At 39.3% G+C, this 57,671-nt stretch carries 55 protein-coding genes and 1 tRNA gene (2 of these 56 cut by a window edge); 17 read left to right on the top strand and 39 right to left on the bottom strand.

What is annotated here, in order from left to right:
• The 3 genes from IEE83_RS20700 to rho all read right to left on the bottom strand — a co-directional run.
• A protein-coding gene (locus tag IEE83_RS20700; protein WP_194122412.1) for a helix-hairpin-helix domain-containing protein crosses the window boundary here: on the bottom strand, nt 1–175 show its 5' portion. 335 nt of this gene lie to the left of the window's left edge; the window shows 175 of its 510 coding nt (coding positions 1–175); the start codon lies at nt 173–175; the stop codon falls past the left edge of the window.
• A 28-nt stretch (nt 176–203) separates the two neighbouring features.
• A complete protein-coding gene (locus tag IEE83_RS20695; RefSeq protein ID WP_194122411.1) occupies nt 204–1,097 on the bottom strand; it encodes an OmpA family protein in 894 nt (297 codons plus the stop codon).
• A 133-nt stretch (nt 1,098–1,230) separates the two neighbouring features.
• Complete coding sequence (gene rho / locus IEE83_RS20690) at nt 1,231–3,096, bottom strand: transcription termination factor Rho (protein WP_194122410.1); 1,866 nt, start codon at nt 3,094–3,096, stop codon at nt 1,231–1,233.
• 415 nt (nt 3,097–3,511) lie between these two features.
• Here rho and IEE83_RS20685 point away from each other — a divergent pair, with 415 nt between their 5' ends.
• The 3 genes from IEE83_RS20685 to lptC are packed head-to-tail and all read left to right on the top strand — an operon-like array spanning nt 3,512 to nt 6,156.
• The gene (locus IEE83_RS20685) at nt 3,512–4,276 is read left to right on the top strand and encodes a type III pantothenate kinase (RefSeq protein WP_310588539.1); all 765 of its coding nucleotides are present in this window, start codon (nt 3,512–3,514) and stop codon (nt 4,274–4,276) included.
• Nucleotides 4,260–5,555: a BamG family beta-barrel-assembly machinery protein gene (gene bamG / locus IEE83_RS20680; protein WP_228101908.1), complete on the top strand. Its 1,296-nt coding sequence runs from the start codon at nt 4,260–4,262 to the stop codon at nt 5,553–5,555. The genes IEE83_RS20685 and bamG overlap by 17 nt, the downstream gene beginning before the upstream one ends.
• Nucleotides 5,556–5,571: 16 nt before the next feature.
• Nucleotides 5,572–6,156: an LPS export ABC transporter periplasmic protein LptC gene (gene lptC, locus IEE83_RS20675; RefSeq protein ID WP_194122409.1), complete on the top strand. Its 585-nt coding sequence runs from the start codon at nt 5,572–5,574 to the stop codon at nt 6,154–6,156.
• Here lptC and IEE83_RS20670 read toward each other — a convergent pair.
• The 11 genes from IEE83_RS20670 to IEE83_RS20620 form a co-directional block, all read right to left on the bottom strand.
• Nucleotides 6,153–6,566 carry a c-type cytochrome gene (locus tag IEE83_RS20670; protein ID WP_194122408.1) on the bottom strand — a complete coding sequence of 138 codons (414 nt, stop codon included), beginning with the start codon at nt 6,564–6,566 and terminating at the stop codon, nt 6,153–6,155. The genes lptC and IEE83_RS20670 overlap by 4 nt on opposite strands.
• Nucleotides 6,567–6,590: 24 nt before the next feature.
• On the bottom strand, nt 6,591–7,253 hold the full coding sequence (locus IEE83_RS20665) for an SCO family protein (protein WP_194122407.1): 663 nt from the start codon (nt 7,251–7,253) through the stop codon (nt 6,591–6,593).
• A 4-nt stretch (nt 7,254–7,257) separates the two neighbouring features.
• A complete protein-coding gene (locus tag IEE83_RS20660) occupies nt 7,258–7,689 on the bottom strand; it encodes a viral A-type inclusion protein (RefSeq protein WP_194122406.1) in 432 nt (143 codons plus the stop codon).
• A 36-nt stretch (nt 7,690–7,725) separates the two neighbouring features.
• The gene (recN, locus tag IEE83_RS20655) at nt 7,726–9,381 is read right to left on the bottom strand and encodes a DNA repair protein RecN (RefSeq protein ID WP_194122405.1); all 1,656 of its coding nucleotides are present in this window, start codon (nt 9,379–9,381) and stop codon (nt 7,726–7,728) included.
• Nucleotides 9,382–9,557: 176 nt separating this feature from the next.
• Entirely contained in the window at nt 9,558–9,785 is a 228-nt protein-coding gene (locus IEE83_RS20650) for an LSm family protein (protein ID WP_194122404.1), read from the bottom strand.
• A 44-nt stretch (nt 9,786–9,829) separates the two neighbouring features.
• Nucleotides 9,830–10,750 (bottom strand): type IX secretion system protein PorD, encoded by a 921-nt coding sequence (porD, locus tag IEE83_RS20645; RefSeq protein WP_228101907.1) that lies wholly within the window; start codon nt 10,748–10,750, stop codon nt 9,830–9,832.
• Nucleotides 10,747–11,952, bottom strand: coding sequence for a bifunctional phosphopantothenoylcysteine decarboxylase/phosphopantothenate--cysteine ligase CoaBC (coaBC, locus tag IEE83_RS20640; protein WP_194122402.1), 1,206 nt, complete (start codon nt 11,950–11,952; stop codon nt 10,747–10,749). Before coaBC ends, porD begins: the two co-directional genes overlap by 4 nt.
• A 155-nt stretch (nt 11,953–12,107) precedes the next feature.
• On the bottom strand, nt 12,108–12,419 hold the full coding sequence (locus tag IEE83_RS20635) for a DNA-directed RNA polymerase subunit omega (RefSeq protein ID WP_194122401.1): 312 nt from the start codon (nt 12,417–12,419) through the stop codon (nt 12,108–12,110).
• A 56-nt stretch (nt 12,420–12,475) separates the two neighbouring features.
• Nucleotides 12,476–13,399: an outer membrane protein assembly factor BamD gene (locus IEE83_RS20630; protein ID WP_194122400.1), complete on the bottom strand. Its 924-nt coding sequence runs from the start codon at nt 13,397–13,399 to the stop codon at nt 12,476–12,478.
• Between the two features lie 73 nt (nt 13,400–13,472).
• Entirely contained in the window at nt 13,473–13,958 is a 486-nt protein-coding gene (locus tag IEE83_RS20625) for a T9SS type A sorting domain-containing protein (protein WP_228101906.1), read from the bottom strand.
• 297 nt (nt 13,959–14,255) lie between these two features.
• Complete coding sequence (locus tag IEE83_RS20620) at nt 14,256–15,863, bottom strand: OstA-like protein (RefSeq protein ID WP_194122398.1); 1,608 nt, start codon at nt 15,861–15,863, stop codon at nt 14,256–14,258.
• Between the two features lie 117 nt (nt 15,864–15,980).
• On the opposite strand from IEE83_RS20620, the gene tilS reads away from it, so the two are divergent.
• The 3 genes from tilS (at nt 15,981) to IEE83_RS20605 (ending at nt 18,986) form a co-directional block, all read left to right on the top strand.
• Complete coding sequence (tilS, locus tag IEE83_RS20615) at nt 15,981–17,324, top strand: tRNA lysidine(34) synthetase TilS (RefSeq protein ID WP_194122397.1); 1,344 nt, start codon at nt 15,981–15,983, stop codon at nt 17,322–17,324.
• Between the two features lie 213 nt (nt 17,325–17,537).
• Nucleotides 17,538–17,622, top strand: a tRNA-Ser gene (locus tag IEE83_RS20610).
• 299 nt (nt 17,623–17,921) lie between these two features.
• On the top strand, nt 17,922–18,986 hold the full coding sequence (locus tag IEE83_RS20605; protein WP_194122396.1) for an endonuclease/exonuclease/phosphatase family protein: 1,065 nt from the start codon (nt 17,922–17,924) through the stop codon (nt 18,984–18,986).
• A gap of 427 nt (nt 18,987–19,413) precedes the next feature.
• On the opposite strand, the gene IEE83_RS20600 is transcribed toward IEE83_RS20605, so the two are convergent.
• From IEE83_RS20600 to hmpA, 6 genes are all read right to left on the bottom strand, one after another.
• Complete coding sequence (locus tag IEE83_RS20600; RefSeq protein ID WP_228101905.1) at nt 19,414–19,854, bottom strand: transposase; 441 nt, start codon at nt 19,852–19,854, stop codon at nt 19,414–19,416.
• A 661-nt stretch (nt 19,855–20,515) separates the two neighbouring features.
• A complete protein-coding gene (locus IEE83_RS20595) occupies nt 20,516–21,115 on the bottom strand; it encodes a short chain dehydrogenase (protein ID WP_194122395.1) in 600 nt (199 codons plus the stop codon).
• A gap of 359 nt (nt 21,116–21,474) precedes the next feature.
• Nucleotides 21,475–23,751, bottom strand: coding sequence for a catalase/peroxidase HPI (gene katG, locus IEE83_RS20590; RefSeq protein ID WP_194122394.1), 2,277 nt, complete (start codon nt 23,749–23,751; stop codon nt 21,475–21,477).
• A gap of 348 nt (nt 23,752–24,099) precedes the next feature.
• A complete protein-coding gene (locus IEE83_RS20585) occupies nt 24,100–24,975 on the bottom strand; it encodes an alpha/beta hydrolase (protein WP_194122393.1) in 876 nt (291 codons plus the stop codon).
• Between the two features lie 196 nt (nt 24,976–25,171).
• Nucleotides 25,172–25,930 carry a ThuA domain-containing protein gene (locus tag IEE83_RS20580; protein ID WP_194122392.1) on the bottom strand — a complete coding sequence of 253 codons (759 nt, stop codon included), beginning with the start codon at nt 25,928–25,930 and terminating at the stop codon, nt 25,172–25,174.
• Nucleotides 25,931–26,166: 236 nt separating this feature from the next.
• On the bottom strand, nt 26,167–27,381 hold the full coding sequence (gene hmpA, locus IEE83_RS20575) for an NO-inducible flavohemoprotein (RefSeq protein WP_228101904.1): 1,215 nt from the start codon (nt 27,379–27,381) through the stop codon (nt 26,167–26,169).
• Nucleotides 27,382–27,712: 331 nt separating this feature from the next.
• Between hmpA and IEE83_RS20570 the strand changes: the two genes are divergently transcribed.
• Entirely contained in the window at nt 27,713–28,150 is a 438-nt protein-coding gene (locus IEE83_RS20570; protein ID WP_194122391.1) for an RrF2 family transcriptional regulator, read from the top strand.
• A gap of 73 nt (nt 28,151–28,223) precedes the next feature.
• Here the strand turns inward: IEE83_RS20570 and IEE83_RS20565 are convergent, their stop codons facing one another.
• Entirely contained in the window at nt 28,224–28,691 is a 468-nt protein-coding gene (locus IEE83_RS20565; RefSeq protein ID WP_194122390.1) for a hypothetical protein, read from the bottom strand.
• 257 nt (nt 28,692–28,948) lie between these two features.
• On the opposite strand from IEE83_RS20565, the gene IEE83_RS20560 reads away from it, so the two are divergent.
• On the top strand, nt 28,949–30,517 hold the full coding sequence (locus IEE83_RS20560) for a serine hydrolase (RefSeq protein WP_194122389.1): 1,569 nt from the start codon (nt 28,949–28,951) through the stop codon (nt 30,515–30,517).
• A 262-nt stretch (nt 30,518–30,779) separates the two neighbouring features.
• Nucleotides 30,780–31,352 carry a hypothetical protein gene (locus IEE83_RS20555; RefSeq protein WP_194122387.1) on the top strand — a complete coding sequence of 191 codons (573 nt, stop codon included), beginning with the start codon at nt 30,780–30,782 and terminating at the stop codon, nt 31,350–31,352.
• 79 nt (nt 31,353–31,431) lie between these two features.
• On the opposite strand, the gene IEE83_RS20550 is transcribed toward IEE83_RS20555, so the two are convergent.
• Together IEE83_RS20550 and IEE83_RS20545 are read right to left on the bottom strand one after the other, a co-directional pair.
• The gene (locus IEE83_RS20550) at nt 31,432–31,704 is read right to left on the bottom strand and encodes a hypothetical protein (RefSeq protein WP_194122386.1); all 273 of its coding nucleotides are present in this window, start codon (nt 31,702–31,704) and stop codon (nt 31,432–31,434) included.
• 45 nt (nt 31,705–31,749) lie between these two features.
• Entirely contained in the window at nt 31,750–31,986 is a 237-nt protein-coding gene (locus tag IEE83_RS20545; RefSeq protein ID WP_228101903.1) for a hypothetical protein, read from the bottom strand.
• A gap of 169 nt (nt 31,987–32,155) precedes the next feature.
• Between IEE83_RS20545 and IEE83_RS20540 the strand changes: the two genes are divergently transcribed.
• Nucleotides 32,156–32,536, top strand: a complete 381-nt coding sequence (locus IEE83_RS20540) for a VOC family protein (protein WP_194122384.1) — start codon at nt 32,156–32,158, stop codon at nt 32,534–32,536.
• Here the strand turns inward: IEE83_RS20540 and IEE83_RS20535 are convergent.
• The 3 genes from IEE83_RS20535 to IEE83_RS20525 form a co-directional block, all read right to left on the bottom strand.
• Complete coding sequence (locus IEE83_RS20535; RefSeq protein ID WP_194122382.1) at nt 32,531–33,616, bottom strand: alpha/beta hydrolase family protein; 1,086 nt, start codon at nt 33,614–33,616, stop codon at nt 32,531–32,533. The genes IEE83_RS20540 and IEE83_RS20535 overlap by 6 nt on opposite strands.
• Before the next feature lie 903 nt (nt 33,617–34,519).
• Complete coding sequence (locus IEE83_RS20530; protein ID WP_228101902.1) at nt 34,520–35,398, bottom strand: response regulator; 879 nt, start codon at nt 35,396–35,398, stop codon at nt 34,520–34,522.
• A 100-nt stretch (nt 35,399–35,498) separates the two neighbouring features.
• Nucleotides 35,499–35,918 (bottom strand): response regulator, encoded by a 420-nt coding sequence (locus IEE83_RS20525; protein ID WP_194122379.1) that lies wholly within the window; start codon nt 35,916–35,918, stop codon nt 35,499–35,501.
• 206 nt (nt 35,919–36,124) lie between these two features.
• Here IEE83_RS20525 and IEE83_RS20520 point away from each other — a divergent pair, with 206 nt between their 5' ends.
• The 5 genes from IEE83_RS20520 to IEE83_RS20505 all read left to right on the top strand — a co-directional run bounded on the left by IEE83_RS20520 (nt 36,125) and on the right by IEE83_RS20505 (nt 43,972).
• Nucleotides 36,125–39,505 (top strand): chemotaxis protein CheB, encoded by a 3,381-nt coding sequence (locus tag IEE83_RS20520; RefSeq protein ID WP_194122377.1) that lies wholly within the window; start codon nt 36,125–36,127, stop codon nt 39,503–39,505.
• 182 nt (nt 39,506–39,687) lie between these two features.
• The gene (rpiA, locus tag IEE83_RS20515; protein ID WP_194122374.1) at nt 39,688–40,362 is read left to right on the top strand and encodes a ribose-5-phosphate isomerase RpiA; all 675 of its coding nucleotides are present in this window, start codon (nt 39,688–39,690) and stop codon (nt 40,360–40,362) included.
• Nucleotides 40,363–41,013: 651 nt separating this feature from the next.
• Complete coding sequence (locus IEE83_RS20510) at nt 41,014–41,250, top strand: hypothetical protein (protein WP_194122373.1); 237 nt, start codon at nt 41,014–41,016, stop codon at nt 41,248–41,250.
• A gap of 259 nt (nt 41,251–41,509) precedes the next feature.
• Nucleotides 41,510–41,854 carry a cellulase N-terminal Ig-like domain-containing protein gene (locus IEE83_RS33035; protein WP_228101901.1) on the top strand — a complete coding sequence of 115 codons (345 nt, stop codon included), beginning with the start codon at nt 41,510–41,512 and terminating at the stop codon, nt 41,852–41,854.
• Nucleotides 41,855–43,972 (top strand): glycoside hydrolase family 9 protein, encoded by a 2,118-nt coding sequence (locus IEE83_RS20505; protein WP_228101900.1) that lies wholly within the window; start codon nt 41,855–41,857, stop codon nt 43,970–43,972.
• A gap of 74 nt (nt 43,973–44,046) precedes the next feature.
• Here the strand turns inward: IEE83_RS20505 and IEE83_RS20500 are convergent, their stop codons facing one another.
• Both IEE83_RS20500 and IEE83_RS20495 read right to left on the bottom strand, forming a co-directional pair.
• Nucleotides 44,047–45,897: a hypothetical protein gene (locus IEE83_RS20500; protein WP_194122372.1), complete on the bottom strand. Its 1,851-nt coding sequence runs from the start codon at nt 45,895–45,897 to the stop codon at nt 44,047–44,049.
• 60 nt (nt 45,898–45,957) lie between these two features.
• On the bottom strand, nt 45,958–46,848 hold the full coding sequence (locus tag IEE83_RS20495) for a carbohydrate-binding family 9-like protein (RefSeq protein WP_228101899.1): 891 nt from the start codon (nt 46,846–46,848) through the stop codon (nt 45,958–45,960).
• 315 nt (nt 46,849–47,163) lie between these two features.
• Between IEE83_RS20495 and IEE83_RS20490 the strand changes: the two genes are divergently transcribed.
• Nucleotides 47,164–47,493, top strand: a complete 330-nt coding sequence (locus IEE83_RS20490; RefSeq protein WP_194122371.1) for a hypothetical protein — start codon at nt 47,164–47,166, stop codon at nt 47,491–47,493.
• 161 nt (nt 47,494–47,654) lie between these two features.
• Here the strand turns inward: IEE83_RS20490 and IEE83_RS20485 are convergent, their stop codons facing one another.
• The 6 genes from IEE83_RS20485 to IEE83_RS20460 form a co-directional block, all read right to left on the bottom strand.
• The gene (locus tag IEE83_RS20485; RefSeq protein ID WP_194122370.1) at nt 47,655–47,927 is read right to left on the bottom strand and encodes a Txe/YoeB family addiction module toxin; all 273 of its coding nucleotides are present in this window, start codon (nt 47,925–47,927) and stop codon (nt 47,655–47,657) included.
• A complete protein-coding gene (locus tag IEE83_RS20480) occupies nt 47,924–48,175 on the bottom strand; it encodes a type II toxin-antitoxin system Phd/YefM family antitoxin (RefSeq protein WP_194122369.1) in 252 nt (83 codons plus the stop codon). Before IEE83_RS20480 ends, IEE83_RS20485 begins: the two co-directional genes overlap by 4 nt.
• Before the next feature lie 154 nt (nt 48,176–48,329).
• Nucleotides 48,330–49,004: a DUF2807 domain-containing protein gene (locus tag IEE83_RS20475; RefSeq protein ID WP_194122368.1), complete on the bottom strand. Its 675-nt coding sequence runs from the start codon at nt 49,002–49,004 to the stop codon at nt 48,330–48,332.
• Between the two features lie 12 nt (nt 49,005–49,016).
• Nucleotides 49,017–49,397: a GntR family transcriptional regulator gene (locus IEE83_RS20470; protein ID WP_194122367.1), complete on the bottom strand. Its 381-nt coding sequence runs from the start codon at nt 49,395–49,397 to the stop codon at nt 49,017–49,019.
• A gap of 11 nt (nt 49,398–49,408) precedes the next feature.
• Nucleotides 49,409–50,197 (bottom strand): hypothetical protein, encoded by a 789-nt coding sequence (locus tag IEE83_RS20465; protein ID WP_194122365.1) that lies wholly within the window; start codon nt 50,195–50,197, stop codon nt 49,409–49,411.
• A gap of 105 nt (nt 50,198–50,302) precedes the next feature.
• On the bottom strand, nt 50,303–51,136 hold the full coding sequence (locus IEE83_RS20460) for an ABC transporter ATP-binding protein (RefSeq protein WP_194122364.1): 834 nt from the start codon (nt 51,134–51,136) through the stop codon (nt 50,303–50,305).
• A gap of 259 nt (nt 51,137–51,395) precedes the next feature.
• On the opposite strand from IEE83_RS20460, the gene IEE83_RS20455 reads away from it, so the two are divergent.
• Nucleotides 51,396–52,373 (top strand): DUF3078 domain-containing protein, encoded by a 978-nt coding sequence (locus tag IEE83_RS20455; RefSeq protein ID WP_194122362.1) that lies wholly within the window; start codon nt 51,396–51,398, stop codon nt 52,371–52,373.
• Nucleotides 52,374–52,410: 37 nt separating this feature from the next.
• On the opposite strand, the gene IEE83_RS20450 is transcribed toward IEE83_RS20455, so the two are convergent.
• The 5 genes from IEE83_RS20450 to IEE83_RS20430 all read right to left on the bottom strand — a co-directional run.
• Nucleotides 52,411–53,853 (bottom strand): M20/M25/M40 family metallo-hydrolase, encoded by a 1,443-nt coding sequence (locus IEE83_RS20450; protein ID WP_194122361.1) that lies wholly within the window; start codon nt 53,851–53,853, stop codon nt 52,411–52,413.
• Nucleotides 53,854–54,169: 316 nt separating this feature from the next.
• Nucleotides 54,170–54,676 carry a hypothetical protein gene (locus IEE83_RS20445; RefSeq protein WP_194122359.1) on the bottom strand — a complete coding sequence of 169 codons (507 nt, stop codon included), beginning with the start codon at nt 54,674–54,676 and terminating at the stop codon, nt 54,170–54,172.
• Between the two features lie 63 nt (nt 54,677–54,739).
• Nucleotides 54,740–55,486, bottom strand: a complete 747-nt coding sequence (locus tag IEE83_RS20440) for a glucosamine-6-phosphate deaminase (RefSeq protein WP_194122357.1) — start codon at nt 55,484–55,486, stop codon at nt 54,740–54,742.
• Nucleotides 55,487–55,531: 45 nt separating this feature from the next.
• Nucleotides 55,532–56,950: a Gfo/Idh/MocA family protein gene (locus IEE83_RS20435; RefSeq protein ID WP_194122356.1), complete on the bottom strand. Its 1,419-nt coding sequence runs from the start codon at nt 56,948–56,950 to the stop codon at nt 55,532–55,534.
• 151 nt (nt 56,951–57,101) lie between these two features.
• A protein-coding gene (locus IEE83_RS20430; RefSeq protein ID WP_228101898.1) for an isochorismatase family protein crosses the window boundary here: on the bottom strand, nt 57,102–57,671 show its 3' portion. It continues 30 nt past the right edge of the window; only the last 570 of its 600 coding nucleotides appear in the window; its start codon lies beyond the right edge, outside the window; its stop codon occupies nt 57,102–57,104.

Below are 57,671 nucleotides of genomic sequence, written 5' to 3'. Positions count from 1 at the left end.
GGTTGTTACAATATTCCAGATCAGTTTCCAGACGGTTCAATTGATCTTCCAGTTCGGTAATAACAGAATTACCGGTTACGTATCCAATAATATATCCGAGAATTGCCGCTACAACGAGCATCAATATATGTTGCCACAAAGCATCGGGATTTGCAAGAGGATTTAATTCAAACATGTTATAATGTGTTTTGAGTAATAAATGGCTATTGAACAACAATGGTTACGCGGCGATTGGCACGTTTTCCTTCCGGTGTATCGTTGGAAGCCTTAGGATCCGCTTCACCTTTGCCATCCGTAGAAATCCTGTCGGCAGGAACGCCCAGCGAAACAAATTTGGCCTTTACAATTTCCGCTCTCTTTTTTGAAAGTTTGAGATTCCATTCGGCACTGTCATCACTGTCTGTGTAACCGGTCAAAAGTAATTTTTTATCTTTATTTTCAGATAAAAACTTTTTAGCCTCTACCAGGAATTTCTGGTTTTCATCTGTTTTGATATATTCTGTGCTGTCAGCGGGGAAATAAAGATCCAGCGGTTTAAAAATACTTTCATATTTCTGTTCATTGGCAAGATCGTTTTCCGTAACGGCGACCTTTTTTGTAAATGCAAAGTCAATACCGCCGTGAAGAGAATCCGGACTAAATACTATACCATCGTTGAGCTGGCCGTTCAAAACAAAAATGGAATCCGGTAAACCTTTACTTGTCAGATAGCTTTTAATAGCCGCTGCCCGTGCAATTCCAAGATTAGGAAAAGAAGTCGCGTTGGTTTCCTGGGAAGCGTAGGAGCCGGTAATTGTAATAATCTTGCCAGGATTAGCCATAGCAAATGAAGCCAGAGAATCAATTTCTGCCTGAACGCCATTGAAATTCGCGTCTGCACCAGATTTTGCAAATCCGAAATTTCCGGAAGAAGTCAAATTTAGCTCAGTTCCATCGACGATTGTTAACGGTGAAATCACAGGGGCTGTTTTTGAAATAACAGTTGAGGTTGTAAGTGGTGCGTCGCATAAGAGCTTGATTTTACAAACGTGCCAGTAAGCTGAGCCAGCCATCCAGCCAATAAGTAATAACCACCAAATTGTTTTGTTGTTTGACATATGTGTTGTAGGGATTAATTTACTTTTTGACTGAAAAATTCAATTCGGTCACAATATAATTCCTCTATAACAGTATGCAACAAACGATTAATTAAAAAAATGGCCCGGATACAAGCGTATCCGGGCCATTTTTTTATCGGTTCATTGATATCAAGAACTCTTCATTGTTTCTGGTTCCCTTCATATGGTCGAGCAGGAAGTCCATAGATTCCATGGCATTCATATCGGACATATGTTTTCTTAAAATCCAGACTTTTTTGAGTGTTTCTTTGTCAAGTAATAAGTCTTCACGACGTGTTCCTGATGCCATAACGTCGATAGCAGGGAATACACGTTTGTTTGAAAGTTTACGATCCAGCTGCAATTCCATGTTACCAGTACCTTTGAATTCCTCAAAGATAACTTCGTCCATTTTTGAACCTGTATCGATCAATGCAGTTGCGATAATCGTAAGAGATCCGCCATTTTCAACATTTCTGGCCGCTCCGAAGAAACGTTTTGGTTTGTGCAAAGCGTTGGCATCCACACCACCTGAAAGAATTTTTCCGGAAGAAGGAACCACGGTATTATATGCACGGGCCAAACGGGTGATAGAATCCAGAAGAATAACTACATCGTGACCGCATTCTACCATTCTTTTTGCTTTTTCAAGCACAATGCTGGCTACTTTCACGTGACGGTCAGCCTGTTCATCAAAAGTCGATGCAATTACCTCTGCACGCACACTGCGCTGCATATCTGTAACCTCCTCAGGACGTTCATCAATCAGAAGAATAAGTAAAAATACTTCCGGGTGATTACGCGTAATCGCATTGGCAATTTCTTTCAATAGAACCGTTTTACCCGTTTTGGGCTGGGCAACGATCATGCCGCGCTGTCCTTTTCCGATTGGTGCAAAAAGATCAAGAATACGGGTAGAATACTGATCCGGACGGCTGCTTAATCTTAAACATTCTTCCGGGAAAAGAGGCGTAAGGTATTCAAAAGGAATACGGTCTCTGATTTCTTCAGTTGTTTTACCATTAACGGTTTCAACTCGAAGTAAAGCGAAATATTTTTCCCCTTCTTTTGGTGGGCGAATCTGACCTTTTACAGTATCACCGGTTTTAAGACCGAATAATTTTATCTGCGAAGGCGAAACATATATATCATCCGGACTGGCCAGATAGTTGTAATCAGCTGATCTAAGGAAGCCATAGCCGCCATCCTGCATAATCTCCAAAACGCCTTCATTGATAATCAAACCGTCAAATTCGCGGACATAATTATTATAGTTACGTTTGATTTTATTGGAAGGATCTTCTCTTGGAGAAGAATTTTGTTGCGGATGTCTTTCGTGGTTTTCTCCTGCCTGCTGTACTGGTCTTTCTTCCGTTGCACCTGTATTTACAGGAGCACTTTGAGCAGTTTCAGTATTGTCGGCCTGCGATGAACTTTCATTTAGAGACGTAGTTTCAGCTACCGGAGCAGCCTCTTCACGCCCCAGGTCATCAAGTGTATCTTCAATAGAATCAAGCTCACGCGCAGAATCCTTGTTTTTAGAAATAACTTCGGATTTTCTTTGATTATCAAATTTCCTTGCAGGCGCTTCATATCTTTTAACTGGCTCAGAAACAGCAGCAGGAGCTGATTCTGTCGCAGCTGGTTCAGGTACTACCGGCGTCTCCGTAATTTTTGGTGTGTTGTCAAAAAGTGGAGTGGGAGCCGGGCTGTTTATTTCTTTTCTTGGCTTATTGGTACGAACATTAATTGCTTTGGCGGCAACAGGTGTTTCGATACGTCTGGCTCTTTTTTTCTTAGGCTCATCACCAGCAGCAGAATCAATAGCCAAATCTGCTTCAACAACCTTTTCAGGCTCCGGAGCACTATTTTGCTGTGCAATAATTCTTGATACTAATTCTTTTTTGGGAAGTTTGGCATAATCTTGAATGCCGCTTTTTCCCGCTATTTCTTTCAGCTCCGATAAAAGCTTAAGGTTCAATTCATCAATTGTAAGCATACAGAAAATATACAGTAAAGATAAACTTTACCAGATGATTAATGGGATAGTGAATATAGATGGAAAATTGATAGGAGAACGCAGGTCTCGGGTCACGTGATGGTCATTGATGCGTGGATATATTTATTTGTCAAGCCTTAATAAAGACGTGCCAAACAGGATAAACTTAAGATGGATCAACCAGGAAATTTTGCAATTTAATAGAAAAAGTAGTGTGTAATAATTTCTTAGAGTATTTGTTCTCGCTAGTTTTGAGAGCTAACGGGCGCCAGACATAACGGAATAATACAGGGGTGTTTTTTACTTAAAACGAAGGTACAAAGTGTTTTTATTAAATCCAAATGCTTCTTTCTCTATTTGCCAAAAAACCTTAATCTATGTTAAATTTTGAACGATCCGGTGCCGTCTTTTAGAAATGTTAGTATTTCTGCCAAGAAAAGAGGACTTTTGTGGGAATATGAATGTAGTAGTCGATTCGGGCAATACTTATTCCAAGATTGGATGGTTTTCAGGGGATAATCTGATCCGCTATGAAACACGGCTGGGTTTTACGGAACTCATTGATCTGATAAGGGCAGAGTTGCCCGAACGTATTATATATTCGTCCGTAAACCGGCCATTGAATGAGTTTTTGGAAGCGCTGGATCGCGATGTGCCGGTTTTAAATCTGACTGGCGTTACGACTGTTCCTGTCCAAAAGGATTATGAAACACCGCATACGTTGGGAGCCGACAGAATTGCAGCAGCCTGTGGTGCAAACTGGATGTTTCCGGGAAAAGATGTGCTGGTGATTGACATGGGTACAAGTATTACCTATGACATGGTTGATCAGCAAGGGATTTTTAGAGGTGGGTTAATTTCTCCCGGCGTCCGGATGCGATTTAATGCACTTCATACGTTTACAAAAAGACTTCCTTTGTTTGACCCTGAAAAAGATCCGGAATTCATTGGAAAAAGTACAAAAAATGCTATTCAAAGTGGCGTTATGAATGGTACCCTGGCCGAGATTGAAGGAATAATTAACAGGTACCGAAACGAAATACCATCTTTGTGCGTAGTAATATGCGGCGGAGACGTACCATTTTTTGAAAGTAGCCTGAAACCGCCCATATTTGCAGTGCCGGAACTGGTATTAATAGGACTGAACAGAATTTTAACATATAATGTCGCTCTACAATAGAATAGGATTACTCACGATAGCAATTACGCTCGGATGCAATTGTTCGGCCTTAATATCAAAAGTTAATGCACAGGGATTAGGAAATTCACCATATTCATCTCTTGGTATGGGTGAACTTTATAATGATGGTTTTGCAGCATCTTCGGGAATGGGACAAACTAACGTGAGTTCTGCCAGTAGCTTTGAAATTAATAATCTTAACCCTGCCTTATGGGTAAGAAATAAATATACAACTCTTGATTTTGGTGGAATAGGACAATATAAGAAGATTGTTTCCGGTTCAAATAGTCAGCGTAACGCAGGTGGAAATCTGGCCTATGTAGCTCTGGCTTTTCCGGTAGCACCTCGCTGGACTTTGGGTATCAGTGTAAAACCTTACAGCTTTGTTGATTTTCAGAATAAGGATGTAAGAAATGTTGTGGGTACACCTTATACTGCCGATTATACAACTAACGGAAAAGGTGGTGTAAACAAAGCTTCTTTTACAAATGCCGTTCAAATTGGACGTTATTTAAGCGTTGGTCTTGAAGCGTCTTACTTTTTTGGTAATGTTAGAACAGCATCAGAAGCCAGTATTGCAGACGGATCCGGTTATCTGGTGAGTGTAAGTGATCGCACTGTTTACAAAGATATTGCTTTCCGTGGCGGTGCGGCATTAAGAATTCCGATTAAAAAGAATAATAAGCTTAACCTGAATCTTGGGGGAGTTTATGGAGTTGGCACGAAACTGAATGCAGAAAGAACAACGGCGTTTGAATTGCTGCAAAGTTCTTTCCCTGTAATTACGCCTGACACTCTCGTTAAAAACAGAAAGGGAACCATACAGCTTCCTGCAACGTATCAGGTAGGATTTAGTTTCGAATGGCCATACAAACTTACACTGGCTGCGGATTATAGCCATGAGGGATGGACGGGATACAGAAATTATGACAGATCTCTGGGTAATGACGGATTGAAAGATGTTGACCGGGTTCATTTGGGCGTTGAGTACACACCTCGTTTCGGTTCTTTAAGTTATCTTGATAATGTCAGGTACCGTGTAGGATTTAGCCATGGCAATACGCCTTATTCGATTAATGAAAAAAATATAAAAGATACCAATGTCAGTCTTGGTTTTACTTTACCGATGGGACGCGGATATCAGAATTTTGTTACAGTTTCCTTGGTTGGAGGGCAGCGCGGGATTTTGGGAACAAATATGGTTCGGGAACGATACGGACGCCTTGTACTTGGTTTGACATTAAGAGAAAGATGGTTTGAAAAACAAAAACTTGATTAGAAATCAGCCTGTACACATGTTGGCTAATAGCTTCATAATAAAGTACTTTCAAAAAGGAGATAGATTCATATCTCCTTTTTGTATTCTGGCACTTGCCGGATTTTTTTTTATTGCCTGCGAACCAAATGAAAAAAAAGCCGGCAAGCCATACACAGGCCCAACTGACATTACCAATAATGTCGAAATTAAATATAGCGAACAAGGCTTAATGAAAGTATTCCTGAAAACTCCATTACAGCTTCATTACCAGAATAATGACAAAGTTTTTCCGGACACAATCAATGTGGATTTTTATGATCCGCTGGGCGTAACCGTTATAACAAAATTAAGGGCTGATTCTGGCAGATTTGACCAGAGACAAAACGTCTACATCGTCAAGGGAAATGTGAGGGTAGTAAAATCTCAGACAAAGGAACTACTTACTACAACGGAGTTGACATGGAGCCCTGATACCAGAAAGGTATTTACGGACAAGTTTGTTTCCGTAAAAAACATCGTTACAAAGGATGTAATCAACGGAAACGGAATGGATGCTGACCAGGATTTTTCACATATAAAATTCCGGAAAGGCACATTCAAGATGAAATTCAATGATATTTAATGTTCCTTGCAGGCGGTTAATGCTTTTGTTACGGTAGCAATCGGCGTGTAAACGCTGTCCTTGGCCCACTTCATATTTACATAAGTAATGACCTCTGCAATTTCGAGTTCCTGCAATTTTGCATTAGCAGGCATCGGGCGGTTAAATGGTTTACCGTTGACTGTAATCGTCCCCTTCATGCCATATTTCATTATACAAGCCATGGCAGATTTATCATGAATAATTTTGGATCCAACCAGAGGTGGATACAAGTTAGCCATTCCTTTGCCGTCTGCCTGGTGGCAGTTGGCACAATTCATTGTATAAATTTGATAACCTTCCGCAAAATACTGTTCTGTTTTTAGTTCTTGTTCACTTTGACATGAGAATACTGTGAAAGCGGATAGGGCAAATATTACTTTCTTTATCATGAATTTACTGTGTCGCAGGGCACTCTATTTTTTATACTCTTCCAATAATGATTTTATTCCCTGAATCAGTTTCTGAGTTCCTTCCTCAGTAGTTCCATCGTACATGCCGCGAATATGTTTTTCTTTATCAATCAAAATAAAGGCTCCGCTGTGCAGAAATCCTCCTTCGGCGGTTTTGTCTTCCTGTGCAGCGGATAAATAGCTTTTCTGTCCAATTTCATAGATCTTTTCTTTTGGCCCGGTCAGAAACTGCCATTGCTTTCCTTCAACACCCAAATCTTTTGCGAATTTATTCAGAACCTGGGGCGTGTCATGTTCCGGATCAATCGTATGAGACAGAATCATTACATCCGGATTGTCCTTGAATTCTTTGTACACTTTTACCATTTGTCTTTTCATAACCGGACAAATAGTTGGGCAGGTAGTAAAGAAAAAATCGGTAACATAAATTTTATTCTCTACAATTTTCTCCGTTACTGTATCTCCATATTGGTTCGTAAAAGTAAAAGGAGGAATAACATTATAAATGGTATCTGTGACTTCCTTGCCATCCACTTTTTTTGTGACCCAATCGCGTTCTCCTAATATTGGTAATTTCTTGCTGCCACTTTCACAACCTGATATCAATCCTATCAGCACAAAAAAGATAATTAACTTCTTGCAACCAATATTTCCTATGCTACTCATATACTTAATTTAAAAATGTTTTTGCTTCCTGAATGTTTTTGGAAGTAATTTCTTTTACCTCAATGATTCTTTTCTTCTGCGTTTCGAAATAAAGAATCGCCGCTTCGGGTTTCAGTTTTTTAGCGGAATCTCCACGATATTCGTGCATCCAGTCCATCATCAGCTTATCTGATTCGTTCAGTTTCTGATTAATTTCTGTCGCTTTAATACGTTCTTCCGCAATATTATTTCCCGCAACTCCTTCATTTTGCAAACTATCCATATGAATGATTTTTTGGGATAGCCTGGATTTAAGCGTCATAATATCGTCCATCTGTGGCATCACTTCATCATGGATTGTCATCACTTCACCTTCCAGTTCCAGGACTTTGTCTGCATCTTTATTACAGGATAAAAAAGAAAAAGTTATCCCTAGTGCTAATACATACTGTTTCATTTTATTCATTTTATGAGGGTTATCCAAGAATTATTATTAGTCTTTGGAAATCATTTCACGGGCATTATTTATCACCGATTCTGTCGGGTTATGACCTCCGATCATCTGTGCGATTTCCATTACACGTTCGTCCACAGATAATTTTTTTATCTTACTGACTGTTTTTGCTGATGAATGATCCTTATATACAAAATAGTGTGCCTTGCCGCTGCTTGCTATCTGGTGTAAATGCGTGATGGCAATAATCTGATGATTTTCGGACATTTTAATCATCATTTTACCCATTTTTTTCGCTATTTCTCCTGAAACGCCTGTATCAATTTCATCAAAGATAATGGTAGGCAGTTTTCGCCTGTCGGCCAGAATATACTTGATAACCATCATCAAACGGGAAAATTCACCACCGGAAGCTACTTGTCTTAATTCCTGTAAAGGCGTTCCTTTATTACCGCTAAAAAGAAAAGCGATGGAATCGATTCCGTCATTTGTAGGCTGGATTTCTGTAATTTTTATAGACAAAGACGCATTCGGAATGCCTAATTCAATCAGTCTTTCAATAATAAGCGACTCGATTGTTTTAAGAACTTTCTGACGTTCTTTTGACAAATTAGCCGCACTTTTTAGCATGACTTCTTCTGTTTTTGCAGCTTCCTTTTTTGCTTTTAGTAGGGCCTCATCCAGATTTAGTACCGTTCCAACCTTTTTTTCCAGCTCTTGCTGAATTTTCAGAAGTTCGTCAACGGTCGTTGTGTGATGCTTTTTTTGCAGTTGATAAATTAAATCCAGGCGTTCATGAACCAGCTGACTTCTTCCTTCATCAATTTCAACAGAAGAACTTACACCATCAATTTCATCAGCCAAATCCCGAAGTTCTATCAGGCAACTCTGAGCCCTTTCACGCAAAGATTCATAAGCCGGAACCAGGCGGCTTGCCTGTGAAATGGCTGTAACTGTATTTTTCAGATAATCAAGGATTGAACTGTCAGGATTATCAAGATAGGAGTAGGCCAATTGAAGCTTTTCCCTGATCTCCACAGCATTTTCCAATATCGTTAATTCCTGTTCGAGCTGCGTTTGTTCGTCGCTTCGCAAGTCGGCGTTGGCCAGTTCCTGATATAGAAACTGATCATAGTCGAATGCTTTTCTCATCTGGATTGCTTCTTTCTGCAAAGAATCATAAGCTTTCGCTGCCTCTCTGTATGCCTGAAAATGTTTACGGTAAGCGTGAAGCAAACCATAATTTTCAGCATAAGTGTCGACAACCTGCAATTGAAATTCATTGCTTCCCAGTAAAATCGAATCGTGTTGGGAATGTATATCAAGAAGCTGGCTGCTTATTCTTTTGAGTGTATCAAGATTAACCGGTGTGTCATTAATGAATGCGCGTGATTTTCCAGCCACCGAAATTTCTCTCCGTACAATACATTCCTGAGCAAAATCAAGATTTTCTTCTTCGAAATTAGGGGCCAGGTCATAACCTGACAGATCGAAACTGCCCTCAATGATACATTTTTCGGCAGGATCGTAAAGAGATTTTACATCTGCACGGTTGCCAAGTAAAAGACCAATCGCGCCAAGCATAATGGATTTACCTGCGCCCGTTTCTCCTGTAATTATATTTAATCCCGGATCCGGCGACATTTCCAGTTGCTTGATCAGGGCGTAATTTTTAATAAGTAAATTTGAGAGCATGCCTTTGTAAGCAGATTGTCAAAGTTGGTGAGAACAAGTCAGAATTGTATCAGAAAGGTTCGTCTTTGACACGAATATAGTTATGTTATCAACAAATAGGAAACGGAACTAGTTCTGAAACGTTTTTTTTGGAATAAGCTGCTGATTAAATAAGCGAAGTTGCTGCACTGCGATGTTTAGTTCCTGTCTTTATAATCGTAAACGACCTCGAACAAATCCTGAATGGCCAGTTTATGTGTATGCTGACGAGTATCGTACATGGTCAGATATTCATTACTGACAGAAATTAATTTTCCGGAATATGTTTTTCCTGACTGCAATATGGCATTAAGTTCCTGTCCGGCAAGGCTTGTTAATTCCGATGCAATATTTTTTGAAGCGATACGAATCAGGCGTTTGCTCATACTATTTAATTTTAGTTATGATTTGATACGGTGAGAAATGCCGGTTATTGCGACAATTTTTGATATAACTGAGTTTTGGATGGATCCAGACTTACCAATATAGTTTGTGCCGTTTTGCGTTCTTCCGGATTGGCTTCTTTTAAAATGCTATAAATTTCATCGGATTTGGAATCGAAAAATGAATTTACCACAACACTTCCCGGGCGAAGCTGGGCAACAGCTTTAATTGATGTGAGCAAGTCCAGGGTCTTTGTTCTTGTCTGTGCAGGATTTTCCGTAGCTACATCAAGCCCCTGACGATAATATGCATATAATCCTTCACGGAAAGGAATAAACTGCTGGCTCATCAAATTTTCGATCAGCCAATATCTGTTTCTGGAATCTGCACTTTTCCGCGTATCCCAGCCTCTTCCGGGAGAAGGCGCGTTTGCAGCTAAATTTGCTAGATTGAACGCCTTTTGCATGTATGGAGAACCACCCAGTTTACTAAAAGAATCAAAATCAAAGATGAGAGCTGTGTAAGCGTAGAAAGCCAGAATAAATGGCAATTCGTCCGTATAGCTGTTTTCGTTAAAATATAATTGATTAGTAGGGAGGTAGTTAAATGTAAAACTTCTGTCTACATAATTGAAAAGAACCGTTTCATAACTGGAATTAAAAACCGGACGGGCAATAACCAGTTGAGCGGTACCTTCATAAGCTCCCTGCGTTACGGAGCGCGTCAGATTTATATTTAGCTTACATTTTATCTTTTCATCTTTTGTAAAAGTCTCTCTTGTCCAGCTGGTATTATTCAAAAAATCGCTGATGTAAGATTGAAGCTTTGTCATGGACGCAGGGTCCGTCTTTTGCTGAGCTACAAGCTGATCATAATTAAGACTAACAGTAAATTGAAGTTCCTGGGCATAAACGCTTCCTGAAAAAATACCCATTGTAAAACAAAAAAGAGATATTAACCTTTTCATACTTCGCTCCATTTAGTCAGAATAATATTTAAGATATCTTGTGCTACTTCCTGTTTCGATTTTAAAGGAAAGCGATAAACGTTTTCCGATTTATCAATAACGGTAATTTTGTTGGTATCGTGTGCAAATCCGGATCCTGCATCGTTTAAGGAATTCAGGATGATGTAATCAAAATTTTTGCGTTGTAATTTGTCCAATGCATAATCCATTTCATGCTCTGTTTCCAGGGCAAATCCTACCAGAAGCTGTCCGTCTCTTTTTTCCTTTCCCAGCGTTCCGGCAATATCAGTGGTTTTGACTAATTCCAGTTTCATCTGGTCACCTTGTTTTTTTATTTTTTGATCCGCAACATGCAGCGGTGTGTAGTCGGCTACGGCCGCGGAAAAGATTACAAGGTCATATTGTGAAAAATATTCCTGTGTTGCTTCATACATCTGCCTGGCAGTTTTCACTTTTGTGAGAACTACTCCATTAGGCACGGGTAAACTGGTAGGGCCGCTGATCAATCTGACCTCTGCCCCGGCATCCGCAAAGGCTTTTGCAATCGCATATCCCATTTTCCCCGAAGACCTATTGCTGATGAAACGAACAGGATCTATTGGTTCAGCTGTCGGACCGGCGGTGATGAGTACTTTTTTATTTTTTGCAACCGGGATTTTTGCAAAGTGGCTTACGATTTGGGAAATAATATTTTCGGGTTCTGCCAACCTTCCTTCTCCAACCAGACCGCTGGCAAGTTCGCCGAATTCTGCCTCAATTAATTTATTTCCGTAGCTTAAAAGAGTTTCAATGTTTTTTTGGGTTGAAGGATGACGGTACATGTCAACGTCCATAGCCGGGGCGAAAAATACCGGACAGCGCGCAGAAAGGTATACCGCTGTTAATAAATCATCACAATTTCCGGTAGCGCATTTTGCAAGCGTTCTTGCGGTCGCAGGCGCAATGATCATAATATCAGCCCATAATCCTAACTCAACGTGATTGTTCCAGGTACCGTTTTCTGACTGAACGAATTTGGTAAAAACAGGACGTTTTGAAAGTGTGCCAAGTGTGAGCGGGGTTATAAACTGATGTGCAGAACCCGTCATAATGACCTGAACTTCTGCTCCTTCTTTTATAAGTAACCTTACAAGTAATGCCGATTTATACGCAGCAATGCTGCCTGAAACGCCAAGCAATATTTTTTTGCCTTTTAGATCCAACCTTTTAAATGCAAAAGCACGTTTACGTTAATGAGTAGGGGATGTTGAAAGAAACCGAATTCTGTTAAACAAATAAGCGGTTATTGACAAATGCAAAAACCAGCCGTATGAACAAAATTAATGTTTACGGCTGGTTTTATTATAGAAAAATAATCTTATTCTTCGGTAGTGTCTCTGTAACTGTGATACGTTTTTCCTTCAATAAATTCATCGATGGCCATGCTGCCAGCTTTTGGCATACGTTCGTAGAATTTAGAGATTTCAATTTGCTCACGGTTTTCAAAAACTTCTTCCAGATTATCAACGCCGGATGCAAACTCAGCAAGCTTGTTATTGAGTTCCTCTTTCATTTTGCTTGATATCTGACGGGCTCTTTTAGAGATTACCGATACCGACTCATATAAATTCCCTGTTACGTCAGCTATTTTGTCCGTATCGCGGGTAATGATGGATGGATTCGTTGCCATGCTTACTTTGATGATATAGTTTAAAAATCTTTATATAAAACCGGAAAACCGGCTGTCTAGTTCTGTTTTTGTTCAGGAGCTGTTGAAGCTGTAACTTTCGTTGGTTTCGAACCTGAATCCGGTTGAACTTCCAGTAATTTCTGGCGTTCTTTTTCTGCCGCCGCTATGATTTCCAGTTCTTTAATACTGTTGTCATACATTTTCTCAGCATCACGAAGATATTTACCAGTTGGATATTTATCCACCAACTCTTTGTAATATTTAACGACGTCTGCATAACGGTCTTTTTGCTTCAAGTAAAGACTGTTAGAAGCCAGGTTATATTGTGATTCAACTTTCAGGAATGATAATTCTTCATTATATTTTGAATCCGGAAAATCTTTACGGAAGTTATCAATTGAGATAACCGCAGCTTTAAGCGACATCATATTGAATTCGCTGATTTTGTAATACAATTTTGCTTTGTCATACGCTTTCAATTCCAGTTTCTGACGCAGTTCAAGAATATAACGTGTACATTCATCGCGGAACGTGCTCTGAGGATAAGCATTTATAAAATCCTGCATCGCTGAAATGGCAGTAAATGTACTGGCCTGATCCAGGTTATGCGGGGCGGAATCTTTATAAAGTGAAAACGCATGCATATACAAAGCTTCCTGGGCGAAATCACTCCTTGCATATGTATCGTAAAATTTCTTGAATAAGAACTGACTGGTATTATACTGGCCTTGCTGATACTGAGTGTAGGCATAATAAAACTGCGCTAATTCAGATTCGTTACTCCCTTTTAGCAAAGGAATAAGCTCTTCAAACAGAAGCCCCGCACGGTAAAAGTCGCCCTTCTTATAATAAGTCATGGCGGCGTCATACTTCTGTTGGTCTGTACCAGTCTTCTGTAATCTTGAAAATTTGCTACAGGAAGTAATGAAAAGTACGGCAAAAATAAGCAAGAAGTAACTTGCAAAATTGTTTTTTAGCATAATAGCTGCAAAGATAATAAAAAAGCTACAACATCCTTAACGAATGTGTAGCTGATTATAGTATTGTTAATTTCTATTGCTGATGGCGAACGAGCATTTTTTTGGTTGCTACCTTTTTTCCTTCCAATGCCAGCTGATAAAAATATAAGCCTGTGGACATTTCCCGTGTATTTATGCGAAGTTTATTGTCATTTTTAACCAACGGATATTCGGCCATTTGTGAGCCAAGCACGTTGTAAACAATTAATTTTGCGTCTCTTAAATCAGAAGAAATTGTATAATCAACCTCAGCATATTCACTAGCCGGATTGGGATATATATTTGATACTGTTATTTTATCACTCGTGTATAACTGCTCTTCTGCACGTGGCGCAGATTCAATTCCGGGCGTACGTTTCTCAACATTTTTTTCAATCACTTCTGTTGTAGATACCGCTGTGCTTTCAACAGATGCAGTATTGGAAAATAAAAGTGTCCTGTAAAAATTGTTCAAAGCCATTGGCTTCTGAACAGAAAGTGGTTTATAATTAAGTACTTCCGGAACGTGAGAAAATTTCAATTGTCCGGTTGTTAAGGATTTTTTTTTCGGGGATAGGTTTAGCCGGCTACCGGTGGAGGTAGACTGGGCTTGGATTCCTGTCCAGGCAAATAAGATACATATAGTAAGACAGAGTATAGTTCTTTTCATAGCTGTAAAACAGAATACTTTTAATAACTTCTTTCACGCTCATTAAAAAGTACGTTACAAAAATATACAGAAAAAATTGGAACTTCAAAATATATTGTGTGACCGAGCACTTTTATTTTTTATTTTAAAATAATCATGCCTGATTTTAACCAAACGACCATTTTTTAATTATTCTCGCCAGGTTGTCTGCGATTTTGTTGGTTTGTCTGTTATCCGCCAGTTAAAACCATCTAATTGACGTTCTGCCGGTTTAATTTGCCTTGGAGGAATTAATCTTCCATCCGGTTTTGTGATAAATGCGATTCTATTTACACGGTTATCTACAAAAAGAAGGTTCATTTTTCCACACTCTACACGATTTAAACCGATCATTTTTTCCTTATCGTCAATTGCATAGTAAGCGCTTTCCCCATTTCCGTCCACTAGCACCTGCTTCAATTTACTTTCTGCTGCGAAATAGGCGTTAATTGTGCGTCCTTTTACCTGGTTAAACTGGGAAACCAGTGTGTCTTCGGTGATAACAAACGCTTTACTTCTCAGCAACATCCGGTGTATCGCATTATTTACCAGGAATGCGCTAATCGTGTCGCCCTCCATCTGGTAATGCTGACTACTCCACAGAATTGGTTTTTTAAAAAACAAAATTGTGGAATCGGCTGTGTTATAACTTATTGAATCACATTTTCCCTGAAAATCCGATTTATATATAAATACATTCTTTTGTCCGACAAGCCGCCTCGTACTGTCTCTGGTATTTTCAAAAGAATATAAAGTATCAGCTCTTATGTAAAGCGTATCCTTCTGCACCACATTCCGGACATACGCATGACCATATATTTTCGAAAAACCTTCTGCTTTCCGGTAAAATCCGTGATCGCCGTTCAGAATCGTATTATCCTTCTTCGCAACCATAACGACATTTCCTTTTCCCTGACCATTATTTTTTTGGCCTTCAACAAAAAGAGAATCTGCGGTTAGTGTGTATGTTTCATTATCCACGGTGGTTCTGGTCTGGAAAACAGACTCACCTGTGAGTGAATTATACTGTCCTTTTTTACTTAACAATGTACCGTCCTTATTTACAATCTTACTGGGTCCATTAAAATAAGACCATTTTGTGACGGAATTATAAAGTAAAGTATCGGTAGTGAGTGTATATTTTTTATTGACCAGCTTTACTTTTTTATAATATCTGAATTCTTTCGTATTCGTATTATAAGTACCCTCATTACTGGTCAGTACATTTTCAATATCAACTGTGCGGCCCGGAACTTTGTAGTATGCAATGCCATTAGCCATGTCATACTCAATTTTTCGCGTGGTCAAAGTACTTTTTTTATCTTTTAGTATAGCTTTTCTTCCACTGACAATCGCATATCTGGTATTCCCAAAATAATGAAGTGTATCACCTGTAACGGTAATCGTGTCACCCTGCACAATTCTGACGTTTCCATAAGCCTCAATAATATTAGTGCTGACATTTTGTATTGCAAGATCGCTGTACATTAACGCACCTTTATGTTTGAAAACTCCATTGGTGACACGGCGACTATCTACTCCGTTTTCACTGATCAGTTCCAGTTCATCAGATTTTAAAAGCTCTACAATATCAGACTGTTGTCCGCCCTGGGTAGGAGGGATAACCTGCTGAGCCACAACATATGGCGAGGCAAACAATAAAGTAAAGAACGTCAATCGTATAACCTGGTCTTTGATAGATATGACGCGTAAAAGTTTAAAAGGGTTGCAAACTTTTATAAATAATTTTTTCTTCATGTTGCTATGGTTTCTTTTACCTTTGAAATAGGAAATTGTACCTGATTCATTGTGATTGCGGTAAAAGATATCTGTTGATATTTTGCCAAAATTACACCAAATACATCTCTTCAGATCATGTTGGAGTCTTTTTTAACTTTTATTAACCAACAAAAGCTGGATCTCTCCGAGAAATCGACTCTTTTAACAGTGAGCGGAGGAGCAGATTCCGTAGTTTTAGCTGATTTATTTTACCGTGCCGGTTTTGCGGCCAGCATTGCGCATTGCAATTTTGGCCTTAGAGATGCAGAATCGGATGGGGACGAATTATTTGTGAGACAACTTGCTGAACAATACAATTTTCCATTTTTTGTGACTCGGTTTGAGACCAAAAAAATTGCTGTCGAAAAAGGTATTTCTACACAAATGGCTGCCAGAGATTTACGCTATCAATGGTTTGGAGAAGTAAGGAAAACTCAAAATATAGATTTTGTTGCAACTGCACATCATGCCAACGATGCCTTTGAAACTGTATTACTGAATCTGACCAGAGGTACCGGACTTGCAGGATTACATGGGATTTCTGTTTTGAATCAACATTTAATACGTCCGTTATTATTTGCTTCAAAAGAACAGATTTTGCAATATGTATCTGATAATCAATTGGTGTTTCGGGAAGATAGCTCAAATTTTAGCAACGACTATAAGCGTAATTTAATCAGACATGAAGTTGTGCCGGTCTTGAAAAGAATGAATCCGTCTTTGGAAAAAACCTTTGGCGTTACGTCCCAACGACTCGGATCAGCAGAAATATTATTAAACAGTTTTCTGAAAGTTTGGCAAAAAGAAGTAACCAAAGAGATCGATGGGGATTTATATGTTTCAATCAAAGCAATTTTAAATTCTCCTGAACCTGCATATGGGCTCTGGTTCATTTTACAGGATTTTGGTTTTAGTTATATACAAGCTCAGGAGATGTTTTTGGCAGCCAAAGGAATATCCGGAAAAGTATTTCACTCCGCTACGCATCTGGTTTTAAAAGACAGAGATTCTTTTATTGTTTCAAAAAAGGAAGATTCGGAGGCTGAGGAGGAATTAATAACTGATTATCAAGAAGGAATATTTAAAACGGGTAAGTTGACGTTTGAATTACGAAAATTTTCAAAATCGGACATATTCAAAATTGATAAGAAAACCAGTTCAATCTTTCTTGATTTTTCCCAATTGGTTTTTCCGCTAGTTATAAGAACCTGGACAAAAGGCGATGCATTTTTCCCTTTCGGAATGAAAGGGAAAAGAAAAAAAGTCAGTGACCTTTTCATTGATTTAAAATTAAATGTAAATCAAAAGCAGAAAGCGAAAGTTTTGTGCAATGGAAATGGAGATATTCTTTGGGTGATTGGTTTAAGGACGGATGAGCGTTACAAAATCAAAGAACTAACAAAAGAAATTATTGAAATAAGATTTAGAGAAGATTTGTGAAAACATCAATTTTAGAATTCGGAGAAAAAATATACTTCATCCTGACAAATTTTTTTTCATAATTTTAAATAAGTCAATATTCTAATAAAGAAGCAGTTATTTATTTCGATTGAATTATTGAAAAATAAAATCAAATAATATTTTTAACAGACTATTGCAGGTGAAATAAATCTGTTTACCTTTGCACCACGTTTCGGATACGCCGTAACACACAGAGAGATGGCAGAGTGGTCGAATGCGGCGGTCTTGAAAACCGTTGTAGGGCAACCTACCGGGGGTTCGAATCCCTCTCTCTCTGCACAATGGAAAATTAAAAACCTGTAAATCAAAAGTTTACAGGTTTTTTGTTTTAAAAACGCCTTACTCACCTGGAAGCGGGAATATCAAAAGAAAACCTTAGAAAAACTCACAGGACAGTCGTTTTTCCAAGTGATCCTGCATTATAGGAAGTGAATAATATTATCCGAATTACTAAAAAGGTTTTTTATATTCTTGGTAAAAAGATTTTAAGTGACGAGATTCGGTTCAGGTAATCGGGTTAATTAACATAACCAGAATACCCTTTTTAGTTTATTCTTACCACTCATTAGTTTTAGTATGCATTCATTTCAAATTGCCCTACAAATCAGTGGTGCAGTTATAATATTATTTTCCTTAATTCCGCTCATTAAAAACGATTATTGGGCCTTTCGGGTTTTTGAATATCCCCGGATTCAAAAGCTTTTTTTTAATCTGGTAGTCATCATCGTCTATTGTTCTTTATTTCTCGACTCTTCACCATTTGATATATTCTTTCTGTCACTGCTGATCGCGAATTCTGTTTTTCTTATTTATCAGATTTATCCCTTTACGATTTTTGCAAAAAAGGTAATCCTCAAAGTCGAGCAGATAGATTCTGATAATCAGGTTTCAATTATTTCTTCTAATGTATTTCAGGACAACAAAAACACCAAAGGTTGTTTGAAAATGCTTTATCAGAATGATCCGGATATTGTGTTGCTTTTGGAAACAGATCTGTTTTGGTATGAACAGACAAAAGAGCTAAACGACAAATATCCATATCAGGTTTTGGCTCCGCAGGAAAATACTTATGGGATGCTGCTTTATTCAAAACTTGAACTAATCAATCCGAAAGTCAGGTTTTTGGTCGACGATGAGATTCCTTCTATTAAAACTGGTGTGAAATTATCTTCCGGCAAAATCTTCGATATGTATTGTGTGCATCCCACACCGCCCGTACCAGGAGAAAATAGCCATTCAACAGAAAGGGATAAAGAACTGTTATTGGTAGCCAAAGAGGTTCAGGAAAACAATAAACCAACAGTTGTGGTGGGCGATTTGAACGATGTTGCGTGGTCTTACACCACTGATCTTTTTACCAAAATAAGCGGACTTCTGGATCCGAGGATCGGCCGGGGATTTTATAATACGTTTCATGCAAAAATACCTTTTTTGCGTTTTCCATTGGATCATGCTTTCTGTTCAACAGATTTTAAGCTGGTCAGACTTTCACGATTAGATAACTTTTCATCGGATCATTTTCCGATCCTTATTGCATTGCAATACGAACAAAGCGCCTTTTTAGAGCAGGAAGAACCTCAGGCTGACGAGGAGGAGCTTGCATTGGCTGAAGAAAAAATAAATAAGGAAATTCCATCCTGAATTGTTTCCGAAACTGAACTGAGCACTTTGTCGGCTTTACTTTTCAACTCCGTGGTCTGTGTCTTCACAGACCTTTTTGGAGCTGGCGAACTAACTAATTCCGTGGCCAACATCTTCACAGATCCTAATCAGATAATTGTCTAACCACATTATTATTTTAAAAACGTTCACTATAATGTGTCAGAATACAACTCCGTGGTCTGTGTCTTCACAGACCTTTTTTGAGCTGGCGAAATAACTAATTCGGTGGCCGGGATCTCCACAGGTCCTAATCAGATAATTGTCTAACCACATTATTATCTTAAAACCGCTCACCATAATGTGTCAAAATACCAAATGCATCATTGCCAGATTCGTAAAATTCTGCGGAAGACCAGCGGTAGTTCTCCGGGCGAGATACCAGATTCCAACGTTCTTGAAGTGGGTTTCAATGTATGTAAGTAATTTTTTGTTCAATTTTCTGTTTTGAATCCATTAATACAGCAAGTGGATCTCGTTGCCAAATTCGATATTGCCTTTCCTTTTCATCCACTTTGAAATATGGTAACACATTAGGATGATTAATTTTTACGTCTTTCAATATCATATGGCTCGTAAATTTATTAAAACTTGCGTGGGGCATCTCTTTACCATTCGGCTCTTTTATTTCCCAAACTAAATGTAAGTGATTGGGCATAATGACAAAGGCATAAATAATAATTTGATTCCGTCTTATTAGCTCTTGCCAGCTGGAAATTATAAGGTCTTTGTATTTGTCGGATTTGAGTAAATGTTTCCAATCTTTTATGGTATCCGTCCAAAAGTAAACCTGATTAAAATCCATACGGGAGTTACGATATTTACTTTCCTGGTGCTCATTAGGTGTCATAAATTTTTAGCTGATTTATATGTCTTACTTAGACTTATAAAATCAGAAATCGATACATGAAAGACCAAAATTATTGAAAGCAACTTATGTGTGGAAATGGATACTTGTGAAAGTCAGCGTGAAGACACAGGACTGGAAGCGTAATGATGCTGGAATTTATGAATGGTAAGTGATTAAAACAAATGTGTAGAGTTTGCAAATTAAATAGCAATTTCTAGTCAATTCCGGTCTGTGAAGACACGGACCACGGATAAAAAGTAATTCTATTCAATTCAGGTCTGTGAGGACACAGACCACGGATAAGAATTAATTTCTAGTCAATTCCGGTCTGTGAAGACACGGACCACGGATAAAAAGTAATTATTCTATTCAATTCAGGTCTGTGAGGACACAGACCACGGATAAAAAGTAATTCTAGTCAATTCCGGTCTGTGAAGACACGGACCACGGATAAAAAGTAATTCTATTCAATTCCGGTCTGTGAAGACACGGACCACGGATAAAAAGTAATTCTATTCAATTCAGATCTGTGAGGACACAGACCACGGATAAGACTCAAGTAACTTGATAAATAAAATCACTTTTAAATAAAACCTTGTCAAGAGAATTAAAGCCCCAGACAAAAGTCCAAGGCTAATAAAAATTAGAATACACCAAACCCTCACCCAGGGACAAAATAAACCTGCCCAGTCTGTCCACCCATAACACTCTTGTAATAAGCCTGTGCAACACGGTGCATTTTTACAGGAATATCGCCTGGAAAATAAGGGAAATATGCCGGGGATTCTTCGACAACGCCGGGAGCCACAGCGTTAATACGCACACCGTTTTCAAGTTCAAGTGATGCTCCTTTGATAAAGCCGTTCAACGCGCCGTTAATAGCACTTACCGCAGAACCGTAAATAATTGGATCTTCTGCAAGACTGCCGGATGTCAGCGTGAAAGAACCTTTGGGATTAATATATTTCTGGCCGATAAGTACCAGGTTAACCTGTCCCATCAATTTGCTATCTACACCTTTTCTGAAATCGGAATCCGTCATTTGCGGAAGTGGACCAAAATGTGCGTCGCCTGCTGCGGATACTAACGCATCAAATGGTCCCACTTGTTTGAATAAGGACTCTATGGATTCAAGACTGGAAATATCGACCTGAAAGTCACCGCTTTTTGAACCAACTTTTACGATTTCATGCGCGGATTCAAGCGCTTTGACAACGTGTTTTCCGATTGTGCCTGTGGCACCTACAATGATGATTTTCATTTTTTTAAGGTTATTTTTTTAAACTATATAATACTAAACTTGTGGCAATCTGTTCCTTAGTTACCTGATTACAAGAATGACAATTTATGATATATAAACTTCATAAAGAGAAGCCTAATATAACAGTGAAAGTTTTACTTAGACTAACAAAAGAACTTGAAGCTGACGAAATTGTCTTCCAAAACACTTAACTAGAAGTTCAGATAGGAGTGGAAGGGTACTCGAACGAAAAATAAACTGATTACAAGAGGTTATCTTTTGCTTTTAAATAGAGAAAAGAAATTGTAATCCGTTAATACAAAAATAGCCGTCCCGAAGTATTCCCGGAACGGCCATTTTATTTGTTGTTCTATCAAAATTTACAAATCAAATCTACCAAGATTTGTCACTTTGGTCCAGGCGGCAACAAAGTCTTTTACAAATTTGTCCTGAGCGTCAAAGCTTCCGTATACTTCGGAAATTGCTCTGAGTTCTGCATTAGAACCGAATACAAGATCGGCACGGGAAGCTGTCCATTTCGGCTGACCAGTGCTGCGGTCAGTTCCTAAATACACATCTTTATCTTCTGAAATCGGTTTCCATGCGGTACGCATATCAAGCAGGTTTATGAAGAAATCGTTTGTAAGCTGACCCGGACGTGTCGTGAAAACGCCATTTTTGGAACCGTCATAATTGATATCCAATACACGCAAGCCACCAACCAATACTGTTAATTCTGGTCCGGTTAGCGTTAACAATTGCGCTTTATCAATTAGCAATTCTTCTGTTGAAACAGTGAATTTTCCTTTTTGATAATTACGGAAACCATCAGCAATCGGTTCGAGATAACCAACCGATTCAACGTCAGTCTGTTCCTGGGAAGCGTCCATTCGGCCAGGAGTGAAAGGAACAGTGACGGTATTTCCCGCTGCTTTTTCAACACCTGCATTACCAGCCAAAATAATCAAATCGGCTAATGAAACCTTTTTCCCACCCGACTGTGTGCTATTAAATTCCTGTTGGATGCTTTCCAGCGTACCTAATACTTTTTTCAGCCGAGCCGGATTATTTACTTTCCAGTCTTTTTGAGGCGCCAAACGAATACGGGCACCATTTGCACCACCACGTTTATCAGAACCACGATAAGTACTTGCCGAAGCCCAGGCAGTAGAAACCAGTTCGGATACGCTTAATCCGGAAGCCAGAATATTTGCTTTTAAAGCAGAAATGTCACTTTCGTCGATCAAGGCATGGTCAACTGCTGGAATTGGATCTTGCCAGATCAGTTCTTCCTGAGGCACATCCGGGCCAAGATATCTTTCGCGCGGACCCATATCACGGTGTGTTAACTTAAACCATGCGCGGGCAAAGGCGTCTGCAAATTCGTCTGGATTTTCAAGAAAGCGTCTTGATATTTTTTCATACGCAGGATCAAGTCTCAGCGCAAGATCGCTCGTAAGCATTGTTGGCGCATGTTTCTTATTGCTGTCATAAGCATCAGGAATAATGGCGTCTGCATTTTTAGCCACCCATTGGTGAGCACCAGCTGGACTTTTTGTCAGTTCCCATTCGAAAGCGAATAAGTTTTCAAAGAAGTTATTACTCCACTGCGTCGGCGTTTTTGTCCAGATTACTTCAAGTCCGCTGGTAATAGTATCAGCACCACTTCCGGTACCGTAACTATTGCTCCAACCCAATCCTTGTGATTCCAAACCAGCTGCTTCGGGCTCTTTTCCAACGTGGTCAGAAGGAGCAGCGCCGTGGGTTTTTCCAAAGCTATGGCCACCTGCGATCAGCGCAACGGTTTCTTCGTCGTTCATCGCCATCCGGCCAAATGTTTCACGAATATCTCTCGCAGAAGCAATCGGATCAGGATTTCCATCGGGTCCTTCGGGATTCACATAAATCAGTCCCATATGAGCGGCACCAAGCGGTTTTTCCAGGTCACGTGTGTGAATCTGACGTCCCGGATCTTCATCCGAGGAAACCACACCATGGCCAGCAACACCTGCCGAACCTTGTCCATAACGGTGATCATTACCAAGCCATGTAGTCTCTGAGCCCCAGTAGACATCTTCATCCGGCTCCCACACATCAGCACGACCGCCGGCAAAACCGAAAGTTTTGAAGCCCATGGACTCCAGTGCTATATTACCGGTAAGGATCAATAAATCCGCCCAGGATATTTTCTGACCATATTTTTGTTTAATTGGCCAAAGAAGTCTGCGTGCTTTGTCCAGACTCACATTATCCGGCCAGCTATTCAGCGGCGCAAACCGTTGTTGCCCGGACCCTGCACCACCGCGACCATCACCTACACGGTAAGTTCCGGCACTATGCCATGCCATACGAATGAACAAAGGACCATAATGTCCAAAATCTGCTGGCCACCAATCCTGTGAATCGGTCATTAATGCATGAAGATCTTGTTTTACAGCTTCCAGATCAAGGCTTTTGAACGCTTCGGCGTAATTGAAATCTTCCTGCAACGGATTAGATAAGGAAGAATGCTGACGCAGGATACTCAGTTTTAACTGGTTTGGCCACCAGTCACGGTTTCTGGTTCCGGCACCACCTACCTTTTGTACATCATCCTTTTGATTCAGCGTACCATTATGAAATGGGCATTTGCTGATGTCGCCTGATTCGTTTTCCATTTTGATTAGTTCATGTGTTAAGTCAACAATTACAAGCACTGTTTTTTGTGCAGAGCAATAAAGTTATAATATGAAAAGAAATAATCACAATCGATTAATTCTATAATTCAATAGTTAAAATCTATTAGTTGAATGTGAGATTAACATTTTACACAATCTGAGATTGGTTTTCAGACAGACATTTTGTTCAAATGCCTGATAATCCGTTGTATTTATCAAAAAAAGAATAGTAACTGTTAATGTACCTGGCAATTGATCTTTAAAGAGCCAAAAGGCTGGTCAGCAAAAAATCTTCACTATTCTGGAAAATGAAAAAGTTTTATCAACCATAATTTTTTTCCATTCTTCTTATTCGGCTTTATTATTGACAGGGAAAAGTAATCTCAGCGCATTAAAAACGGCCTGATGCGTTATCGTTGCGTGATCTTCTTCCGGTAAATAATCAAAGTAAATGTTGACGTTTTTACTTTTTGTTTTCCTCAGTTTTTCAACCAACAAGTTGGCATCGACTTCCATGACACGAGGATTATCGCCGGGAGTCAATCCTTCTTTTCCTACGCCAATATAGACATCAGTTTTTTGCGAAAATTCAGGTTGCAAAATAGGAGAGGATTGTTTGAAAAGTGAACCATTATCCCACCACATACTTGGACTGATGATGATATACTTTGAAAATAATGTCGGCTTTTTTAGTAAAATTTCAGTAGCCAAAAGTCCGCCAAAGGATTGACCGATAAGCATTTTGGAAGCATTGCTTTTATATTTTTTTTCAATAAACGGCTGCAATTCTTTTTCCAAAAAAGTAATGAATTTCTCCGAATGGCCTGTGGTTGGAAATCTTTTTTTATCCGCATCCAGCGTTGTGGGAAAAGTAAAATCTCTTTTACGATCGACGTTTGCAATGCCTACAACAATCGATTTTGGAACACGGTTGATCCAGGAAAAATTATTAAATTGAAAAAGTCCGCTGATATGAATAAAATCTTCATCAGCCGAGCCATCAAGCAGATAAACAACCGGATATCTGGTTGTGTCTTTCCTGTTATAACCCTCTGGAAGATAAATATTTAAAATTCTTTTCTCGGATAGGGTAGCTGATTGGATTTCGTCAATAACTCCGAGTACAAAGGGTTTGCTTTCATCTTTTTGTTCTTGCTTTTTTGTTTGCGCAAAAGTCAGACTTGTAGAAAATGTAATGAGCAAGATTGTAATGATGATCTTCATTTGTTTATGTTTTGGTAGGCGGATTTGTTCTATTCCATTTTTTTAATGTGGGAAATTACGTCAGAAACGGTTATGATCCTGCCTATTCCTGATTTAAATTCAACATTGATTTTAAAAATAGGAAACAAAAAAACTGCCCTGTTAACAAAACAAGGCAGTTCAAAATTATATTTTACTATTTCTGGTCAAATATGGTTTACTTAATTCCTTTCCCGGTAGCAGCCCAATAAATCCCGCCATACAAATGATCAAGGAAAGACTGGTCTGAATACACAAGTCCGATGTGGCCAAGACCGGTGTAGAACGCGCGGCCACCATCATATTTGTGATACCATGACATCGGGTGAAAATCTCCCATACCTTTTCCTTCATTATCACCCCATTTCGTTTTTGGATCGTAAGTTTTTTCGTCCAGGCCAATCAGGAATTTCAGGTCATTGGATTTGTATGGTTTTTGATATTCGTACCATTCATCAGTCCAAAGCATTCTTTTTGGAAATCGTTCAAGACCTGGGAAATTACTATCCACAACATCCAGATAAGCAGTCTGTTGAGATGGATGAATTTTAAACATCATCCCAACCATTTTGGTATACCACGGCCATTCATACTCAGTGTCGGCAGCCGCGTGTATTCCCACCCAGCCCTTTCCAGACTGAATGAATTTTTCAAAAGCAGTCTGTTGCTCCTCGTTCAAAATGTCGCCCGTTGTGTTAAGGAAAATGACAGCAGCGTAATCTTTAAGTTGTTTTTCATTAAAAACAGAGGCATTTTCTTGCCAGTCGACAGTGAAATTATGTCTTGCTGCAAGTTTCCTTACGCCATCAACGCCTTCATGAATAGACTCGTGATGAAATCCTGCTGTTTTTGTAAATAGCAATACTTTGAATTGCTGAGCCTGGGCGGAAACTGCACTTGCAATGACAAGCAGAAGTACCAGTGATTTTTTTAGCATTGTGAATAAAATTAATATGGTTTAATATGTCCCGGAATCTGAAGTTTTCTACCTGCCCGATTACACGTAACATAAAGACAAAGGTTAGCCTAAATATACTTTCATCTTCAACCCATAATCTTTGAAGCTGCCTATTCGTAAGCGGGCTGAAATTTCCAGAATCAACAAATTAATACTAAATCCGCACACTAAAAATCTGTCCCCAACTTCGATTGCGGATAAAAATATCGTTTCTGTTAATTTAAATGCAATGTTTGCGGGCCAAATTCTTCAAAATGAATTGCTTCTGCCCGAATTCCCTTTGCAACAAGTTCTTTATAATGTTTGGTAATAAATGGTCCCGGGCCGCAGATATAATATTCCGTGTCCAGTTTTAATAATTCATCGCCCAAAACATTAAGGTCAACCCAGCCTTGGTATAAAGTTTCCCCAGCTGATTCCTGATCCACCTGGTCATAGAAAATATGTTTTTTTACAGCTTGTTTCTGTCCTGACCAATATTCAATTGTTTCCTTAAAAGCGTGAACATTTTTATCCCGGCAACCATGAATCCAGGTAACAGGCTTTTTGCTTCCGCTTTTAATCAATTCTTCCAGCATACTGATCAGCGGAGTTTGGCCGACACCGCCGCTGATGAAAACTACCGGATGATCATTATTATTAGCCAGCATGAAACTTCCTGCCGGTGCAGTAACTTCCAGAATATCGCCGACGTGAACGAAATCATGCAGACGGTTGCTGATCAGTCCATCAGGGTTCAAATTTGCCGCTGTCTCTTTTTTAACCGAAATCCGGTAATAAGAGCCATTTGGAGCATTTGAAATACTATATTGTCTCGGTTGAAGCAGATTTAGTTCAGGAATAAAAAGCCGGACGCTCAGATATTGCCCAGGTATAAAATCAGCTAAAGGGCCTTGATCTGCCGGATACAAATGGAAAGATGTAATTTCCGAGGACTCAACTATTTTTTCTTTCACAACAAAAGGTTTCCAGCCGATCCAGCCACCTTTGGTGTTCACTTTTTCACTATATAATTTATGTTCATGCCCGGACATAATCTGCGCCAACTGGTTGTAGGCTACTTCCCAGGCATCCAGGATTTCTGGCGTTGCCGCTTCTCCCAAAACTTCACCTATGGAAACGATAAGGTGTTTTCCTACAATGATATAATGTTCCGGACGAATATCCAGACTTACATGTTTCTGCCCTATACCGTTTACCGCCGGCATTAAAACCGCAGGATTTTCAATATTTTCTGCATAAGCCAAAATAGCCATGGCAAGAGCAGTTTGTTGTCTGCTGTTTTGCTGGTTGCTCATGTTAAAAATATTTTTGAGCTCCGGATTGTGCACAAACATGCGTTTGTAGAAGTGGTCAGTTAGCAAAACTCCGTTTTCCTTTAAAACGGGAACGGTTGATTTGATGATGTTTTTCTGATCTGCCGTAATCATATGAATTAAGTTGAAATTTATAAAAATGATTTTATTTAAAATATATTAATACCTTTTTATCTTTTATTGTAAGACGATTTTTTTCTGATTATTATTTGATTCAGCAAAGGTAATGTTAAAATTAAATAATAAAAGATATTTTACTCTTTTATTATTTACGTCTTGATTTATCAAAAATGGTAGGGGATGGTTTTTGAAAATTCATTTAAAATTTTTGAAAACTTAAAAGTTAGGATGATTGCGGCAAGAATTCCATGAGAACAAAATAAAAGAGTTTTATATCTTTTACTTGATTGATATTAGGTATCTTTGTCATGTAAATGAATAAGAAATGGTTTTTTCAAAAACATGTGAATATGCGATAAGAGCAGTAATTTTTATTGCCCAGAAATCCGAAAATGGTGATAAGATAGGCATCAGGGAAATTGCTGCGGGTATAGATTCACCTGTACATTTTATTGCAAAAATTTTACAGGATCTAAGCAAACGCGGACTTGTGCAATCCAGCAAAGGTCCTAACGGTGGTTTCTATATTGATCAGGATTCTAAGAAGAAAACGCTGGCAGATATTGTCAGGGCGGTGGATGGTGACAATATTTTTATAGGATGTGGACTGGGTCTTAAAAATTGCTCGGAAACCAAACCATGTCCCTTGCACAACGAATTTAAAATCATTCGAAGTAAGATCCAGACGACGCTTGATTCCGCTACTATTGGCGATTTCAATGAAAGTCTTAATCTGGGTTTGAGCTTTATAAAGGAAAGGTAAAAATGTTTAAAAATATAGACCCCGGCCATGTGAATAAAACAAGGACGGGGTATTTCCTATACTCTATATCAAACTAAATATCACTAACTCTGCGGCTTGGAAGGCTGAAATCCGGATTAATTTCCCTTGTTGAAGACGAAGAAAGAATAACCGGATCGGCCAGAAGCTTTTTAACCTCCTGCTGAATATCCTGCCAGCAGGATACTTTTTTGATATACCGCCCAAGGTTTTGTTTGCAATTAATTCCCTGTTTTAACAGCCAGTCGTTGGTTTCATAAGAAAAGATAAGAATGGGGAGTTCCGGTTTATTCTTGATCACATATTGAATAAATGAGATCACATTATCCTCCTGTTTGTTCACAGAAACGATAAATAAATCATAGCCGTCCTTTTGTTCGCTAGCCATGAAAAGCGACTTTTGCAAAACTTTACTAATGCTTGAAGCAGTCTCAATTGTAATGTGTTTATTCTCTTTTTCTAAACGGTTTGCTATTCCAATCTTAAAAATGGAATCGCTTTCAAAAATCAAAAGATTGTACATAACAAGCTTATGTTTGAGGAATTTTTACAGGGTTTTCGCTAATAACAAAGATACGGTTACAAAAGTTATTTATGACTATGAGAGTCTAAAATTAATTCTATGATCTATACGACAAATCTGATGTTTTTTGAGATTTGTTCTACAATTCAAATCGGCAGCCTTAATAACCCAATCGCATGATCATATAAAATTCAGTTTGACACCGGGATTATTTATATTGCATTTGAAAAAAGAGCCCCAAAATCGAATTTTATTTTATGAAAATTTACTCTACACTCCTGTTAATCAGTATCATTTTTGGCAATTATCTTAAAGTCGCCGCACAGCCGCTTACTTCAAAACAAATTGATGAACTGGTTGAAAAGACACTGGTTGCATTCGACGTTCCGGGTATTGCAGTAGCCATTGTAAAGGACGGAAAGGTGATTCACTCCAAAGGTTATGGCGTGCGTTCATTGAAAACAAAGGAAAAAGTTGATGAAAATACGCTGTTTGGTATAGCGTCAAATAGTAAGGCTTTCACAGCCGCCTCACTCGGTATTTTGATGGACGAAGGGAAATTGAAATGGGACGATAAAGTGATCGATTACATTCCTGAATTCAGAATGTATAATGCGTACGTCACCGAGGAATTTACGATCCGCGATTTGCTCACGCATAGGAGCGGGCTGGGATTGGGTGCCGGCGATTTGATGTTCTGGCCGGATTCCTCGGACTTCACCATAAAAGACATAATTTATAATCTTCGCTATCTCAAACCGGTTTCCGGTTTCCGGACTAAATACGATTATGATAATCTCCTGTATATGGTAGCGGGGGAGGTGATTGAGCGCGTAAGTGGCAAAAGTTATGAGGAATTTGTGGAGGAACGGATTATGAAACCGCTGGGGATGAACAACAGCGCCGGTACCTGGACCCGGGTGAAGGATAAATCCAATGCAATCGATGCCCATGCGCCGGTTAACGGGAAAGTGCAGGTCATTCCAAGGGACATGTTCAAATTCGGTAATTCAGCAGGCGGAATTAATTCCAGTGTGGCCGATATGAGCAAGTGGATTATCATGCAGATGAACGGCGGAAAATATGGTGAAGGGTTGAGCAAACAACTTTTCAGTAAGAATGTACACCGGGAAATGTGGTCTCCGCAAACCATCATACCGGCAAATGCCACGCCTCCATATAACACGCATTTCAGCGCTTACGGTTTGGGCTGGTTTTTAAGTGATGTAAAAGGTTACAAACAGGTAGGGCATACGGGTGGTTTGGGCGGAATGGTAACGCAGGTTACATTGCTCCCCGAACTTCAACTGGGAATTATCGTTTTTACGAATCAGCAGTCAGGAGCAGCATTTTCGGCAATCAGTAACACCATCAAAGACAGCTACCTGGATATCCCCGCAACTGACCGAGTCAAAATGTATTCTGAAAGATCAAAGGCTGGCTTTATGGAGGCGGATTCGATTACCAACAGTATATGGACGGCTATTGCTGCGGAACAAAAGAAAAATACCGTTAAGGTAAATTACAAAGCCTTTGCCGGAATTTATCACGATGACTGGCTGGGTGATATTACACTTAGCGAAAAAAATGGGAAGTTCAGGTTTGACGCAAAACGGTCGCCAAAACTCAGCGGCGAAGTTTTATTTTATAAAAATAATACGTTCATTGTGAAATGGGACAGGCGCAATTTTGATGCAGATGCTTACTTGTATTTTCAAACCGATAAGGATGGAAAACCGTCATCAATAAAAATGGAGGCAATTTCTCCACTCACAGATTTTAGCTTCGACTTTCAGGATCTGGACCTAAAACGAATGAATAGGTAGATGAACTTTTAGAAAATCCATGTTGCCGGAAGTTCCCCTAAGCCGGCAATAGCTTCCCCAATCGTACCGGCAAACAAGTTTTTCGGAATTAAATTGAATAGGTATCCGATTGGTAAATCAAAACAGAATGTATACCTGACAGGCCTGGGACTGCAAATTCCCCGTTTTCATAAATTAAGCAAAAGCTCTGGAATATTTTTTTTGTAATGATGGCAAACTGAAAATTGTCATCATTACAAAAACGCATTTTATCAACGAGCATATGAAAAATTTAATCACCAGCGCCGGACTATTTCTATTGATTTTGTCGGGTGCAGCTTATGGCCAGAGTACAACGCTTTCTACAAATCCAAAACAAGGAGCAACGACAGACAGCACCGGAAAAAGCAGCAGACAGGGAGCCAGGAAAACAACAGATGGTGCGAATAACGCCAATAAAAAATCGCCGGCAGGCGCATCTACAACAGCTGCACCTAATGCTACCTCTAAGCCATCCGCAGCAGCACTACCGGCTGGAGCGAAACAAACTACGGCAGGAAAGTCGGATGCAACCGCAGGTGCCAGCAAAAATGCACAGGCCGGGAATCAGAAATCTGACTCAAAAAGTACCACTAAAACTGCTGCACCGGCAGTTGCCGCCGCACCTAAAAAAGAACCTAAGTTAACCGGAACGGGTGGTGCGCATCCGATCGTAAAAAATAATCAATCTCAAAATCCAGCAGACCTGGAAGTGAAAAGTGGAAGCGGTTCTGCTGAGCGTAATACTAAAAATAATACGGGAAAAACCGGAAATTACAAAAACGAGCAGATTAAAAAAGATCAGCCAAAACCATAATTTTAAATACAGAAGCAAAATGGCCTGAGGTTTTCGAAAACCTCAGGCCATTTTTATATGCAATAATGATGGAGCTATATCAGGCTTTATAATCGTCTTCGTTGGTATTGTCAGGGTCATTATCAAAATCATCGTTAGGATTACGTGCACCACCTTTCGGGCCTCTTCCGCCTTTTACGGTAATTCTATACTGCAAATCTTCCTCAGCACCCGGTTTGCTGTAATCAATGCCATAATCATCGACTTTGTCGTCGTTGAAATTATCATTGCTGTTTCTTCCGCCATCAGTCGGATCCGGTTTTTCAATTTTATTTTTATTTTCCGATTCTTCTAAATTTTGCTGATTTTCCATATTGTTTCTGCTTTAAAGTTTGCTTGGAAATGTGATTGGCGTTCGTTATTTACTTTTTCTTTTTTTCTTTTTTTTACCCCAATTCTTTTTCATTTTGGAGTAAGATTTTTTGCTGACCGTTTTCTTCTTTTTAGGTTTTGAAATCCCTTTTTTCTTTCGTGCATTAATATTATTTACAAGGGAGTTCTTTACACCTAACTTATTCTTTTTCGTATTTCTTCCTTTTTTTGATGTCTTTGCCATTGTTGATGAAGTTAGTTTTTCAGCATGATCAATTTTCATGCCTGAATTAAAGGCAACTAAAATAACCAGGTGTTATTTTTAAAATTGAAATACTCAGCAAAATAGTTCGGGGCACCCGTCCGACGGCTTTTTTGCCGTCGGACGGGTAATAAAAACAACTTAAAGCAAATAATTAAGAAAAATAACAAAACAAAAAACCTGTAAATCAATGAAAATAGACAGACTTGACCATTTGGTTCTAACCGTAGCAGATCTTACTATAACCTGTGAATTTTATAACAACATTCTGGGGATGGAAACAGAGCAATTTGGTAACGGACGCCTCGCTCTGAAATACGGAAATCAGAAAATTAATTTACATCAAAAAGGAAAAGAATTCGAACCCAAAGCTCAGTATCCATGGCCAGGTTCGGCAGATCTTTGTTTTATTGCAGAAACAAAAATGGACAAGGTTGTGGAGGAACTGAAAGCCGGTAATATCAAAATTATAGAAGGCCCGGTGGAGCGAACAGGCGCATTAGGGAAAATGTTATCAGTTTACTTTCGTGATCCGGATGGTAATCTTATTGAAATCAGCAATTATTTATAGCCATTTGGTAAACCATTCCGACGCAAGTTTTTCATGTTCGGGAAGAAATCGGTGTGGCTCATTGGGGGTAACATTAATTTTCAATTTCGCGGATGCATTTTTTAATTGATATGCCTCCTGTGCAGATTTAAAAACAATTTCAGCACCCGGAAGCGGGCAATTCTGATCCTCAGCATTACTAAGCAGAAGCAGTGGCCGCGGCGAAAAAAGACGGATCATGGAAGGACAATCAAACTCATCCAGAATTCCAGGGAGTATTTTATTCCAAAGGGCTTTTACATTTTCTGAGTTAATAGTTTTATCACCAAGATCTGCCGCTACTTTCTCGTGTGCAGCGCGGATCGTTCCGGCGCGTCCCTGCCAGCGGTTATTTTCCAGTGACCATTTAAAGCTTTGTGCAGCAATCACCGGAACCGACACTTTAATTCTCTTATCAACAGACGCCGCCATCCAGGTTTCAATCCCACCCATGGAAATGCCTGTCATACCAATCCGTGAGGGCTCAACATCCTTTCTTGTGATCAGATAATCCGTGAGTTTCCAAAGGTCATATACGGTATCGAAGAAAAACGGGTGCGCTTGTTTCTTCGGATCTCTATTTTCCCAGGCTTCAATAATCGCATCGTTGTAACGTCGATTATTTTTGTTGTTTGTTCCGGCTCTTTCTCCATGAAACCGCGCGTCAATGGCGATGGACATAAAACCCAGTTTTGAAAAATGATATAATAACGCTCTGATATCCCGGTCGTCTTTACTTCCTCCTGTCCCATGCAGAACAATAATTACGGGCAGTTTTTTTAATTTTGATGAAACGGGTTTATTAATTAGAAACGGTACTTTTTCCGTTTCCTCAGAATAGAAATAACCTTTTTCAATTACAATCGAGTCCGTAACGGTTGTGATGGAATAAGGCCTGGGCGTTGTAGCTGGTCTTGCCAATAAAGCTTTAAAATCCTTCTCAACCTTTGATTCCGGAACATAGCTGTATGGTTGTCCGTTTGTAGTTTCAAGCTGAAATATCAGGAGCAGGCTTGTTAACCAAAGAAAATGTTTAACCTGCAATCCGGATTTTATAAGCATGATTTTGAATCAGTTTTTAGAAACCAAAGGTGAATTAAGGAAACCAATTATAATCTAAATTGAAATAAAAATCAAATAGAAAGATTTCTACGTCATCTAATCCATTACTCTACAAACGGTTTCCTGGCCGACTATTAGTTTTGGCATAAGAAAATTAGCACTCATCTTATAAATGCGTGTTACATTTTTCAGGGGGCTGTACACACACTTATTTAATTATCAAGTAAGCCAACCTCTGCAAATTTCACACATACACTATTACGTATTTAATAACGGGTATTATTTTCTGCTCTGTACTTAGTTTTTGTCCCAGCAGATTAATTTTAATAATGACGTGATTTCCAGATTTGAATCACTCACTGAAGAAGAATAGCAAGTATAACCGTCTGTATCTGAGATTATTTTGTCATACAGCCATTTGCATATTAAAATACCCTCCCAAAATGAGGAGGGTATGATCTGAAAGAAGAAGGGTAAACAGGTCTTTTAAACAATCATCCCCAGACGCTGATAAATGTTAAATCATATAGTGCAATCGCTTTATCTGCTGTGTGTGAAGTCCGTATTTTTTAAGAAATAGCGTTACCGGCTACATATTTTTATTGAGAGGGATCTTAGATATGTGCATAGAGCATTAAAGCTTCGGAAACAGGTACTGCGTATAATGAGTCAAAAATAGGGCGAAAATGGATATGGTTTAGTAGAGATACTTCGATTATTTTGTAGTAAAATTTTTGTAACTAATTGGTACGCATAAGGTATTGACATGCAAAGCAAATCATCGTGATTGCAGATCAAAATCCTTACCATGATACAAATAAGGATTTGGTGAAAATAAGACAGATTTTCGGCAGTGCTTTTTTGTTGATATATCAAAAATAGAACCCTTTTGAGATACCGTATTTAAACTTTTTTCGGTAAGGTAATTGCGGATTTCCAAAAGTGAGCCAGCTCCTGAAAATAGAACAGAGAATCTTCCAGATCCGGCGATTTTACCATATAACCGTTTGCACTGTTACGATAGGATTCTTTAATATCATCAATATGATCCGAAGAACTGATGACAATAATGGGAATCATCATCAATCGGTGCATTGTAAAGAAATTCCGGATAGCTGCCAGTATTTGTAATCCGTCACTACGGTTAGGCATATACAAATCAAGTAAAATTAATTCCGGCAAGGGCTGTGCATTTTTTAACCGGTCCGTCAAAAAAAGAAGTGTACTTTCCCGATCTTCGGTTCTGGTTAATTTAATATTTGGCATGCTGGTATTCAGCGTCAATTTCATCAGCTCCCAGTGGTCATGATTATCCTCTATAATCAGAATTTGTTGCGTTGTCAGGTTTATGCTGGCGGGAATAGATTTGAGCGTCGGGTAGTTACTTAGAAAGCATACATTGATAGCTTCTGCCAGATGATTGTATTCCTGGATTGATACAGGTTTAGTGATATATGCATTAATTCCCTGATCATAAGCCTGTCTGATAAGTTCATTATTGGAAGTTGTGGAAATCATCACAATCGGAATATGACGAAGGGAAGGATTGGATTTCAGAATTGAAAGAGATTCTATACCGCTCATCCTGGGCATATTCATGTCCATTAATATCAGCGAAGGATCCGTTTCCAGGTTCACTTTTTCAATAAGTTCAAGGAGCTCTTGTCCGTCGGTTATTTCTACAATCGTTACATTTTTCACAATTCCCTCAATAGCTTCACGGATTAACATCCGGTCGTCATCGTCGTCGTCTACAAGGTAAATAGTTTTGGCATTTGTCATTTTGGTAATCATTTGCACGGCTTAGTAAATGCCTTAATTCTGATAAAATCTTCGGTACTTTTTCTAAGAATAAAACTTTCAAGGTGAGATTTTCAACATTTCATAGTGTAATTCCCGGATGTCCTGACTTGTTCTGCGACAGAACAAATGCTATTTCTTTTCGTAATTTTTGATATTCGGATGGTTTGGTCATAAAATGAAACGCTCCTAGCATTTTTGTTTCATCAATATCTTTTTGTGAAGCCGAGGTGGTCAAAATAATCACCGGAATATCTTTAAGGTTTAAATCTTTTTTTAATTCGGCAAGGCATTTTCTTCCATCCATACGCTGCATATTCAAATCGAGAAATATAAAATCGGGCAAAGGCTGTGCTTCACCTCGCAATTTCATTAATGCTTCCTCGCCGTTGCTGGCTGTTAGGCACTTGAATAATGGATTGATTTCGCTGATTGCTTCGTGGAAAAATTCGCAGTCATCGGCATCGTCGTCCACAATCATAAATGTTAATGCATTTGTCATTTTGATCGGGTTTGGGGCAAGTTAAGCAACTTATACCCAATTATAGGGAAATGGAAAGTTTTTGTTTTCATGGCTTAATGATATCGAATAGGGATGGCAGGGTACATGTAAGTAATACAGCTGTAAAACAAATTGTTGTATCAAATGCATGAACCCGGCCGCTGACAAAACAAAGACGGCTTTTCTGATATAGATTTCTTATCTTTATGTTTCCTTCATTTATGGTATTAACCAAAAAAAGTAAAATTCAGCCACCTGCCACAATACAGAATTTTCCGGTAATAGGTATTGGGGCGTCAGCAGGAGGGCTTGATGCTTTCAAACAATTCCTGAAAGCGATTTCTGAAAAATCCGGGATGGCTTATGTCCTGGTGCAGCATCTGAATCCGTCGCACGAAAGTATCCTGCCGGAAATTCTGGATAAAGTGACCAATATTCCGGTTAACGAAATCACGGATGACATTCATTTGGCACCGGATCATATCTATGTTATTCCAGCCAATAAAATCCTTACTACTTACGATGGTGTACTCAAACTTGAACCTCGTGAGAATATCAAAAAAAACCAGGCGATCGATGTTTTCTTTTCGTCGCTGGCGGCTGTGCATAAGGAGTTAGCCGTAGGAATCGTGCTGTCGGGAACTGGCTCGGATGGAAGTTTGGGGCTAGAAGCTATCAAGGAACATGGGGGAATGACCTTTGCGCAGGATCAGGAATCTGCCGCGCATGGTGAAATGCCTGAAAGTGCCGTTAATGCAGGTGTTGTTGATTTTGTAATGCCCCCTGAAAAAATGCCGGATAAGCTTTTACAGATTGCAATTGTCAGAAAAGAGGAGGTGGATACCGACGAAGAAACCTGGAAAAATGACACCGTTTACAGACAGATATTGGCTTTACTTCAGCAGCAAAGCAACGTGGATTTTACGTATTACAAGCAGACAACTATCCGAAGGCGCATTGCCAGAAGAATGTTTAATGCCAAAACAGAAAATATAGCACAGTATCTGAAAGTTTTGCGTGCAGACAAATCTGAGCAGCAGGCATTATTCCAGGACCTACTGATTCCTGTGACCTCATTTTTCCGCGATCCCATCACCTTTGATGCGTTATCAGAAAAGGTTCTGCCCATTTTATTCAAAAACAGGGCAGAAGGGGAGCCAATCCGTATATGGGTTGCAGGTTGTTCTACCGGGCAGGAGGCGTTTACAATGGCGATTTGTCTTTGTGAATATTTAGGAGATAAAATCAAGGATCACCGCATCCAGATATTTGCTTCTGATATTTCTGAAATCGCCATCCGCAGAGCCAGAGAAGGTAAATACAGCAAAATAGAAGTTCAGATGCTGTCAGAGGCCAGGTTAGAAAAGTATTTTACTGAAACGAACGGAAGTTATCTGATCAATAAAGACATTCGGGATATGTGTGTATTTGCTATTCAGAATTTTTTGAAGGATCCTCCTTTTGCAAAAATTGATCTGATCAGCTGCCGGAATGTGCTGATCTATATGAATGGTTTTTTACAGAAAAAGGCACTGAATACTTTTCATTATGCCCTTCAGAAAAACGGATTTTTAATATTAGGCAAGTCAGAAACGCCTAGTGTTGTTTCTGAGTCTTTCAGCATATTTATCAGAAACCTGAAAATCTATACACGCAAGTCAGTTCCTGGCCGCTTTATGCATGTGGCGACGGAACGAAAAGATGAACTGGCAGCAAAAAAAGATATGAAGGTTGCAAAAGCAGATATGCCGCTCACAGGATTCCGGAAAACTGCCGAAGCGATTTTACTTTCCAGATACACCCCGGCCAGTGTGATTGTAAATGACCAGATGGACATTGTTCACATCCATGGTATTATTACGCCGTTTCTTGAACCGTCACCGGGAAAACCTACTTACAATATTTTTAAAATGGCCCGTGAGGGATTAGGTTTTGAATTAAGAAATGCCTTATACAAAGCCAAATCTACTAATGCGCAGGTTATTAAGGAGGGAATTCCATCAAAAATTAACGGGCAGCAACAACTGGTAACGATTGACATTATACCGCTTATCAATACTGTTGAACCTCATTTTTTGATCGTTTTCGAGAAAACGCCTCAGCCGGAATTATTTCCCGCCGGACAAGGTGCGGGTTCAGAAAGTTCGGCTTCTCAACTACGGATTGAGCACCTGGAAAATGAACTTGCCCAGACCCGTGAAGATATGCGGAACATTACCGAAGAACAGGAAGCCGCTAACGAAGAACTTCAAACCGCAAGTGAAGAACTTCAAAGCAGCAGTGAGGAAATGCAGAGCCTGAATGAGGAACTGGAAACATCAAGAGAAGAATTGCAGTCTAGCAATGAGGAACTGGTTATTTTGAATCAGGAATTGCTTGACAAGCAGGAACAGGTCAACACGGCCCGATTATATTCAGAGGCCATTGTAACTACCATCAGAGAACCGCTGATTATTCTGGATAAAAGTCTTCGTATCAAAACGGCGAATACATCTTTTTACAAGAAATTCAATTTTAATGAAAAGGATACAGTGGACAAGCTTTTCTATGAATTGCAGGATAATCAGTGGGACGACCATGTACTGCGATCATTGCTTGAAAAAATTCTTCCCCAGAAAACCCGGCTTGAAGATTTTGAAATAATCCTGAACTTTCCCTCGCTTGGAGAAAGAACTATGTTGCTTAATGCCAGGCAGGTTTTGAATGAAGTTACGGCTGAAAAATTAATTTTGCTGGCTATTGAAGATATTACTGAAAGAAAAACCGCCGAACTTAATCTTAAAAATTTCTCGGAAGAATTAGAGGCAAAAGTAAAAGAACGGACCGCGGATCTTGTACAAACCAATATGCAGCTGGAACAATTTGCCCACGCTGCCAGCCACGATTTACAGGAACCGCTTCGTAAAATTGTTACTTTTTCAAACCGTTTGCAGGCCAAACATAAAAATGAGTTTTCAGAAGAGGTAAGTTCGTACCTGGAAAAAATCGAAGGTGCATCCACACGCATGAGCAGGCTGATTCAGGATTTGTTGAATTATTCTTATCTCATTAACCACGATATTCTTTTCGCTCCAACAGATCTGGATGAAACGTTAAAAGACATTCTGAACGATTTTGAGCTTTTGATCGATCAGAAAAAAGCAAAAATAACCAGTGATACGCTGCCAATTATTGAAGCCATTCCTTTGCAGATGAATCAGTTATTTTATAATCTGATCAGTAATGCGCTTAAATTTTCCCTGGATAATGTCCCGCCGGTTATTCACATTTCTATTCATTCACTGTCAGAAAAAGAAACAAAAAAACACCCGGGATTGAATAGTAGGGTTAAGTATTGTGAAATTATTTTCAAGGATAATGGTATCGGTTTTGACCAGAAATACGACGAACAGATTTTCACGATTTTCCAGCGTCTTAATCAGCCGGCGAAATATCAGGGAACGGGTATAGGCCTTGCGCTGACCAAAAAGATTATTGAAAATCATCATGGCGAAATATATGTAGAAGCCAAGGAATATGCCGGAGCTGCGTTTCATATTATTTTGCCGATTCAGCAATTTGATACCATGCAGCTGAATAAATCCTGACAAAAGCTTAGATCTGAGAGAAGACAGTTTTGGCTTTTAATTAGTTATTCAAATCTTTGGCAGAAAAAGTAATCGCACAAACTGAATTAGTCTGAAATTTCAAGAAAAAAGTCTTTACTTGTGGTCCAGAAAAATGAGCGGTTTTTTACCTGTATTTCCGGATTAAGATTTTAAGCACAACCATGAGAGATTTTGTAAATGAAAAGAAACTGGCAGCCAAAGAAGCAGTAAAACTTCTTTTTGATCATCAGATTGTAGGTTTGGGATCGGGCTCATCGGCTACTTTTGCCATTATTGAAATTGGCGAAAGAGTCAAAAATGGTTTAAAAATACAGGGTGTTCCTACTTCCGATAAATCAAAAGAACTTGCCATATCACTAAATATTCCATTGCTGGAAATTGAGGATGTTGATTCCATTGACATTACAATCGATGGTGCGGATGAATTTACAACCGACCTGAACCTTATTAAAGGCGGAGGCAGTTTTCTTTTAAAAGAAAAGGTGGTTGCTTCTTTGACAAAGCGGGAAATTATTATTGCCGATTCGTCTAAAAAAGTGGAATTGCTGGGGAAATTCACCGTTCCGGTTGAAGTAATTCCATATGCATCCACTTATGTGACTAAACAACTGGAAAAACTCAATGGCGTTGGTAAAGTCCGTTTGACCGACGACAAACCGCTGATTACCGAAGAAGGTAACTATATCATCGATACGGATTTTGGCCTGATTACTGATCCTGCCACACTTTCTGACAAACTTCATACAATTACAGGCGTTGTCGAACATGGGCTTTTTATAAATCTTGCAAGCGTGGTCATTATGGGAAATGGCGATTCGACGGTAACTTTTTCCTGAAACTGGTATTGTAAAACATAACCGTACAGTCAATCTTTTTGGCAGTACGGTTATGCTTTTATCAATTTAAACCATTTCCGCTGCTAGTCCTGCTGCCATAACAATTCGTAGAACCCGATCTTCCGCACCGATAGATCGAATATAGAGTCTGGAAATTCTTTCTTGTGTGATCCAGTGCTAATGAGAATGACCGTAAATATTTCTAACGTAAATATTTAAACGTTTAGGTTTTACCTAGGTTTAGTCAAAATTTCAAAAATGGAATTGTTGTAACTTATGGCAGGTAAGTGTAAAAGTGGTTTCTATCTATAATTAAAAATTTTGTTTAATGAATGGTTAGCCAAACCTTATTTTGCTAATGATACAAATCTAACAGAAAATGTTAGGTCGAGTCAATAACCTTAAAAGGGTTTATCTATGATTTTGGCATAATTATTTATTAATATATCCGAAAAAGAATCCTGATAATTAAGGAATTGCAGAGTTACAGCACGTTTTTTTATATTTCACAACGTAATTTCGGACATTTTCAATTATCAGTATTTCTTCCTTCGGAAAAAAAATCCGGACAAGAAAATAACAGATAATTGATTAATTATAGATTTTCATTAAATTGTAAAAAAAACGAGATACGACGAATCTTTTAAAGTTATGGGAAAAGGTAAAGATCTATTCGGTAAGTACAACGACCTGGCCAAGCAAAATGGTGTAGGAAGTGAAGATTGTCAATATGCCAACGTACTTTTTCAGGCGCTCCTCATGGTGGGAGAAAGAAAAGTTTTTGAACTACTTGAAGAAGCAGATGAATCAGGCAAAAAACTTGCATTGGAATATTCCAATGATCACGGAGGTGAAGAAGCAATTCCCAGCAACATTGTTTTAGTTTAGTTATATTGAAATTAAAGATAGAACTGAAATAAGTAGAGCGTATATAGATATTGGTTCCTACTGGTTTGTTAAAAGCGCTTAGGAAGTACTTTTCAAATCCAGGTAAGAATACAAATAGTTGAAATTTTAAGTATCTTGGATTATATAACAATTTCCGGAAGTTTGGTAAGGCTTCCGGAAGTTTTTGTTGAATACTAACCTAAGATATAAAGTGATAAAATTGAGGTGGAAACTTTGTTTGCTATTCAGTATCACACTGATGGCAAGTTCTTTTAAAACAGATGATCCGGCTACATCCTGGATTCGGATCAATCAGCTTGGCTATTTACCGGCCGGAAGCAAAGTGGCCGTTTGGGCTACCAAAGCTGAAACGCTGCCAACTGTTTTTCAACTTAGAGATTCAGAAACTTCAAAAGTTGTTTTTTCAGGTAAGGTCGGAAAAAGCTATGGAAAATATGGACCTTTTAATCAGCTGTTACGCCTCAATTTCAGTACGGTAAAAACACCTGGAAGTTTTTATTTAAAATGTGGAAATGCAGTTTCGCCGGTTTTCAAAATCGGTCATGATGTATATGCAGGTGCCGCTGATTTTGGTCTTCGTTAAATGCGCCAGCAAAGAAGCGGGTTTAATCCTTTCCTGAAAGATTCGTGCCATACCACGGATGGCTACACCATGTATGGACCAATGCCAGACACAACAAAAATCGATGTATCCGGCGGCTGGCATGATGCTACGGATTATTTGCAATACGCAACTACTTCTGCTAATGCAACTTATCATTTGCTCGCTGCCTACCGTGATTTCCCGGGTGCATTTTCTGATCAGCATCTGGCAAACGGATTGGCAGGAAAAAACGGAACATCAGATGTTTTGGATGAGGCGCGCTGGGGAATTGAATGGCTTCTAAAAATGCATCCGCGTAAAGACTGGCTTTTCAATCAATTGGCTGATGATCGTGATCATGTAGGTTTCAGATTACCCACAAAAGATTCGGCTAATTATGGAGTTGGTCCGGGAAAAGGACGACCGGTTTATTTTGCAACAGGAATGCCGCAGGGTTTGGGAAAATACAAAAACAAATCAACCGGCGTGGCATCTATTGCCGGCAAATTTGCGAGTGCTTTTGCACTGGGCTCTTCAATTTATCAAAAAACAGATCCGCCGCTGGCGCATATGCTGAGAGAAAAATCGTTATCGGCATATCAGCTCGGTTTGGCTAAACCAGGCGTAGCCCAAACCGCACCAAACCGCAGCCCGTATTTCTACGAGGAAGACAACTGGACGGATGACATGGAACTGGGTTCGGCTGCATTATATCAATTGACCGGTGAGAAAAAATATCTTGATCAATCCCTGACTTATAGCACAGAAGAAAAAATTACTCCCTGGATGGGTGCGGACACCGCGCGACATTACCAGTGGTATCCATTCCATAATTTTGGTCATTACGAACTAGCCAAAAAAGCAGTTGGAAAAAACAAAACGGAATTACTGGCATACTACAAGGAAGGTATTGAAAAGGTCTGGAAAAAGGCTTCGGAAAATGGTTTTTTCAGAGGAATACCGTTTATCTGGTGTTCCAATAATTTGACAACTTCTTTTGCTATTCAGTGTTATTTGTATCGTGAAATAAGTGGCGATAAAAAATATGAGGAGCTTGAACAGGCTTGCTTTGACTGGCTTTTTGGTTGTAATCCATGGGGTAAAAGTATGGTTTACGGACTGCCAGCCCACGGTGATACGCCCAAATTTCCACACTCTTCACTTACCTTGTTATATCAGTATCCGTTGGACGGAGGTTTGGTTGATGGCCCTGTTTATGGAAGTATTTTCAGGAATCTGAAAGGTCTGAAACTGGAACGAGAAGATCAATATGCTGAATTTCAATCTGATTACGTTGTATATCACGATGATTTTGGAGATTACAGTACCAATGAGCCTACCATGGACGGAACTGCTTCTCTGATTTATTTACTAGCCGCAAAACAGCATGAATCAAAGTCTGGAAATATCGAGAAACTACCTTTGAAATCACACGGAGCAGTGATTCGGGGAGACCAGACCAGAAAGCAAATTGCTTTGGTTTTTACAGGCGATGAATTTGGTGACGGCGGAGAATTTATTTCTCAAAGTTTAAAGAAGCATAACGTGAAGGGATCATTTTTCCTGACGGGCAATTTTTATCGCAATAGGGAATTTCAAACACTAATTACGAAGCTAAAAAGGGATGGCAATTATCTGGGATCGCATTCTGACAAACATCTGCTTTACTGCGACTGGCAAAGGCGGGATAGCCTTTTGGTAACGAAAAAGGAATTTGAAACGGATCTCACGAATTCTTTTAAGGAATTAAATAAGTTTAAAATTGCCAAATCAGCGGCCGGATACTTTTTGCCGCCCTATGAATGGTACAACGATACTATCGCAAATTGGACCCGGAACTTAGGTTTGAAACTTGTCAATTTTTCTCCCGGAACAAGAAGCAGTGCTGACTATACTTTTCCCGAAATGGGAAAACGATATGTTGACAGTGAAACAATTTACAAATCCATTTTCGATTTTGAGCAGCAGTCCGAAACTGGCCTGAATGGTTTTTTGCTGCTCATTCATATCGGCACAGATCCAAGACGTAAGGATAAATTTTATAATTATTTACCGAGACTGATTGCTGATCTGAAAAAGCGTGGTTATCAATTTGTCAAAATCAATGAAATGCGTTAAAATAATTGGCAGCCGGATTTCCTGGAAATAACCACAGAAAACTGACTGCCAATGGAAAATAGTATCTGAGTGATTTACAAAGATTTTATCACCACATCATCAATGTAAAAAATAGTAGGATCAACAGGTTCATCCGCACCGGTTAAAGGCGGATCGTTTGTTTCATTAGGTGTCAGACGATTTGGTAAATTTCTGTAAGTGCCCGTGCGTAATGACAGCCTTTCAATAGATTTGACGGCTTCGGCGAGCTGGGCTTTTTCGAGCACTTTTTTACCATCGATAGCTAAGGAATATTGTCCCGTCAAATTGGCTTCCGTACGGATTTCCAGCGTATACCATTTGGCTTTTTGATAAGGTTGAAGGATTTTTTCTTTGCTTCCGTCGGTTGCGAGGATATTTCCTTTTTCATCAAAAGAAATACGTACAGGACGATTTCCAAACTGATCGGTAAGGTCAATTTCCAGTCTTCCGGTGTTGGCCGGGTCTGCATAAATTTTGAATGAAGTACTCACATTTTTGCCTTCTTCAAAGACCCGGATGGCTCTTGCGTAATCACACGGATCTTTATCAAAAAGCTGAATCGCATTTCCTGTTTTTTCCGGACTTTTTATGACAGACGGAGTTGCCCACGCCGGTGCGTAAATATTCCAGTCAGGAATAATTCCACCGATTGCCAACTGATCAAAATTATCACTGACCGTTCCCTTTACAGCATATTTTATAGGAACAGGGACGCGTCCGATCCAGATATCTTCTTTATTCATACTATAACTCAGCCACATATCCGTACCCGGCGGGTTACCATTTCCTTCTTCAATACCACGCATGTAGCAGGGGCCGAAATCTTTCCATCTTCCACTGAAACGGCGCGGCGGCAATTCGCCCTGGACGAGAAGCATGTTGTCATAAATAATTCCATCTTCACCCGTTACCACAACCAACGGGAAGCGGTATTGTGTTTGTTCAATCGGGTTATAGCTGATTGCATAGCGGCCGTCTTCGGTTTTTTGGCCCCATTGTTTGCCGCCTGACATTAAAAATGTCGGTACTTTTACGGGTTCAGAAAATGTTTTTCCTTCATCGGAAGAAATTGCGGTCATGGATTTTTTCCACAGAGCAACTACTTTTCCGTCTTTCCGGTGATAATAGGAAAGTGCGCTTGCTCCTTTTTTATTGTTGTGAAATCCATCAGTACCACCATCTTCTTCGTACCACTGAAATGTCATAAGCTGATCTTTCAACAGCGCTTCACAGGATGCTACAAAATCAGTATCCGTGGATTTTTTATAAAACGGATAACTGGTGTTGCTTTCATTCCAGGGTGCGTCGGTTGTGTAGCGGATAAAATATATTGGTCCAAAAGTGCCGTCTTTGTAAACTTCTCTGACAACTCTGCCTATACCGCCTTTTCTAAACGGGTTTTCGGTGTGTCCATAAAATCCTAAAACAAGCAAACGGCCGTTTGGCGCAACATAAAAACCCATGCGCTGATGCATCATATAACCTTTGTAGCCGTCAGGAATTTTAACATCCGGAGGAGCCTGGTATGGTGGAAATACAACCTGCGGTTTATTCCAGTTTCTCCCGTCTTTTGAAGTCAAAACCAGGGTTTGTCCCGGCGCTACATGTTCATCAACCGGATTGCTCAAATAATGTTGGAAAAAAGTACCGTTCCAGTAACAAATATTGGAGGCATGATTATAAGTCCAGCCTTGTCCGTCGGCATATTCGGGATGTGTACGATTTGCGCGCATCGTTTGCCGGTTTTCTGTTCCGATGGCATAGCGAAGACGTCCCTCATGAAGGCTTGGGTCGACCGTTTGACCGCCCACAAAACGGACTGGTTCCTGCGCGCTTCCGGTTTGGGCATATACTGAAAAATGGGTGGAAACAATTAACAGCAGGGTAGGGAATAAATACTTCAAATTGTTAATATTTAGGAATTTGTGATGTACATATAAATACAGCTTTGCGTTTTATTTGGACTATCTGTGTTTTCTTTTTCCAACTTTTTGCGTGTTGAACTGAAGAAATCCCCAATGCTCCGGTACATGCATATTGATAACGCCCTGAGGAGACCAGACCCAGTTATATTCCGGTAGTGTTTTTCCGGTCTCAGGATTTTTCTTCCGGCTGTATTTCCCGTTTTCATCTATCTGATGTTGCCAGTTGACGCGGGAAAAATTAATCCGCCAGATTTTTTCCGGATCAGGTTTCACAAATGTAATACGCTCAGTACTTAGTGATTCAAATGGAATTGCAATCTCTAACGTCCAGCGTTTATCCCTATCCGTTCCGTCATTAATTGTGCCTTCTATGGATACCGCAGATCGTAAATTTTTAATATCCCAGGTAAGTTGCGGCTGGCCACCTTTTCTGTAAGGTCTTGGCAAAAAAAGATCAAAGGAGTTATTCAGCGCGTTTATTTCAAGTTCGTAATAATTGTCGGTGTCGTTATCTGGATCAATAAAAACTTCAAAATCATTTTCCAGATAAACGATCTGATCCTTTTTGTTTTGATAAGCCCAGATATGCTCTTCGTCCATTACGGCGGCTATGTAAAGATATTTATCATCCCAAAGCATTTTGGCCCGGGTGTTTTGAAGGGGCAAGGGTTTTTTCTCTCCTTCGATATCTACGAATGAAGAAGTCCATTCAGCATCTTTCCAAGACTTTTCATCCATTTTCCCATCAACGACAATGTCTTGACTGATCTGGTAGCAAACATATGTTTTCGGTGGATTTGCCGCTTGTGCGTAAGAAGTACCTTGAACAGCAAAACTTCCGGAAAGTGCCAGAATGGACGCTATTTGGAAGTTAATATGGTTAAAAAATTGAAACCTGTTTTTTTCGGTGAGTAAATTAAAATTTTTCAAGATCAGTAAAAAAGAGTGATTTAAGGCAGGCAATATACCGCCATCAAACCAAAATCAAGAATTGAATTTCAACTTTTACCCGGCTTATACTATATGTTATATTAAAAGGTTTAAGATTTATAATTGAGAAATAATTGCTTTGCAGGCACTGTGAAGCAAATTCTTGAGCGAGATGAGGCGTAAAATTAGTTGTTAGAATTAATTTTACAATTAGTTGAATAAAAGTACCGAATTTTAGTTTATTTTTACCCAGATTTAGGTATTTGAAGTTTTTCAAGTAACTTTACGTATACAATTACCCTCACGTTATAAATAATGAATAAGTCTAATATCTTCGTGCATATCGAGCTTTCGAAGCTCGTAGCCGGTCTGACAACGAATGCTAGTCATTTGAAACAATCCTTAAAGTCGCAGGCTGGTTATTTCAACATCATTCCACCAAAATATTTTTCTGATGCCTTAGGCCCGGAGTGGGAAAATATTACCGAACAAATCAAGGAAAAAGGTCCGAAATTTGATCAGGATGGTAAAGTTGTTGCAAACGCCGTGACCAATACGATTGACCAGATGTCACCTCAGGAATGTGTTGCGCTGGCAACGCGAATTATGAAATTAAATGAAAAAGTAAAACTGGAATTTGAATAGTTTTTGAGTATTCAAATTATATTTTGTGGATAGTAGTGTCCTAAATATCCCTGACGTCTGCCGGGGATATTTATTTGTATTTTTTGAAATGCTGAGTTTGAAAAAACTATCTGAAACTAGTAAATGCTTATCGGAAAGCATTTACTGGTAAGTAATGCTTATTATTTATAGTGGCCTTTGGCTGAAACTACCGTAACAATTACATTTTTCTCGTCAACCGCATAAACTATTCTGTGTTCCTGATTTATTCTTCGTGACCAGAATCCTGCAAATTGATGTTTGAGCTGTTCCGGCTGTCCGGTACCAGTGTACGGATGTTCTAAAAGTTCATCAAGAAGTTTCCGCAATTTATTGAGTAGCGGCTTATTACCAGACTTTTTGAGTTTTTCAATCCCTTCCAGGGCCCTGGGGGTAAACTCAATAGAAAAACTCATAAGCCGAGTAATTTGTCGAAGTCGGCTTTGTCAATTTTTGTTGTCTTGCCTGCGCGATACTGGTTTATTCCTTCCTGAATATCAGCAGCGGTTTCCGGATCCATGAAATATTTATCCTTTTCACCGACAGGAGTCAGGATATAAGCTTTTTCCTTACCTCTTTGAATGATAACCTGTTCGTTTTTATCAACGAGATCCATGTATTTCTTTTGGTTATCTCTGAATTCTCTCGAACTAATTACAAGCATATCAAGCCACATTTATGTACTATACTGGTACACAAAAAACCAGTAGAAAGTTCATGATTTCTAGGACGGCTGGCAGGAAATTATCAAAGCAGCTAATAGAAGTTAAACCACTTTTGTTAGCTGCTCTGATAACATAAGTAAATCAGATATAAGGTTATAAATTAACCTTTCTATACAAACTCCCAGGCAATTTAATTTTCGCCAGACTATCCACGCCAACCTGAAATGACTTAAAAACATCTTTTTCAGTACTCAGTTGACTACTGTCTTTTACCTGAATATGCGAAGTCCCGATTTTATTTTTTGCATTGATCACGAGATATCCGCCGGCTATAAGTTTGGCCGATAGATTGTCGATAGTATTGTCGGTAAGCAAGGTGGAATTGCCATTCTGATTTATATCCAGACTTTTGATTTGGAAACCTTTTACAATATTCACAGTTTTAGCCACATCAATTCCCGACAATTGTGGCGTGGTTACGTAAATGATTGGTTTTGAATCGAAGTCGTAATAACTGTTGGCATACTCATCTGATTCTGCTATATGCCTCAATTCCAATGTGTCTCCGTTTATTTTCCAATCCAGCATTTTTCTTTCAGCATTATAAAAGATTTTAAAATCCGCCCCTGACTGAATTTGTGTTACGCCAATTTGTTTACCTGCAATTTTTACAAAGCTGAAAGGTTTAAGCGTTTCTCTTTTGTATCCGTAAAACGGATCACTCTGATCGATTTTCTCAAATTCAGCTTTGAGTACCAGATTGGAACCGACAACAAAAAGAAGCGTGATTGCCAGCAGCCCAATAATTAAAATATTACTTTTTTTCATGATTAGTAAAAGTTAGTTGGTGACAGGATAGGTCTCCGAAATAAATTTGGTATAACGTTCCGCAACTTCATCCATATTGATGTTTAGCATATAGAGTGTCCTGAAAAAATCAGGCAGTTCAGTTTCCAGAAATCTCTCTTTCCGGTAAGCAAGTATCCGCTCATTTGCCATTTCCTCTGCTGAATATCCAATGCCTCTTTTCGTAAATATGATTTCTTTATTTTGCAGAAATTCATAGGCACGCATTACAGTATTCGGATTCACCTCCATGATACCGGCGAGATCTCTCACGGACGGAATACGCTGTCCGGCCGGCCATTTCCCGAGCAGTATCTGTTCACAGATATAGTCCGCAATCTGGAGGTAAATGGATTGTTTATCTTTAAATTCCATGTGTTGAATTGTTAAATTTCTTTCTCTTTCAGACGCAGATAAGTAATAAACCAAAGGCTTAGTAATATCAATACCGGAAAAATATTGACTAATATTTGAAAGTTTTCAGGATAGTTGACCTCGTAAAATTTGAAGTTTTTACCAAAATTCCACATTTTCCATCCAGTGAAAGGAAAGGTGTTTACTTTCTCGAAACTGCCTGTCATGGTGTTTGCCATGTTTATTTGAACAGCGGCAATAATTACAAAAATTGCAATGGCACAGGCTGCCGATTTGATATAAGATGCTTTTGAGAAATAAATGGAACCCAAAAAAATCGAACCCTGTATCAATGCATACGAGTAGCATGTATATTGAATTACATCAGAAGATAAAGGATGATATTTATAGCCGTCGGCAGATATTTTGCTATTTGCATAATTTACGGTTGAAAGATGCAATTCAAAAAAAAGGAATAAAAAAGGAACAATGAAAAGTAAATTCAGGAGCAATGTACTTAGAAATTTTTCTAGTGTTGAAGCGGGTATCATAAGCGAAGCCATTCCGGTTGACTGCGAGGCATAGGGCGTAAATACGCTGCTTGTATAAAGGCTGCTCCCTAAAAGTAAAATCATGAAAAGTGCAATGTGATGAAGGGCTTCATAAAAACCTTTAAAGGTATTGGAAGTTGTGATAGGAAGCATAAAAAACAAAAGCACCACAACAAGCAGGCTGGCCATGGCCAAGTTGTTCCTTCCTTTTTCAGCCAAATCCAGTTTAAGCATTAAGCCAAAACGGTGAAAGTCAAATGTCTGGTTCATAGGGTAAAGTTTGAGATTAATTGTTCTGGAAGAGGAATTGGAAATGTATACCTGATTAGTATAAGCAGTACGGTTATCAGAAAAACGAATAATATTTTCATAATCTCAGTTAAAAATAGATTGGATCCTGGCCGGATTTTCTATGACTGCATTGAACAATTGTTCAAGGTCCACACGGCTTTCTCTTTGCTCTGAATTTTCAAAAACAGCATTATAACCTCTTAGTGAAGGTACCGAGTAAATGACTCTTTGATCATATTCTACATTGGGAAGTGTTCCAAAACAAAGCCGTTCGGCAACCACATCCAGACTGTGTTGTATCAAAATCTTACTATCCTCGATTATGATAATGGAGTCAATCAGATTATCCAGATCCCTTACCTGATGTGTGGATATCAGAATAAGTCTTTCGGAATCCAGAACACTTGTAACCACTTTTCTAAACTGACTTTTTGAAGGTATATCAAGTCCGTTAGTGGGTTCATCCATGATCAAAACTTTTGTATTTGTGGCAAGTGCAAAAGCGATCAGCACTTTTTTCTTCTGTCCATAAGACATTCCGGTCAGTTTATTCCCTTCCGGAATATCAAATTCCGCGATATAACCCAGAAACTGGTTTTTGTCAAATTTTGGATAAAATGGAGAAAGCGTGTCAACGTATTTTTCAATTGTTACCGATGGGAGATAAATTTCTTCAGGGAGGAAAAAAATGTCCTGCAAAAATGCCGGTTCCCGTCTTCTGGGTTCTCGTCCCAAAACTTCGATGGTGCCTTCACATGGAAAAAGCAGCCCCGCCATATTACGCAACAAACTGGATTTTCCCGCCCCGTTTTTCCCGAGTAAACCGTAAATATGTCCTGGGTGGAGTTTTAATGACAGGTCAGTAAATATGTTTTTTTGCTTACTGTATCCAAAAGTTACGTGGTCAAGTTGAATCATGGTTTAGTATTTTAGTGTTATAGATAAGTAATACACTAGCGAAGGTAATGGCTTGATTTTGTAAAAGCAATAAGCGTGGCGTTATTTTTTGTTAAAAAATTTAATTGTTCAACAAAAATTTCTTTTGGCCAAGAATAAAAATGATTTGGATGAGTTATTAACCAAAGTACTTTTGTGGAAAAAGAAGCCATAGGGTGTGTCCAGGTGCGTTTTTGGATTAAATCATCATCATTTTAGTTTTTCCGGTTACCCTTTCGAAATGAATTTTTTGTCAACGTTATTTTTAAATTTTAATAAAAAGAATATTTCCTTTTTAACCATTTTTGGCCTTTTCTCCATAGGTTGTCATACAGCTCTGGGGCAGGCGCCTTATGATTTTAACAAACTGATTGATTTGTCTAACAGCTTGAATGCCGCAAGGTTAAAAGTTGAAAAAGATACAAGCTGGCATAAAATGGAGGTGGGAGCCAATTTTAATCAGGGAAGTTTCAGTCCGCAATGGACGGGCGGAGGGGTAAGTTCGATCGGGATTGGTGTCTTGTTTAACGCGCTTTTTGAAAAGAAAAAAGGGAAAAATTCATGGCGGAACGATCTTCAAACCCAGTATGGTTTTGCCAAAAATGAGGGACAGGGAAGCCGGAAAAATATGGACCGGATTTTTTTCGATACAAAATATAACAGGGATGTAAGTTCAAAATGTGCCTTGTTTGCCAATATCAATTTCCAGTCACAGTTTGCGGGCGGATTTGATTATTCCTTGAATGCGGATTCTGTCATGATCAAAAGGAAAGTTTCCAGATTTGCAGCACCGGCATATTTCACGCAATCGATAGGAATGGAATATAAGCCGGCGGATTATTTTTTCCTGGATCTTGCGCCTGGAGCATTCCGGCAAACCATTGTTTGGGATAAAAATTTGTATGTGAACACGCCAGACCAGAATAATTATGGTGTTGCCATCGGCAAACGTATTCATTACGAACTGGCTCTTATGCAGATCGTGGCCAATTTCAACAAGGATATTACGAAACAGATGAATTTGAAATTTCGCTATCAGCTATATTCCAGCCTTATTGATCCATCCCAAATAGACAGTCGCCTTGATGCTTCGGTGACAGCAAAACTCAATAAATATATGAATGTTAATTTAAGCGCAATTCTGGTTTATAATGAAGACCAAAGCGCCAACATTCAGTTGGCGCAGGGATTAAACATCGGCTTTCTATATTCGTTTTGAAGAACAAATTTTTACAATTCCTGGGAATTTGCCGGGATTAAAACTTGTAATATTTCAGATACTGATAATAAAAGCCTATCCCTTTTTTATAATCCTCGGCATTAATCCGCTCATTTACACCATGAAAACCTTCGGGATCGGTGAATGGGATGAACCTGAAAATCTGCTGGGTCAGCTCGCTGAAAGATTTACTGTCAGTAGCGCCTAAAACCAGATATGGTGTTACGATCAGTTTGCTATCCCAACCATTTATTGTATTCTGCATGTGGGTAAAACTTTTATCGTTTACGTCAGCAACCTGTTTCGGATTTGTGCCAACAGGCCTGGCGGTGATCTCCACTTTGTCATTTCCGATTACTTTTTTCACGTATGCAATCACATCTTCACGCGTTGTACCTGGCTGTGTACGGAAATTAACCGTTGCATTCGCCTGACCCGGAACCACATTATCCTTTATTCCGGCTTTGAAAATAGTTGTTGCGGTAGTCGTTCTGATCATAGCATTTCCAGCGGCGGTACCTTTATAAGCATTGAAAATCAGCGGCTTAAAAATAGTTCTGTTGGCCATAGCCATTTTGCTTATAAAGGACATTTCCGGACCAACGTAATCAAGAAAAGAATTGAGAACATATCCCATTTCCTCGGGGAATGGATTTTCTTTTAATTTTACAACAGCTTTTGCCATCTCATCAATAGCAGTTTCTTTTTCGGGCATGGAAGAGTGTCCGCCCGGAATATTTATTTGTAAATCAAGTGTTACATAACCTTTTTCTGCAATACCGACAATGGCAACAGGTTTGCTTAATCCCGGTATTTTATTTTTAGTAATAATCCCGCCTTCATCCACAACAACCCCGGGCTTAATATTTCTTGCTTTAAAAAGTTCGGCAATGGCCTTGGCACCTTTTCCGCCAACTTCTTCATCGTGGCCCATCGAGATGTAAATGTCATTTTCAGGTACAAATCCTTCCCGCATCAGTGCTTCCACACCTTCCAGAAGTGCCATCAGACTTCCCTTATCATCAATGGTGCCTCTTCCATAAACAAAACCATTTTTTAATGCCCCTGCAAATGGTGCTGCATCCCATTTTTGAATCGTCGCTTCTTCAATCGGCACCACATCCTGATGCGCCATCATAACCAACGGGCTCCCGGCAGATGATTTTCCTTTCCAATGTAACAAAAGACTGTATTTATGGACTTTTTCAACCGTCACCGTTTTAAAAATCCTAGGGAAAGATTTCATCAAAAACGCATGAAAACCAAGAAATGCATTGCTGTCCAGTTTGCTTGAATCTTCGAACGAAACGGTCTGATAAGTGATGGCTTGCTGCAACCTGGAAACCGAAGAGTCGGAAGCAGCAAAAGCTGGTTTTTCTGGGGCAGAAAGCTGCTTGCTTTTGAATGTGAATGTGTTGAAAAGGATGAAGGCAACAAATAATAAAATAGCAATACCAAGGAGCAGGAGAACTTTCTTCATGATGACGAGCAAAGAGATAGTTGATTTATCCTTAAGTTGATATTTTTATTTTAAATCACCTAATGTTTTTTGGCTTAAACGGTCTAAAATACTAATGTAAATTTATTGATATTTTTTGTAGTTATTGATAATCAGATTCTTATGTTTTGTTTTATTTACGTCCAAAAGTTTTTATGCTCCGATTTTAAATTTGTCAATACCAAAAATTTGAGGAGGCACTGATGGAATTTTTGGAATGAAAAACTACATTTTAATAAAATACAGAAATATAATTTTTATAACTTTACTCACTATACGCTTCGCGGTAAATTAATATTTAAATCTGTTTGCCGTTTAAATATTTATAAACGGTACTGCTACCGGTTTCGAGATTTTTTAATGTCATCATACCCGAAAAAGTATCCGGATTGACCACCGTCACCTCGCTGTTTGTGGTATATACTGCAAGATAGAAGGTTGTTGTTTTTGCTATTTTTGCTTTGATGTATCTGGCAAATCCAAGGAAATGGGCGTCAGACACAATTTTTCCGGTCTTTATATTTTTCAACTGCGGAATCATTGGAATCCGGACATTTTCTACGGTATCATTTTTAGTTTCCGTTACAGGCTTGTCCCACGATGGGGTCCATATTATGGATAATGTATCTGCCATTGGCTGGATGAGCACGGTTTCATATCCTCTTTCATTAAATAATTTTCCGAGCTCAGCGATAGTGGTTCCGGCGGGCTCTTGCGGAGAAACATCCTTTTTACATCCATTTGATATAAAAACAGCGGCCAGTATTGTGACTGCTAAACAGATTTTGGAAGTAATATTTTTCATTCCCGTAATATTATAAAAGTTACAATAATACTAAGAACCGGAATTTTTATCAGGAAAGCAACATTAAATTTCTGCTGTGGAAAGCAAACTTGCCGATGCCTTATCAAGATAAAAAACACAATCCGGATGAGTCTGTAAAATGCTGGCCGGGAACAAATTACTAATCTCATTTTCAAGACTGTTTTTCACTGCAACTGCCTTTCTTTGATCAGGAACCGAGCAAATAATATGTTTCGATTTCATGATTTGTTGGACAGACATGCTGATTGCCTGCTGGGGAACATCTTCCAATGTGGCAAACCAGCCCTCATTCATTTGCTGTTTGCGGCAAGGCTCATCAAGATTTACAATCAGATAAGGTTTTTCTGTGTCAAAATCGGCCGGAGGATCATTGAAGGCAAGATGGCCGTTTTCTCCGACGCCAACAAGCGCTACATCGATCGGGTGAGCAAGAATGAGCTCATCAAGTCTTATGGTTTCTGCTTCTGCATCATCTTCTCCATTGATAAGAAAATAATCTTTTAACGCCGGTACATTGGCAAGAAAGCGTTCTTTGAGATATTTTCTGAAACTTGCCGGATGTGAAATTTGCATTCCAATATATTCATCCAGATGAAACATCGTAACTTTCGACCAGTCAATTTCTTCTTCTCTGATCAATTGATTCAGCGTCTCAAACTGACTTGTGCCGGTTGCTAAAATGACGTTGGAAAATCCTTTTTCAGCAATTGCTTCACGGATCAGTTCCGCAGCATGTTTTCCGGCTTTATATCCAAGTTCGGTATTTGTTTCAGAAACGACGATTTTCATAAATTATTTAAAGCGTTTTAAATATCAAAGATGCATATTATTTTTTCAGGATTTTACTTTTGTATTGCCGCCGGTGGTCAGAGAAATATCAACCGGTTTGTTTGTTTTCCATGATCCCGAAGTGAAATCCGGTATGTCAATCGGAGCGGAGCGGTTGGCCACAGACCATTCCGTAAGCGGCGAAATGACACTCCATGAAGCAGCATCATATACATCCTGATCCAGCGCAAGGCCATTTCTCAGGCAGTCGATCAGGCGCCAGTCCATTAGAAAATCCATGCCTCCATGTCCGCCAACTTTCTGAGCAAGTTCACCGATTCTTTTGACAATTTCGGGCTCATATTTTTTTTCAAGCGCTTTATATTCTTCTTCCGAAAACCATTCATGTCCTTGTGAAATGCGTCCGGGAAGCGGATATTTTTGGGCCGCACCTTTGGTTCCGCTGATCAGATGAATACGGGAATAAGGTCTGGGAGAACTTACATCATGCTGGATCATGATCGTCTTTCCTTTTTGTGTTCGAATGGTTGTCGTATTCATGTTGCCGCGAAAAGATTTTCCTGCAAATTCCTTAAAATCAGGATCTTCTTTTGCCAGTTTGTGCGCACGGTCTGCAATCATAAAATCGTTGCTGGCCATGGAAACCAGATAATTCATTTTATCACCGCGGTTTATATCCAGAACCTGAGCGACAGGTCCAAGTCCGTGTGTAGGATAAAGATTGCCATTTCGCTCATTTTCCCGTAAACGCCATAAATTGTAACGTGCAGATTTGTCAAAAAAGGAATTGTAAATATCATGAATATAGGCACCTTCCACATGGACAATTTCGCCAAAAAATCCCTGACGGGCCATATTCAAAGTGAGTAATTCAAAAAAATCGTAACAGCAGTTTTCAAGCATCATACAGTGCTTTTTTGTTCGCTCGGAAGTTTCAACCAGTTTCCAGCATTCATCCACCGAAATCGCAATCGGGATTTCGCAGGCTACATGTTTTCCATGTTCCATTGCATAAATCGCCATACTGGCATGAAGGTTCCAGGGCGTGCAAATGTATATCAGGTCAATATCATCACGCTCACAAACTTTTTTCCAGGCATCTTCACTTCCTGAATAAACGGTTGGATTATGCCCGGTTCCTTCAAATTTCTTTTTTGCATCATTGACTTTTTCAGGACGAATATCACAAAGGGCCTTAACTTCCACATTTTCCAAAAAGACAATACGCTGGATAGCACCGCCGCCTCTGTTACCAAGTCCGATGTATCCAATTCGGACAGTATTGATTTTTGGAGCAGCGTACCCACTCATGTTAAATTTCTGCTTGTGCGGTTGGGATGACGATTCATGGATTTTTGAATCAACAGATCCTTTTTTGTCCAAAGCATAGTCCGGCTTCAAAGCTGCGCCAACAAAACCGAAACTTCCTAATCCTGTAAGTTTTAAAAATTTGCGCTTGTCCATTTTTCAAATCGTTAAAAGTGGGTTTAGTTGATTATACATGAGTACTTTAAAAGCAAGAGCGAAGTACTAGTATTAACCATCAAATTACTTGAAAATCTGGACAAGACAACCCGTTCGATGGCTTTTCTGCCATCGAACGGATAAAAAGAACTTATTTTCCGACCGGGAGGTGACTGATAATATCCTGCGTAGTTCCGATTTCACCAATTCGTGGGAAAATGTTGGTCATACTGTGGTTGTAAGCTTCAAGGATTTTATCGGAAGTTGCGTCACTTGCAAAACTGATATTATATCCAAGTTCACTGGCGGCTCTGGCCGTTCCTTCCACACCGACACTGGTGGAAATGCCGCCAAGAACGATTCCGGTAACTTTCAGTTTTTGAAGCTGCTCATGCAAGGACGTATTAAAGAAGGCATTCCATGTCTTTTTCTCAATCAGAATATCACTTGGTTTAATTATAATTTCCGGGACAATATCGGTGAATCCGGTAATTGGCATCGCCACTTTTGCTATGGTTTGCAGCACTGTGTTTTGTGGAGCCGAAGGCTTTTCAACCCTTGCCTTTGCCCAGTCCGCACCAACAGGATTAACATGCACAATTACCACGGGCAATCCCGCGAGCCGGAATGCATTTGCAAGAATGGCAGCTTTTGCCAAAACATCTTTTACGGGATGCACAGTATCTTTTGCAATTCCTTTCTGAAGGTCTATCAAAACCAG

Origin of the sequence: Dyadobacter subterraneus, from assembly GCF_015221875.1 — a bacterium.
Classification (GTDB): Bacteria; Bacteroidota; Bacteroidia; order Cytophagales; family Spirosomataceae; genus Dyadobacter; species Dyadobacter subterraneus.
Note: the sequence above shows the minus strand (reverse complement) of the source record. Positions and strands in the feature narration are given on the sequence as shown.

Coding starts and splice junctions, on each gene's coding strand:
- tilS (WP_194122397.1), top strand. CDS start 15,981: ATGTTGGAGTCTTTTTTAACTTTTATTAACCAACAAAAGCTGGATCTC.
- IEE83_RS20545 (WP_228101903.1), bottom strand. CDS start 31,986: ATGAAAATTGATCATGCTGAAAAACTAACTTCATCAACAATGGCAAAG.
- IEE83_RS20465 (WP_194122365.1), bottom strand. CDS start 50,197: ATGAACCAGACATTTGACTTTCACCGTTTTGGCTTAATGCTTAAACTG.
- IEE83_RS20435 (WP_194122356.1), bottom strand. CDS start 56,950: ATGGACAAGCGCAAATTTTTAAAACTTACAGGATTAGGAAGTTTCGGT.
- porD (WP_228101907.1), bottom strand. CDS start 10,750: ATGAAAAGGTTAATATCTCTTTTTTGTTTTACAATGGGTATTTTTTCA.
- IEE83_RS20445 (WP_194122359.1), bottom strand. CDS start 54,676: ATGAAAAATATTACTTCCAAAATCTGTTTAGCAGTCACAATACTGGCC.
- IEE83_RS20650 (WP_194122404.1), bottom strand. CDS start 9,785: ATGAGCAAACGCCTGATTCGTATCGCTTCAAAAAATATTGCATCGGAA.
- IEE83_RS20695 (WP_194122411.1), bottom strand. CDS start 1,097: ATGTCAAACAACAAAACAATTTGGTGGTTATTACTTATTGGCTGGATG.
- rho (WP_194122410.1), bottom strand. CDS start 3,096: ATGCTTACAATTGATGAATTGAACCTTAAGCTTTTATCGGAGCTGAAA.
- IEE83_RS20440 (WP_194122357.1), bottom strand. CDS start 55,486: ATGAAAATCGTCGTTTCTGAAACAAATACCGAACTTGGATATAAAGCC.
- IEE83_RS20540 (WP_194122384.1), top strand. CDS start 32,156: ATGAAAATAGACAGACTTGACCATTTGGTTCTAACCGTAGCAGATCTT.
- IEE83_RS20685 (WP_310588539.1), top strand. CDS start 3,512: ATGTTAGTATTTCTGCCAAGAAAAGAGGACTTTTGTGGGAATATGAAT.
- IEE83_RS20630 (WP_194122400.1), bottom strand. CDS start 13,399: ATGCTAAAAAACAATTTTGCAAGTTACTTCTTGCTTATTTTTGCCGTA.
- recN (WP_194122405.1), bottom strand. CDS start 9,381: ATGCTCTCAAATTTACTTATTAAAAATTACGCCCTGATCAAGCAACTG.
- IEE83_RS20635 (WP_194122401.1), bottom strand. CDS start 12,419: ATGGCAACGAATCCATCCATCATTACCCGCGATACGGACAAAATAGCT.
- IEE83_RS20565 (WP_194122390.1), bottom strand. CDS start 28,691: ATGTACAATCTTTTGATTTTTGAAAGCGATTCCATTTTTAAGATTGGA.
- IEE83_RS20450 (WP_194122361.1), bottom strand. CDS start 53,853: ATGAAGAAAGTTCTCCTGCTCCTTGGTATTGCTATTTTATTATTTGTT.
- IEE83_RS20600 (WP_228101905.1), bottom strand. CDS start 19,854: ATGACACCTAATGAGCACCAGGAAAGTAAATATCGTAACTCCCGTATG.
- bamG (WP_228101908.1), top strand. CDS start 4,260: ATGTCGCTCTACAATAGAATAGGATTACTCACGATAGCAATTACGCTC.
- IEE83_RS33035 (WP_228101901.1), top strand. CDS start 41,510: ATGGCAAGTTCTTTTAAAACAGATGATCCGGCTACATCCTGGATTCGG.
- IEE83_RS20475 (WP_194122368.1), bottom strand. CDS start 49,004: ATGAAAAAAAGTAATATTTTAATTATTGGGCTGCTGGCAATCACGCTT.
- IEE83_RS20455 (WP_194122362.1), top strand. CDS start 51,396: ATGAATTTTTTGTCAACGTTATTTTTAAATTTTAATAAAAAGAATATT.
- IEE83_RS20580 (WP_194122392.1), bottom strand. CDS start 25,930: ATGCTAAAAAAATCACTGGTACTTCTGCTTGTCATTGCAAGTGCAGTT.
- IEE83_RS20595 (WP_194122395.1), bottom strand. CDS start 21,115: ATGAAAATCATCATTGTAGGTGCCACAGGCACAATCGGAAAACACGTT.
- IEE83_RS20555 (WP_194122387.1), top strand. CDS start 30,780: ATGAAAAATTTAATCACCAGCGCCGGACTATTTCTATTGATTTTGTCG.
- IEE83_RS20490 (WP_194122371.1), top strand. CDS start 47,164: ATGAATAAGTCTAATATCTTCGTGCATATCGAGCTTTCGAAGCTCGTA.
- lptC (WP_194122409.1), top strand. CDS start 5,572: ATGTTGGCTAATAGCTTCATAATAAAGTACTTTCAAAAAGGAGATAGA.
- IEE83_RS20510 (WP_194122373.1), top strand. CDS start 41,014: ATGGGAAAAGGTAAAGATCTATTCGGTAAGTACAACGACCTGGCCAAG.
- IEE83_RS20525 (WP_194122379.1), bottom strand. CDS start 35,918: ATGACAAATGCATTAACATTTATGATTGTGGACGACGATGCCGATGAC.
- IEE83_RS20670 (WP_194122408.1), bottom strand. CDS start 6,566: ATGATAAAGAAAGTAATATTTGCCCTATCCGCTTTCACAGTATTCTCA.
- IEE83_RS20570 (WP_194122391.1), top strand. CDS start 27,713: ATGGTTTTTTCAAAAACATGTGAATATGCGATAAGAGCAGTAATTTTT.
- IEE83_RS20520 (WP_194122377.1), top strand. CDS start 36,125: ATGTTTCCTTCATTTATGGTATTAACCAAAAAAAGTAAAATTCAGCCA.
- katG (WP_194122394.1), bottom strand. CDS start 23,751: ATGGAAAACGAATCAGGCGACATCAGCAAATGCCCATTTCATAATGGT.
- IEE83_RS20485 (WP_194122370.1), bottom strand. CDS start 47,927: ATGAGTTTTTCTATTGAGTTTACCCCCAGGGCCCTGGAAGGGATTGAA.
- IEE83_RS20605 (WP_194122396.1), top strand. CDS start 17,922: ATGCATTCATTTCAAATTGCCCTACAAATCAGTGGTGCAGTTATAATA.
- IEE83_RS20660 (WP_194122406.1), bottom strand. CDS start 7,689: ATGAAACAGTATGTATTAGCACTAGGGATAACTTTTTCTTTTTTATCC.
- IEE83_RS20460 (WP_194122364.1), bottom strand. CDS start 51,136: ATGATTCAACTTGACCACGTAACTTTTGGATACAGTAAGCAAAAAAAC.
- IEE83_RS20585 (WP_194122393.1), bottom strand. CDS start 24,975: ATGAAGATCATCATTACAATCTTGCTCATTACATTTTCTACAAGTCTG.
- hmpA (WP_228101904.1), bottom strand. CDS start 27,381: ATGATTACGGCAGATCAGAAAAACATCATCAAATCAACCGTTCCCGTT.
- IEE83_RS20665 (WP_194122407.1), bottom strand. CDS start 7,253: ATGAGTAGCATAGGAAATATTGGTTGCAAGAAGTTAATTATCTTTTTT.
- IEE83_RS20535 (WP_194122382.1), bottom strand. CDS start 33,616: ATGCTTATAAAATCCGGATTGCAGGTTAAACATTTTCTTTGGTTAACA.
- IEE83_RS20550 (WP_194122386.1), bottom strand. CDS start 31,704: ATGGAAAATCAGCAAAATTTAGAAGAATCGGAAAATAAAAATAAAATT.
- IEE83_RS20620 (WP_194122398.1), bottom strand. CDS start 15,863: ATGAAGAAAAAATTATTTATAAAAGTTTGCAACCCTTTTAAACTTTTA.
- IEE83_RS20505 (WP_228101900.1), top strand. CDS start 41,855: ATGCGCCAGCAAAGAAGCGGGTTTAATCCTTTCCTGAAAGATTCGTGC.
- rpiA (WP_194122374.1), top strand. CDS start 39,688: ATGAGAGATTTTGTAAATGAAAAGAAACTGGCAGCCAAAGAAGCAGTA.
- IEE83_RS20480 (WP_194122369.1), bottom strand. CDS start 48,175: ATGCTTGTAATTAGTTCGAGAGAATTCAGAGATAACCAAAAGAAATAC.
- IEE83_RS20530 (WP_228101902.1), bottom strand. CDS start 35,398: ATGACAAATGCCAAAACTATTTACCTTGTAGACGACGACGATGACGAC.
- IEE83_RS20560 (WP_194122389.1), top strand. CDS start 28,949: ATGAAAATTTACTCTACACTCCTGTTAATCAGTATCATTTTTGGCAAT.
- IEE83_RS20470 (WP_194122367.1), bottom strand. CDS start 49,397: ATGGAATTTAAAGATAAACAATCCATTTACCTCCAGATTGCGGACTAT.